The following is a 57671-nucleotide window of genomic DNA, read 5'->3' on the forward strand; positions in this document are numbered from 1 at the left end:
TTTTTTAACTATTCAACTGAGAGAGCGTCATGACAAATCAAGTGAAGATCTTTGATACCACATTGCGAGACGGCGAGCAGGCCTTACCTGCAAGCCTAAGTGCCAAAGAGAAATTGCAGATCGCGCTGGCGCTCGAACGGTTAGGCGTTGACATCATTGAGGCAGGCTTTCCTGTCTCTTCACCCGGCGATTTTCGCTCTGTACAAATGATTGCCAAAGAAGTTAAGAACTCTATCGTTTGTGGCCTATCTCGCGCATTGCCGGGTGATATTGATGCATGCGGACAAGCATTAAGCGTTGCTGAGCAATTCAGAATTCACACCTTTATCGCAACGTCAGAGATTCACGTAGGTGCCAAGCTTCGCAAATCACAAGATGAAATTGTAGATATGGCCGTAGCCGCGGTGAAACATGCACGTAAGTATACTGACGATGTAGAGTTTTCCTGTGAAGATGCGGGGCGTACCCATATTGATTACCTATGCCGAATGGTTGAAGCCGCTATTAGCGCTGGCGCGACGACGGTGAATATTCCGGACACCGTAGGCTACACAACACCTACAGAGTTTGGCGGTATTATTCAGCAATTGTTTAATCGCGTTCCAAATATCGATAAAGCAACCATTTCAGTGCATTGTCACAACGATTTGGGCTTAGCGGTAGCAAATTCATTAGCAGCTGTTGAGCAAGGTGCCAGACAGGTTGAATGTACGATAAACGGTATTGGCGAGCGTGCTGGTAATGCATCACTTGAAGAAATTGCTATGATCTTGCAAACCCGTAAGAACATGTTGGGCTTTGAAACTAACATTAATTCTACCGAAATATCGCGCACATCTAAGCTAGTCAGCCAGCTTTGTAACATGCCAGTTCAATCAAACAAGGCCATTGTTGGCGCGAATGCGTTTAGCCATTCATCTGGTATTCACCAAGACGGTGTCTTAAAAGCGCAAAATACCTATGAAATTATGACCCCAGAAAGTGTGGGTATTAATAAGAACAACCTAAACTTAACGTCACGTTCTGGCCGTCATGTGATTAAGCATCGCTTAACCGAACTTGGCTATAAAACCGAAGACTATGACTTAGAAGCGGTGTATGACGCATTCTTAAAGTTAGCGGATAAAAAAGGCCAAGTATACGATTACGACCTTGAAGCCTTGTTGTTCTTCGATAAGCAAAAGCACGACCAAGCACACTTCCAGTTGCTTTATCTTCAAGCTAATTCAGGGCGTGAAATTATTCCAAGCGCCACCGTTAAGATGAAAGTGGGCACTGAAGAAATTACCCAGTCTAGCATTGGAAACGGCCCGGTAGATGCGGCTTATAAGGCCATCATGTCTATACTAGGTCACGAAGATCTAGAAGTTGTCGACTTTAAACTAGATTCAAAAGGTGAAGGTGCCGACGCTTTGGCGCAAGTGAGCGTTATCGCTACATATAAAGGCCGTCGTTTCCATGGAATCGGCTTGGCTACAGATATTGTGGAAGCCGGCGTTAAAGCCCTTATCTTTGTATTAAACAACACATATTTAGCCGATCAAATTGATCAGCAAAAAAATCAACAAGAACGCGTTGCAGGAGTATAAATGAGCCAGTATTCAATTGCCGTATTAGCCGGAGACGGTATCGGCCCAGAAGTTATGCAGGAAGCCAATAAGGTTTTAGATGCTGTTGAAAAGAAGTTTAACGTCACCCTCAACCGTACTGCATATCCTGTAGGTGGCTACGCCATTGATACTGAAGGCGAAGCGCTACCCTCAAAAACGCTTTTGGGCTGTGAGCAAGCCGATGCGATCTTGTTTGGCAGTATCGGTGGCCCTAAGTGGGACACCTTGCCGTTAGAGCAACGTCCTGAGCGTGCCGCACTACTTACCCTTCGCAGTCATTTTGACCTGTTCAGCAACTTGCGCCCAGCTCGCATTTATCCGGGCCTTGAAAGCCTGTCTCCCCTTCGTGAAGACATTGCTAAATCAGGCGTAGATGTTTTGGTAGTGCGCGAGTTAACCAGCGGTATCTACTTTGGTCAGCCGAAGGGCCGAGAAGGTGAAGGCGAAGAAGAATTCGCGTATGACACTATGCGCTACAGTAAACGTGAAATTCGCCGTATTGCTATTGCAGCGTTTGAAGCAGCACAGAAGCGTCGCGGCAAAGTGACTTCAGTAGACAAAGCTAACGTACTGGTAACCAGTCGTTTATGGCGTGAAATTGCTGAAGAAGTCGCAAAAGACTATCCAAATGTAGAACTTGACCATATCTACATCGACAATGCCACTATGCAAATAATGAAGAACCCAGCGCAGTTCGATGTGATGCTGTGTTCAAACCTTTTTGGCGATATCGTTTCTGATGAATGCGCTATGATGACGGGCTCTATGGGCTTGTTGCCATCGGCAAGCATGAACGAGGAAGGCTTTGGCCTTTATGAGCCAGCAGGCGGTTCGGCCCCAGATATTGCAGGCCAAGGCATTGCTAACCCTATCGCACAAATTTTATCGGCCGCCATGATGCTGCGTTTCAGCATGAACTTGAATGATGCTGCCGACGCAATTGAAAAAGCAGTAGTGGCAACGCTAGAAGCAGGAGTACTTACGGGCGAGTTATTACCTGCAGATAAACGCAGCCAAGCGGCAAGCACGTCGCAAGTAGGCGATGAAATCGTTAAACAATTAATGGCGCAGGAGTAAAACAACCTCATGGCCAAGACCTTATATGACAAAGTGTGGCAAGCCCACATTATTGACCAAATCGGTGAAGACAGCTTAATTTATATCGACCGTCACCTAATTCACGAAGTGACGTCACCTCAGGCATTCGCTGGCCTTAATGAAAAAGGCCGTAAAGTACGACGCCCTGATCGCACGGTTGGCACCATGGATCACAGCATTTCAACCCGTTCACTGGCAATTGATGCCTGTGGTCCGGCAAATGCGCTTCAGCTACAAACCTTGGCAAAAAACTGTGAAGAACACGGCATTCAGCTATTTCCAGTGGGCCACCAAAAGCAAGGTATCGTGCACGTTATGGGCCCTGAATTAGGTTTAATTCAGCCTGGTATGACGGTGGTGTGTGGTGACTCACACACTGCAACCCACGGTGCATTTGGTGCGCTGGCATTTGGTATTGGTACCTCTCAGGTAGAGCATGTATTGGCAACGCAAACGTTGAAACAAAGCCGCGCGAAAAGCATGCTTATCAACGTAAATGGCAAGCTTCCTGTTGGTATTACCGCAAAAGACATTATTCTTGCCATTATCGGCAAAATTGGCCACGCTGGCGCTACTGGCCATGTTATCGAATACGCAGGTGAAGCTATCCGCGGTTTGAGCATGGAAGAGCGCATGACGGTGTGCAACATGAGTATTGAAGCTGGCGCGAAAGCTGGCCTTGTTGCACCAGACGAGAAAACCTTCGCCTACCTTGAAGGCCGCGAATACGCACCTAAGGGTCAAGACTGGGAAGACGCTGTCGCTTATTGGAAAACCCTTTATACCGAAGAGGGCGCAACCTTTGACACTGTGGTTGAACTTGAAGCGGCAGATATCGCTCCTCAGGTTACGTGGGGCACTAACCCAGGCCAGGTTATTGGCGTAAATACACCGGTACCTGCCCCTGAAGACTTCAGTGACCCGATTGAAAAAGAGAGCGCAGTAAAAGCGCTTGAGTATATGGGGTTAAAACCCGGTGAAAAGCTTGCTGACGTTGCAGTAAACCACGTATTTATCGGCTCATGTACCAACGGTCGTATTGAAGATATGCGCGCAGCGGCACAAATCGCCAAGCGCGGTAAAGTCGCCGATTCAGTGACTGCGATTGTCGTTCCAGGGTCGGGTAACGTTAAACGCCAAGCTGAAGCAGAAGGCTTAGATAAAATCTTTATCGATGCTGGCTTTGAGTGGCGGTTGCCAGGTTGCTCTATGTGCCTTGGTATGAATGACGACAAGCTAGTGGCAGGCGATAGATGTGCCTCTACCAGTAACCGTAACTTTGAAGGCCGTCAAGGCCGTGGTGCGCGCACTCACTTGGTAAGCCCAGCAATGGCTGCCGCTGCTGCAATTACCGGTCGCTTTGCTGACGTTAGAGATTATCAGGAGTAACTTATGTCTGAACAAGGTTTTACACAACACACAGGCATTGCTGCGCCGCTTGATCAGGCCAATGTCGATACCGACCAAATTATTCCAAAACAGTTTCTAACTGGCGTAACGCGTGCTGGCTACGGCAAACATTTGTTTCACGACTGGCGTTATTTGGATTTAGAAGAGAAAGAGCCAAACCCAGCGTTCGCGCTGAATAAGCCTGAGCACAAAGGTGCGAGTCTGTTGCTAGCTCGCGAAAACTTTGGTTGTGGATCAAGCCGAGAACACGCGCCGTGGGCACTTGCCGACTTTGGATTTAAAACGGTTATTGCCACCAGCTTTGCTGATATTTTTTACGGCAACTGCATTAATAATCAGCTAGTGCCTGTGGCATTATCAAGCGAGCAAATGGACGCTTTGTTTGCTGCAGTGAAGGCAGACCCAGCAACTAAGATCACCGTTGATCTTCCAGCGCAAACAGTAAGTTTTAACGATACAAGCTTCAGCTTCGATATTGCTGAGCATCACAAAAACAACCTTATTAAAGGCTTAGATGCTATCGGTCAAACGCTTGAACTCACAAGTGCTATAGAAGCCTTCGAAGATAAACAGCCCGCGTGGTTGTAAAAGCGTGGGGCTTTAGCGCTTAACAACGCCCTAGCATGACACATGGGTGCTGTCGAGAGATGGCACCCTGTTTATTTCTCTCATCTATGCCTCTATCTTAACTTCGCATCAAGACGCCTAATACCAATCCGCAATAAAAATATCAGTTCACCTGATTTGAGCCATAAGCAACTTCTCGGCACATTTACACGTCACGCGTTTTCTCACGAATTCGGTAATCCTACATTCGCCGACTCTAGCTATACTAAAGACTAATAAACTCCTCACTTTTTTCACTGGAATATCGTACTATTCGTTTCTATTGTAATTGAAGGCTATGGCAACGTTGTGCCTCACAGGAGAGATAATGCTAGAACAGGTACCCATTGATGATTTGCAGCCAGGAATGTACGTCAATCAAGTACTTGAACAAACAGGTTCACTTAAAATGCGCTCTAAAGGCATTGTGAAAACCCAAGCCATTATTGATAGTCTAAAATCGAAAGGTATTTTAAGCGTCGAAGTAGATCTTGCGAAATCTAAGCTGCCCGAGCCAGCTGTGCCACCCGAGCCAGCTAAAGAAAAAGAGCCTGAAGTGACTAAACCGGTTGTTAAGCCAGTGGGTCGTGATTCAATTAACGAAGCCAACGAGCTTTACAGCAGCGCAATTGCCATTCAAAGCAGCTTTTTAAAGTCGCTTAAAAATGGGGCGGTAAAAGATTTGTCTCCCATGGAGTCGCTATCGCAAAGCCTGATCGAAAGTGTATTTGATAATAAAGATGCGCTGAGCTGCCTGACTATGATCAAGGATACCGACCAGTACCTTCTTGAGCACAGTATTAATTGCAGTGTACTAAGCGGCATTTTCTGTGAGTTTCTTGGCTATGACAGAGATACCACAGAGCAAGTGAGTTTAGGTGCCCTATTGATGGATATCGGCATGTCTTCCCTGCCAGATGAAATTCGCAATAATACAGGCGAATTTTCCAGTGATGATTGGGAAGTGATGAAAACTCACGTTGAAATTGGTGCTGACCTAGTTGAACAGTGTGGCGATATTTCTGACCTATCGCTACGCATCATTGAAGAGCACCACGAGCGCGTCGATGGAAGCGGCTACCCGAGAGGATTGGTTGGTGACGAAATCTCAGAGTTCGCGCGTATTGCTGCCATTGTGGATGCATACGATGCCATGACATCTAATCGTACGCACAAAAACAGTATCACGCCTACTCAGGCGCTAAAGCGACTAACTGCGACAGAGAACTTAGACCAAGAATTGGTAAAACAATTTATCCAGTGTATTGGCGTGCACCCTGTTGGCTCCTTGGTGAGGTTAAAGAGCGGTAAATTAGGTATTGTTAGCAAAATCAACCCTAAAGACCCCGTAAGCCCTCACGTTATGACCTTTTACAGCGTGACGTCGCAGCATTTCAATGAAGTGAAACGCGTTGATTTAAGTCAGTACGACGATGAGATTGTGTCAGGCGTTCGCCCCGAAGAGTTTAGTTTGAACTTACCAAAATTCTTTAAAGATGTTTTCATCAATCAGATGCCGCTGTAGAACACAAAGTATAACCAGCGAAAAGGCCCTTTTTTCAAAGGGCCTTTTTAGTGCTTTTTTAACTAACAGATAGTAATTACCAATCGGTTAATGCTGCCATAGTAAAAATCTCATCTTCGAAAGCAAGCACCACACGTTGCGCTTCAATATTGACGATTTGCACTCTATCAGCAATCCAGTCGCCCTCACCTATTTGACGGCCATTGACTCTCACCCACCTATCGGCAGGACGAGACGCATACATATGCGCGCTAAAGTTCATGGTTGGAAGTCGTGTTAACAAGCGAACGGGTAACTGATCTACACGGGGTAGTTCGTCTTTAACCGTCACCCTTGTTTGCTCTTCAGCGGGTGTATTATCTTGTGCCTTTGAGTCTAGCGCTTCAACGGCAGCATTAAAACGCGCCATGAGTTCTGGTGACACGGATACGTCAGATTGAGACGTAGCTTCATTTAATACTCTCCCTTCATAATTCCCTGAAGTCTCAGTTTGTCTTGAATCTGTTGAGGAGCTACGCTCATACCCACTACTTGGCTCGGCGCCAGAACGTTGGGAGACGTCGTTATTGTAGCGATTCTGAGTACCTGTTGTGTTTGGGTTTGTATTTGTGATTGGGTTTGTATTTGGAACTGCACCTAAATCAGTATTTTGCGTTGCAGCTAAGTTGCCAACAGACTGGTTATTTACCATAGCGTTCGCTTGCGTGCCTTGCTGAGCTGCAACGCCGTTACTAACGTTGGCATTTAACGCTGTGTTAGCAGTTTCATTTAAACCTTCGCTTTGCCCACTTCCCTGAATGTTAGAAGATACCTGTTCACTTTTGTTGCTTGAAGTGCCTGGTGCTTCATTACTACTTTGCGTGGTCGTAAGCGCTGAAGCGCCTCCGCTTGCTTCAACCTGTGAAACTGAGCTTTCAGAGTCTGCCACCGGTACAGAAGCGGGTGCAGTTAGCATTGGCCACCAGCGTTTTGCCGTAGCGGCGGAAAAGCCAATGCATAAACCACCAAGAATAACGACGGCAAAAAGCGCAACTTGCTTGGTGTAAAGCTTCCATGCTGACGGAAGCCCTTCCACTGTGGGTAAGAACAAGCTTCGATTAAACTGCTCGTTTAGGGATTTATCAAATTTGGCGGTAGTGTCGTGCTCGCCCCGAAGCAAGGCTTGGGTCTGAGTTCTATGATGAACAGTCGGCGCTATTTCCACGGTTTGCTCAGGGTCTATTTCGACCTCTTGCACGCCCATTTCTGACAAGCCCTGCACCATAGCATCGCTTGTCACTAAACCCGACTTTCTAATTTTAACTGGCCCATTTTGCTTGGTAATTTGAACAATCACCATACCGGGTTTTAAATGGTCAATGGCAACGATATTAGACATACAAACTCCCTAACCCGTAGCCGAATATGATGGCCAAAACAAACGCCGATGCGAGATACCATTTACGCTGACTTTGCACGCGCTGGCTGACAACATCTTCACCTAGAATTTGCTCTGCCGCGGCCAAGAATATAGGCTTTTGCACAACCGCATGCTGCTTAGTAAAAGATAAGGTTAACGCTCGGTCGCACAGCAAATTAATTACCCTTGGAATCCCACCAGTAATTTGATGCACCGCACGCAATGTAGACTTACTGAAAATACTGATATCACCTTCAGCCACGCTTAAGCGGTGTGCTATGTAAGCACTAACTTCAGGCGCAGTTAAGGGCAGCAGATGATAACGAGCGGTAATGCGTTGAGCCAGCTGACGTAATTCGTTACGCTTTAACAACTGCTGTAATTCAGGCTGACCTATCAATACCACCTTTAACAGCTTTTCACGATTCGTTTCTAGGTTGGTCAATAAACGAAGTTGTTCTAGTACTTCGGGCAACAGATGCTGCGCTTCATCAACCATTAGTACCGTATTCATGCCTGACTGATGATTCTCTGCTAACTTAGACAAAATCAAATCGGTGAAGTACTTAAGGCTTGCTTTTTCAGGTGTATAAGCCAAGCCTAGCTCATCACAAACCGTTGCTAATAGCTCAAGGGCGGATAAGGTAGGATTCAAAATCATGGCTACCTGCGTATTATCGGGTAGCTGCTGCAACAGTTTTCTCGATACCGTTGTTTTTCCCGTGCCCACTTCTCCGGTGAGCATTACAAAACCACCGCTTTCTCTGAGGCCAAAGGTCAAATGGGCCAAAGCCTCTTTGTGCCTAGGGCTCATATACAAATAATCGGGGTTAGGCGCAATCGAAAAAGGATTGTCATTTAACCCGAAGTAGTTCAAATACATGGTTGCTGAAGCGCCTATCTGTTTTAATTTTTAACGACGAATAAACTACCAGACGCAACCTTGAAGTGAAAGCGCATAACGATGTGGCTACGAATTTTAATTGTAACATTGCTATACTGCGCCACTAAGACGTGGGGAGTGTTGAGTTTTGCGACACGCCAAAAGTCGGCACATCCCTAATCTAAAAAGTATTACTGACTAAAAAATCGATGGAAGAGCATGCAAGTATATCTCGTTGGTGGCGCAGTACGTGACGCACTGTTAAACAGAAAAGTTGTTGAACGCGACTATGTCGTGGTGGGCGCCACGCCAGAAGAAATGCTCAGCCAGGGTTTTACCCAAGTAGGCAAAGACTTCCCTGTTTTTTTACACCCTAAAACACAGGAAGAATACGCACTTGCACGTACAGAACGTAAGTCAGGAAAAGGTTACACCGGTTTTGTATGCGATGCGTCAAGCTCGGTGACGTTAGAAGAAGATTTGTTACGCCGGGACCTTACCGTTAACGCGATAGCGCAAGACAACCTTGGAAACCTTATCGACCCCTATGGTGGTAAAAAAGATTTAGAAAACCGCCTACTTCGCCACGTATCTGAAGCCTTTAGTGAAGACCCTTTACGCGTATTTCGCGTTGCTCGGTTTGCCACCCGCTATGCTTATTTGGGGTTTACTATCGCCACTGAAACCATGGCTCTTATGCAGTCTATGGCGCAAAGCGGCGAGCTAAGCACGCTAAGTGCAGAGCGGGTATGGCAAGAAACAAAGCGTAGTCTTTTAGAGAAAACACCGCATGTTTTTTTCACTGTATTAAACCAAGCCCACGGTCTTAATGACTGGTTTACTGAGCTTGAAAGTAACTTAGATACTGCTTTGGCAACATTAAAAACGGCGGTAGATCTAGAAAAGGCTAAAAATGAGAGCTTTGTTAAAGACACGGGTTCAGAAACCCCATTACCTGACAGCAGCAATTCAGAAACCTCTAGGCTGATAACAAGATTTACTGCTCTGCTCTCTCACCTTGGTGAGGAGGATGCGAAGCACTTATGTAGCCGACTGAAAGTGCAGAACCAAGTTAGTGAGATTGTCATCCTTGCCTGCAAATTCAAAGATTTTCTATTGACTATGCAGAACTCTCCCGCCGACCTCCTCGCCTTATTCAATGGCTGTGATGCATGGAGAAGAGAGGAGCGTTTTACATTATTGCTTAGCGCTTTTGCGCCTTATGCTCATAGCAAAGGCGTAGATTGGCAAGAACAACAAAAGCGCATCGAAAATGCATTAGCTGCCGCCAAACAAGTGAACGTGCAAGACATCATTGCCACCGGCGTTAAAGGCCCCGAAATAAAAGACGCGCTTAACCGGGCAAAGCTATCCGCTATTGCCTGTATTAATACATAATTGTGCTAAAGCAATGATCGAAAGAAAAACGAACGGACGCTTTCTCTCACCTTTAGCGTCACCACTTTTTTATTTACTTTTCACCGTTCTCCTTGCGCTTTCTGGTTGCACTGAAGAGACGCGCGTATTACCTGTTCACGAGTTTCGCTTTACCCAAGAGCCAGTGAGGAAAGCTGCGCTTTCAGAGGACGCCCGTCTTGCGGCATTCATTTTTGACGACTCCTCGGTGTCTGTTTGGGATGTAGATGAAAAACGAGAGCGCTACAAATGGCACAGTGACGTGCTTGATGAAGAGTCACTGCACCTAATTACGTTTTCCAAAGACAAGGCATGGTTAGCGCTCACAGGCTATTGGAGCACTACACTGATTAACTTGCACTCAGGTGATGTGGTAGGTAGTTGGCATTTTAGTGGTAAAGATCCCGGCGCCACAGCGTCATCAACTTCCCTATCTCACCATGGTGACAGCGCACTAGTTGGTATGACCGACGGTACCGTATTGCTACTAAATTTTGATAACGGTACTGCATTGCAATACCAGCACAATACAATGAAAGTGCTTCATGTAGGCTATTTTTCTAATGACTATGCGTTTTCTGGAGGGATAGATAAGCGCTGGTTTCTATGGGATTTAGACAAAAACGATGTGTTGCTGGAAAGGCAATATCGCAGTCGAGTTACCGCTTTAGTGCTAGACAATAGAGCTCAGCGAGCTTTTATATCCGATGCGCTGAACAGCCACGAAATTATTGATCTCGCCACCCATGAAGTGATGTCTGAACTACAATTTATGGAACGTTTCCGCTTTTTCCGAAAAGGGTTATTTTTAGAAAACGGTGACTACCTAATGACAACATCACCCAAATCAGTAGTGACGCTATGGCATGCTATCTCTGGCGAAGAGATAGCCTCATGGGAAATTAAACGCTACTCAAGCGAAGCCACCACTCACGCTATTACACTTAACGAGGATGGTGATGTTGTTACCCTCTCCTCTGATGGCGTGCTTCAAAGCTGGGATTACCGCGCACTGGTTACATCACTGTGATATACCTAATGCTTATACCATCCCTCACAGCCTTTGCCCCACCTTCTTGCTAACAAGTTTTCGTTTACACCGCTGGAACATGTCGCTATTATCGAGTTTAGATTACAAATGTAATCATTAACTATATTTGTGTGTTCTTGTGCAACAGTTGCTCGCTAGTTATTCGTTGCTTGTTCGCAGCTAGTTAAATAACAACTTCAAAGCGCGCTTCGCTTTAAACAAACAATTCGCCCTTTTAAATGAAAAAATCTGGCATCGGCTTGGAGATTCTTAAGTGAAAAAAACAATAATAACGTACCTTATAACTTTAGCTTTTCCCCTTATAGTTAGTGGATGTGCAAGCCCCCCAACCGTCTACCTTTATGGCAAATATCTTGAGCCGTCCAAAGTTCAAGCCTTATCTGAACAGTTAACGGACCAAGGCTTGAATGTTGAAGTAAACGACTTTGATTTTCCTACATCCGTGTCTACAAATACGTTGCTCTATTCATTGCTGCTACAATCACCAGAAGCAATCGACAATACCACTAGCATCGCAGAGCATGCGGGTTACTCTATAAACCGTGTCCAATCGCTCACTCAAGGCAATCATTGGTATACTAAAAACTCTTTGGCGCTGTTCGTGTTCCCTGACGGCAATCGCCCCCACGGAACCCTCCTTGCCCAAGATCTTATCCATAGCTATATCGCCAATCGATGTGGTAACGGCGAGCGCCTCACACTGTATAAAGACGGTACGTATACCCTCACACTTCAAACGCCCACATCTTCAGAAGACGTAAAGGGTAAATGGAAGTATCGCCAGTTTCCTTACCTAGAGCTTCAAGAACCAAATTCACCGTACGCCAACTACTACTTCGAAATTTCACGGGTTGAAAGTGAGGATAAAGTGAGTAAGCTCGATTTGACGCACTTGCACTTACTTAACGCCAACAGTACCAACCCGTTAGCATCAGAATGTGTATTTACCTACGGTGTGCGAATTTAACGCCAGTTTTTCTCAATGTTTTGGTATAGCAATGCTACAATACGCCCCATTCATTTAGAGCGTTTTTTATACTATGACTTTCGAAGAACTCGAATTAGACGAAGCACTGTGTCACGCAGCTGCCGATATGGGGTTTGAAACCCCAACTAGCATTCAAGAACTGGTTATCCCGCATGCGTTGGATGGACGAGATATCTTGGCCTCTGCTCCTACAGGTACTGGTAAAACAGCCGCTTTCTTATTGCCTGCGTGCCAGTTTTTACTAGATTATCCGCGCAGACAGCCTGGTGCTACACGTATTTTGATCCTAACGCCTACCCGCGAGTTAGCGCTACAGGTTTACGAGCAAGCCCTAGCCATAACAAAGCATACACAAATTGTGTGCGGGGTAATAACCGGTGGTATTAACTACGGTACCGATAAAGAAACCTTAAGCAAGAATCTCGATATTCTTGTGGCCACGCCAGGTCGTTTGCTTGAGCATATCGAAAAAGAAACTGCAGATTGCCGTGATATCGAGTGTTTGATCCTTGACGAAGCTGACCGCATGTTGGATATGGGTTTCTCAACGGTAGTTAACCAAATTGCTGCCGAAGCGCGCTGGCGCAAGCAAAACCTATTGTTCTCTGCCACGCTTGAAGGCAAAGGCGTTAAGACTTTCGCTCATGACATTCTTAACAATCCTGAAGTGATTGAAGCGAACCCATCGCGCAAAGAGAAGAACAAAATTCACCAGTGGTATCACCTTGCTGATGACATGAATCACAAGCAAGCTTTGCTAGTGAATATTTTGAAGCAAGAAACAACGACATCAGCGGTTGTGTTTGTGAAAACCCGCGAACGCCTGCAAATGCTAAAGGACTTCTTAGCCTCTAAAGACATTCCGGTGTGCTGGCTACAGGGCGAAATGCCACAAGACAAACGTATTGCAGCGCTAGCCCGTTTCAAAAGTGGTGAAGTACCTATCTTGCTGGCAACAGATGTTGCTGCCCGTGGTATTGATGTGCCTAACGTAAGCCATGTTATTAACTTCGACATGCCGCGCAAAGCCGACGTTTACGTGCATCGCATTGGCAGAACCGGCCGCGCTGGTGCCAAAGGTACTGCAATATCGTTGGTAGAAGCCCACGATTTTGACATGGTAGCCAAAATCGCACGTTACATGGGCGAACCACTTAAAGCTCGCGTTATTGACGAGCTACGCCCTAAAAACAAAACGCCTAAGATTGGCCCCAAAAAGAAAAAAGTGAAGGCCAAAGACAAAGCCAAGGCAAAAGCTAAGCCTAAAAAGAAAAATAAAACTCGAGCACGTAGAGGGTGAGCGATGCGATGGCCGAAGGTTGGGAGTGGCTTTCGCAAACACGCGGTAAACACATCCATGTGCGCTCCGCTGCCGCATCCCTGCGGCAGAGGGTTTGCTCAAACCACTCCCAACCTCCGTCCTGAATAACCTTGTGTACTCGATGAATGTGCTCGAGCTTATTTCAGGAGAAAAGAAAAAACGAGGAGTCTGGCACGATGAAATTCCCAGAAAAAATTGTTTTAGCCACAGGTAATCAAGGCAAGGTGCGTGAGTTTGCATCCTTGTTCGCAGATTACGGTGTAGACGTTGTGGCGCAAAAAGAATTAGGTGTATCTGATGTGCCTGAAACAGGCACAACATTCGTTGAAAATGCCATTATTAAAGCGCGTCATGCGGCACAAGTAACAGGCCTTCCTGCTATTGCTGACGACTCTGGCTTAGTGGTTGACGCCCTTGGCGGTGCACCCGGTATCTATTCAGCCCGCTATGCTGGCGCTGATGCAACTGATGACACCAATATCGACAAGCTATTAGCTGCCCTAGATGGCGAAACCCAGCGTAAAGCGCATTTCTTCTGTACATTAGTGTTTATGCGCCATGCTGACGACCCAGTACCATTAGTTGGTCAAGGCAAGTGGCAAGGTGAAATTTTAACTGCTCGCTCTGGTAACGACGGTTTTGGTTACGACCCGGTATTTCACGTGCCAACTCATGGCTGCACTGCGGCAGAATTGGAGAAAGCCGAAAAAAACCGTATTAGCCATCGCGGCAACGCCCTAGCGATTTTGCTTGATAATATGAGAGCGACTTTTGCGTAATCCACCGCTTAGCCTTTATATTCATATTCCTTGGTGTGTTCAAAAGTGTCCGTACTGTGACTTTAACTCTCACGGGCTTAAATCTGATTTACCCGAGAAAGAATATGTGGCGCACCTGCTGGACGATTTAGCCATTGATGCCAAACGCATTGGCGACCGCCCTGTCGAGACAATCTTTATAGGCGGTGGCACGCCCAGTTTGTTTTCAAGCGAGGCCATGGCTGACATCTTAAACGGCGTCAAACAGCGGGTTAACTTAAGCGACACTGCTGAAATAACCATGGAGGCCAACCCAGGCACCGTCGAGGCAGGTAAGTTTGCGGGCTTTTATCAGGCAGGCGTAAACCGAATATCGGTGGGCATTCAGAGTTTCCAGCCTAAGCATTTAAAAGTGCTAGGCCGTATTCACAATGAAAGCCAAGCTGAAAATGCGGTAAAACAAGCACACAGCGCAGGGCTACCTACGTTTAATTTAGATCTCATGCATGGTCTACCTGAACAAAGCGTAGAGAATGCTATGGCAGATTTGAAGCAAGGCATTGAGCTCGATCCTTACCACTTGTCGTGGTACCAGCTTACCATCGAGCCAAACACGCCTTTCTATTCCAAGCCGCCAGAACTGCCAGACGACGAAATCCTGTGGGAAATACAGGAAAAAGGCCACTGCCTCTTAGAGCGTGCAGGCTATCACCAGTACGAAATTTCAGGCTACGCCAAAGCCGGGCACCAATGCCGCCATAACCTGAATTACTGGCGTTTTGGCGATTACTTAGGTATTGGATGCGGTGCGCACGGGAAGATTACCGATGCCGCTAACGGCACAATTCATCGTACCGTTAAAGTGAAGCATCCAAGAGGCTACATGGAAATGAGCCGACCGTATTTAGATACGCAAACGCTGGTTAGTGCAGACGACCTGCCGTTTGAGTTTTTTATGAATAGGTTTCGTTTAGTTGAGCCTTGCCCGATGAGTGATTTTAGTGACTTCACAGGTACTGAGTTAACGGATGACGTTAAACGCGCACTGTCTGATGCTCATCACCAAGGGCTGCTGTCTATTTCAGATAGTCACTGGCAGGTAACCGCTAAAGGACGTAGATATCTTAACTCTCTACTGTCGTGTTTCGTGTAATCTTGCCCTTTTGAGTCAACCAAAAAGTTAGATCAAAAAAGCCTGCTCACGCAGGCTTTTCTGTCTTAATCAGTCTTTAACCAGAATTAGTACACGTATTACTTATTTCAACTAGTTTTCACTCTTATCATGTCGTGTAATGATATTGTAAGGCTTGAAAGCAGGCACGCTTGCTCGAAGGTTTTCTTCCGCTATATCTAGGCGCTTAAGCTTTTCACAGAACCACTCGGCTTTTTTACGTAAAGTGGTGGCTTTATCACCCACATCAAGATGCTCGCCCACATTGTTAAGCTGACGAGTAATTTCCGCTACTTTCTCTTGGTTAACCTCGCCGCTTCCAGTGTTGATACCACTGATCGCCGATAATATACCGCCTACTGAGGTAGAAATTGCTTCCTCAAGCTGTGCTTCAATTTCACTATCCACGAATTCATCAACGCTTTCCAGTGATCCAGGGCCGATAAAATAATGATTACTCGCATGCCTGAATTTATCTTTCACGCGGTTTTGAACACGCTTCATAGCAGCATTCAAACGCTCATAGCTGTCGTGATCACTGCCTACTAAGCCTAAGTAAACATGCTCAATGGTATCAATAGCTAAATCTACACCTTCGGTGGCCAAAATAATCATTTTTGGTACTACATAGTGTAACCCTGAAGAATACTCTTCTAGCCACTGCCGTTCTTGCTCATTCAAGGTTTGCCAACGTCCACCTACAAATAGCTGGTTTTGGTCATTAATCTGAACTACGGTGCGGGTTTTATCCATTACGCGAAGCTGTTCGTTATTAACGGCAATACCGTAAGCAAAATCGATATTACAGGTATATTCAGCCTGCGCCGATGTACTAAGTCCAGCGAATAAACAAATTGTAAAAAGGGCAGCCTTAAGGCTCGATATCATTTTCATACCAACATTGTGGCTAGCTTACTGGGAAATAAAAAGCCATCATGAGTCTAACGTGCTAAAAATCAGGTTGAACATGTCGATATTATCAATCTACTCAAAACGCAGCTTGATAGTAGGGCCTGTAGACTTTTGTTATTCACCAAAGGTCAACAGGCTCTAAACAAGAGTGTCGATTTTCTTTAAAATTGACGTTCAAACCAAAAAACAAAGCACGCATTATAGAGCGTGCTTTGTTGATAAAAAGTCTAAGGGTCAGATACTAGACGAAAGACTAATACGAAGCGGTGTAGATCTTTATCTACACCTATTCGTTGGTGTAGGTGCGCACCAGTCGTACGTAAATGAAACGGTCTTTCTCTTTAATCGAATGGCTCGCATTAAAGAATGCAACAACCCAAGCTCTGTCTGGATCATCTGCCGAAGGGGTAGAAGTCCAAAAATCATCCGGAGGCGTTGCAGGAAAAAGCGAGCTATTAATCGCCGGGCGTACGCAGTCGCGTTCCGTTAAGGTGGCCAACTCTTTAACGTTGGGCAAGCGCCATCCTAGCAGGTCTTCGTTACTCGCCTGCTGCGCAAGTTGTAGCGCCTGCTGCCACGTATACTTCACCGCTTCACCACTGCATGTTGAGCCGTCCCAAGTTTGCCCTTCGGAACATCGTCTCCATACTAAATCTGTGGTGGTATCCAACAAAGTACTGGTAGTCACTGCTTCAAAATTATCGTTGGGCGTGGTTTCTAGTCCATCAGACAAGCACTCTTGAGCGAAAGCTGAAAGCGATGCACTAGCAAGCAACGTCGAGGCCGCAACCATTTTGAGTGTAGTTAGCACTGCGCTTTTCAGTACGCGTTGAGCGGATTTATTAACTTTATTGCTCATGACTATCTCCCTGCTCTTACAAGACGAACACGCGCCGCTGATGACTTATTAAGAAAGTTATCGACACCTGAATCGAAATCCAATGCCCATGCATTTTGTGCATCATCACTGTTTACCCCATCAGCACTTGGCACTGAGGTCCAATACCATAGGGGCTCGGAAGAGACTGCACCGGTGTTAGGGAAGTAATCTTCATCAATGGCCACGTCGTCGGCAATGCCTAAATGCATTAACGAAAAGAGTTCATGGTGAGTAGGTAGCCGCCAGTCGTAAAAACCACACAGCCCTTGTGCGTTAACCGCCTGTACATATGCAGAGGTATTACAGCTGGTTAATAAGCACGTTGCATTCGCGCCTGTCTGGTCGCCCTCAAAACCGCCATTTACCTCTTCGCTGTACCAAGAATAGGTGTAGTCTTTATCTTGAAATGCTCCATCGTCAGTTTTAACTTCCCACACCAATCCGGTGACATTGTCACGAACGCACGACCACGTATCTGCACTGGCGTCTTGTTCGTCGCCATTGGCATTTAAACGGGTAAAGTCGAAGCCGGCTTTGCCACGCCCAGCTTTTTCAATTAAGCCGTTCTGTTCAATAATATCAGCTCCGCGTTGTCCGTCTTGGCCAGGAAAATCATTTTGCTGCGCCTCGGTTAACGCGTTGTTGGTAGCTTGTTGTAAAAAGCCGGTATCATTCAACAGCGGCGTGGGCATTGGACGTATTCGTACATTAATTGTGTCTTCAACACTGTTGCCGTTGGCGTCAGTCACAGTAAGCGTATAGGCCACCACAGTTGCGGTAGACACAGAAGGTGCAATAGCAAATGTAGATAGCGCATCGCTGTCATCTACTGGGCGAACTGCGGCTCCTGTGTTTGCCCCACTATTAGACGTAACGTTGTTACTGCGCTCCCAAGAGTAAGCAAGTGGTAGAGCACTGGGAATACTGGTGCTTGCTTCACCATCCAAAATAACCACCTCACCACTGAAAACGCCTTGCGAGAAGCCTGCATCAACCACAGGCAGTGTCTCGGTTTCAGACTGCACTGAGATTGTCACTGTGTCTACGTCTGTTGCACCTTCGCTATCAGTTACTTCAAGTTGAAAAGTGAGTTCCTGAGACTCGTTAGCGATAGGCGTAGTAATTGTTAAGGTAGAAAGGTTCGTTTCCACCCCCGTAATAACGTTAGTGCCGCTGGTTTGAGACCAAACATAATCGGCAATTTCGCCATCGGACGTAGATGAGTCAGTATCGCTGCTTCCCGTGCCATCAAAAATAATTTCAACACCGCCTGGAAAAGTATTCGCTGGAAGGCCTTCCCACGCAGGCACATCAATACTTGCTTCCGGCGCTATGTTTACCGGCGCAACAGTAATTACCGTGAAGTCACTAGCCGTATTACCGCTTTGATCGTTTACCGAGACGGTAAGCGTGTATTCAGTGGCGCTATTAACTAACGGCGCGACGAAGCTCGCTGCAGAAGCGCTGGTGTCTTCATGTGTAATGGTCAGCGATGGAGACGCGCTCCAGTTGTACGTGTACGTGCCATCACCACCACTCACTTGTGCACTTAGTGAATAGGTCACGCCTTCCGTTACGGTAGCGTTAGCGCCTGCATTAACAACTAAGTTGCCATTGACAGATCCCCCACCACTAGAGTCACCATCTCCGCCTCCGCCACCACCGCAGGCTGCTAGAATGAAAGCACCACCAATAACTGCAAGCCCGCGTATTACGGTGCGAGGAAGGTAGCTTGAAAATGAAGACGAACTTGATTGCATACGTACTCCCATCGCACTCTGTGCCGCTGTTCTATGCTCAGTGCGAGTAAAAACTTGATGTAGATAGAACCGCAAGATAAACAATATACTCTCACGGGTTACACGTAGCGGTTATAAGAAGGTTTTCTTTGCTCTATCTGATTGTGAGCTTGCTTCTTGCGCTTCAGACACTGTTACTTGTAGCGCTTCTAGCTGCTTTTTACCTACCGCTACATCAGTCATGTCGTAAATCATCATACTGATAAAATCCACCTTACCCGTCGCAGAAGTAAGAGGAGAAAGTGTAATGTTTTGGTACATGAATGACTCACTACCTGTAATCGGCCGGTAGTTTGGAAACTTGAACAAATAAGGGCGTTGTTCCCATGTCATAAAGGCACGGGTTTTTAGGTCGAAAACTGGCTTAGCTTTCTTAATAAACCAGTCTTGTTTGATTGCGGGAAATAACGAAAATAACGTTTTGTCTCTTACTTCACTCGGCAAAAGCCCACTGTGACTTTCCATAAAACCGTTCCACACTTGCACGGTGAAGTTGCGGTCTAGTACGACAATGCCAACGTCTACCGTTTGTAGCATGTCCATCATCCAGTGAAATTCTTGTAACTCATCTAAATGCTGGCTCATTAAAAATCCTCCAACAAGTGGGCGAGTTTAGAATTCATCATTTTCATAGACTCTTCCGTGAACAACAAAATCAAATCACACTGAACATTGTAGCCTTCCAAGCCATAGCTAAGCTCAATCGCCAACGTTCGCTTCCATTTTATTTGGTTCATGCTGATAATTTCAGTGATGGCACGATGTTGACCAAGTACAATGGGGTGACCTTGGCTGAAGTTAATGTCCATTTGATGGGCCAGCCCTGTTAAACAGGTGCCAATCAAAATACTCGCAGCATCCATAAGCAGCTCTAATTGAAGCTGGTCGTCAACTTCGCCTTCTACATTGAGTATTTTAGCCACGTCGTCAAAGCTAGAGTCGCTCAAAATACACAACGCCTCACCACTAACACCTGGCCCTAAGAAGCCTTGGCATACGGCGGTAACTTGCTCATGGCTCTCAATATCAGAAAGCATCATGTGAAGTTCAGATACTTCAATTAAATTAACGTTGGGAATAGGCAGTTCAACAAACACGTTCATGGTGCGGGCTAAATGATCCCCCGCTTGCCCCATGGCTATGTTAGTGATTTCTTGGTAACAATCGCGAATTTCAGGGTCTAGCGGTGAAACTTCTTCCGGCTCTTCCTCTTCAACATGAAGAATGTTGAATTTATCTAGTACCTCGGCCAGCTTCTTAGGATCCACCGGCTTTCTAATAAAGTCCAAAGCGCCAAGCGATGTCACTCTTTCATGAGCTTCAGGCTGAATATCACCAGACACAACAATAACTTTGGTTTTAAGACCTTGTTTCTGAATTGCTTCTAATGTGCCGTACCCATCTAAAACGGGCATATTAAGGTCGAGCAATAGAAGATCGCCCTTTCCTTCAGCGAGAGCCGATAGAGCATCTTGACCATTCTTCGCAAAATGTACGGCCACTTCCCAATCTTGAGGAAGGCATTTAGCCACTTGCTTGCGCGCAACTAACGAGTCGTCACATACGAGTACAGAAAACATTAAGTTCTTTTACCACCTAGCTTTTGAAACCAGCTACCGCCGGTATTTTCTAGCAATTTCAATTGTATCGGCACAACTACTGTGAACTGAAGTAACGATTTGAGTTAACTTACACTTCGCTGTAACCCGGTTACTTTTTGTTTGAATAGATACCATGTATATAGTGATACGAAACACCTCACTAAGAAATAGCACTTTTGGGGAATATTGCCAGCACGTTTTTACTTACAAACATCACGGCGCTTTGATTCTTTGCTACGCGTTTTTACAGCAGCTTGTGCACCTTTTAGTCAAGGCGGGTGATTGCAGGTCTGGTCAGGCTAAATCACAACCAATAGATAGAACGCCAAGTTTCGAAAAAAGCTCTCAAACAAAGAAACCAAAAATGACAGGTAGTGCCAACGCAGTAAATATACCATTTACACAAAGGCCCAGAGTCGCCATCGCCGCCACGTCTTCCCCCATTTGAATAGCTTTGGCTGTACCAATTGCGTGGGCCACCGTGCCCATAGCAATACCTTGCGCCTGTCGATTTTGTACATTGAGGACCGCAAACACACCAGTAGCCACAATGGCTCCAACTACACCCGTCACAATGACAAAAACGGCAGCCAATGCGGGAATGCCGCCAACCTGCGCACTCGACTCCATAGCAAGGGGCGTGGTGATTGATTTAGCTAACATGGTAATTTGTATTGCACGCGGTGCATCAAGTGCAAACAAAGTAAGCCACGCGGTGAAAGGCGCGAGTATGCCACCAAAAGCAATACTCGCCATTAACCGCCAGCCGTAGTGCTTTAGCTTTTGCCATTGTCTGTAAATGGGTAGTGCTAATGCCACAGTGATAGGCCCTAGCAACCAATGCAACAAAGAAGCCGCCTGTTGATACTCAGTAACCCCTGTTTCAGTTAAATAAAGGCCAGCTGACACAATCAGCGCGGTAACGACAATGGGATGCGCTAGCGGGTGACCTTTGCATTTTTTGTTCACCCAAAGGGCAATAATGTAGCCAATTATTGAAACGCTAAGCCACAATAACCCCGTTAAGCTAAATGCTTGATGTAGAGCCTCCTTCATTCTTGCTTTCCACCCTTGCTTGCCACATCTGAGCCGCTGCCGCTTTTGCTATTAAACAATTGCTGCGAAAACCAAGCGGTTATCCCTAAACTTATCGAGGTCGTTACAATAATCGCGATAGCAATGGCAAGTGCATTGGACTGAATGTCAGCCCAATAAATAGATACGCCAAGTACGGCTGGAATAAACAGTAAGGACATATGCTTCAAAGGAAAAGTAACAAAGCGCGCCGTGTGAACCTCAAGCTGAGGAAAAAGAAAAAGCATCGCGAGTAAAAAGAATAAGCCCATTAATGGCCCTGGTATAGGAAGGGCGCTCACATTAACGACAACAAGCCCAAGATAATAAGCAGCAAACACTAAAACTGCGCCCACTATCATGTTTCTTACATCTCGCACTATCGCTCCTTATTAGGCCTTGCAGGTCCTGGTACTTGTTCCCAAAATTCAGTGAGTAAGTGTAACGATAAGCGAGTTAGACCACCAGCAGTACCATGGTCGTATAGTAGAATGTTGCACTGAAATGCGCTTTGACGTTCAGTCTGTCAGCCAAAACTGATAGTAATACTTGTGAGTAATCTTGAACGCTTCGCCACCTTGCATGACAACTCGCTGCTGATTGAGTTTTTGCTCCAGGTGCGCGATATGTTTTGCGTTGACCGCCACAGAGCGGTTACAGCGTTTAAAATTCTGCTCTCCCAAACGCTTAAGTAATTCACACAAGGTGGTGCGGACAACGTAGCTTTCTGAGAGCGTTTGAACACACATGTAGTCACCTGCAGCTTCAATCCATTTAATCTCTGCTGGATTTAAACAACACCACCCGTTTTCAGCGCGTATCCCTAAAACATTTGGCTGAACACTTTTGTTCAATTGCTGGCGCAATGTAGCTAAAAGCGCAGGTTCAGACACCCCATATTGTTCACAAAGTCCCTTTACCAGCATATTGAATTGAAAGTCCCGTTCATAAAAATGGTACTTGGTTTTGACATGCTCTATAGCGTTTAATACTTGGGGTTCTTCAAGTGGTGATTTAACAAATCCTGACGCGTTATGAGAAAAGGCTAACAGCGCTTCTTCGTCTTTATTTCCTACTGCAAGCCAATACCGTGATGCAAGGTTTCGACTTGACTGAGAGACTGAATAGAAACCGATGGACTGAGGATATTTCTCTGCTAAGGCAAGACAATGGCCTACCGATTGCGCGCCATAAACGTGACTGAATACGTCTAGCTTTTCTAGCATTTCGCAAAGTGAGTTTTGCATAGAAACAGAGTGTAAAAAAACCAGTGCGATCATCTGCGATCCCTTGCAAGTGCAAGCAGTAATAGCTGTCAGCGTTATTTATCCCAGTCTTAATAAGTGATGGGATGTAGACAGCGAAAAGTAAAAATAAGCGAAAAAGGGGCTATAAGCTGCATAGCCCAATCGCCAGGGTAGAAAACTCTTCATTAGCGTTTTGCTGTTAATACACTAGGGCTAGCATTAATGCGACGAGCAATCAGCTGTGCGTTTTTAGATGCATTATGAGTAAGTGCAAAAGTAAGCATGTCTTGCCCGTTGCACACTAATCCTTCATGGATATATCGCATTTTAAAACCCGTCGCTTTCACGGCGCGATGCAATCGCAAACGGCTATCGCTTTTTACCGCTTCACACACTGCAATTAAGTTTTTTTCTACATGCTTGGGGTACGGGGCGGCATTCGTTACTGTTGCAGTAAGCGACAAGGTTATTCCTAGTAAAGCAAGTTGGGTAACACGGCGTGACATAAACATAACAAGTTCCTCTGATAATATTCGGCAACGCGGTGACTACCTCTTTTGTCCCCGCACCATTAAATTAGTGAAACTTTGTAAAATTCACGCTATAAAAACGTTAAAGCACCGCTATTTGAGACGTTGCGACAAGTACACAAAAGCTAAGGTTTAATAATCGGTCTAAACTGTTATTAGTCGTACTTAACACACACTTTGCAACATTCTTATAAATGCATACGTTGCAAAGTGGAAAATCATAAGCAAATACTCTTGCCCGCCTAGCGGTGCAGACAATAATCTAATTTCTTAACACGTATTCAAGGAAGAGCCATGTTAGAGCAGCAACAATACCACCTTATTAGAGAGCATATGCAGCCTGGTGACATCATCGCATTTGGCGGCAATAGCTTATTTTCTCGTTGGACTAAACTCACGACACGCTCTGCGGTAACGCATGTGGCAATTGTTATGCAAACGAAGATGCGCGATGAAGATTCTAATCGATATTTTAATCAAGTCATGGAAGCAACATCGTATAAGGGAAAGCGAGGGGTAATGACCAATAGACTAAGCGAGCGTGTAGCATCTTACGACGGTGATATTTGGTGGCTGCCACTGTCTAGTGCGTCAAGAAGCATCTTTGAGCAAAATAAGCGAGACTTCTTTAACTTCATGTTTGAACAAGACGGGAAACCTTACGACGTGCTACAGCTATTCGGCTCAGCAGTGGACGCGATTGATGAACATCCCCTGTTCGGCAGCATAAGCTACAATCAAGAAGACTTTAATAGCTGGTTCTGTTCAGAGTTAATTGCTGAGGGGTTGGAGACTGCAGGTGTTGTAAGTGGCGTAAATGCATCGGAAGTCACGCCAGTGGACATCTGCCGGTTTAACATTTTCAAAAAGCGTTACGTACAGCTTAAAGGAAAAGGAAGGGTAATTGGAGGGTTCAATTCACTCAAGGCAGATAACTGGGGCCAGATTGCCTAACCCCATTAATTAAAAACACATCTACCCCAATATGGGGTAAGGTGAGTTTTAGAAAATACTGTCTTGGTGAATCTTAATAAACATGCTCGTCCCAATTTTAGAGTAATCGACTTTATACTCTTTCCCATTTAGGGTTTGTACGAACAATAATGTTTTTTCGTCGCCAAACACATCGCTAGTAGTTACATCTACTAGTTCCATGTCCATCATCTTAGCATCGCGCTTGTTTTCAGGCACTTTGCCTTCGTACTGCTTAATACCTTTATAAGTAACAAGAATTGGCGGATGTTCATCACCATTGATCACCAATAGATCTAATTTTCTTATTTTATGAATGATGGTATTTCGACCACTTGTAATGAAGGGTTTTTCAGTCATTCTCATCTCCGCGACCGCTCACCTGCTTTATAGTTATTAACAAAGAATGTAAGTGATTGAGTTTATCACGATGTTAACAATCAGCACATAAGCATTTGGTTGATATATGTGTGCAAAGTATAAACATAAATTACACAAAATGAGCAATAAATCGCTAATTTTTGCGTGTAGTGTGTGTTTTTACAAATTGCTCGTCGGTTAAACTGCGCAAAAATGCAACCAACGCCGCCTTTTCATCTTCAGAAATCGTAAAGCCTTTTATGAACGGACTGCGGTAAGGGTTAGGGCTTTCAGCCAGATTTCCCCCACGAGCATAAAACTCAATGACTTCATCAAGGGTGGCAATACTGCCATCATGCATGTAGGGCGCAGTAAGGGCTATATTGCGCAAAGTAGGAGCTCTAAACTTCCCCATGTCTTGTTTATTGTGAGTAACGCTGTAAAGCCCCATGTCCGATTCCGGATAACTGCCCTTCCCATCTTCGTTATACAGGCCAGTGTTGTGGAAAGGCTGAGCCGCAAAAGGTTGAAAACTATGCTTAGACGATTGAGTGAAGTTCAGACCTCCGTGGCAGTGAAAGCACTCAGTGCGCTCTGAAAAAAACAGATTCAAACCTTCAAGCTGCTGGGCGGTTAGTGCATCGTCATCTTGAGCGTAAGCATAGTTATCGAAAGCACTATTAAACGACACTAAACTTCTCACGTAGCTAGCAAGCGCCTTTACGATATTATTTAAATTGGGTGTATCATCACCATAAGCCGCTTCAAACAGCGCTCGATATTCGCTGCCCTCAAAGCGCTTTAATATACGCTTTTCATTTCCCGTAACGCCCATTTCCACAGGATGTTCATTAAAAAGCGGGATCATCAGCTGCTTTTCTATACTTTCTAAATTGTTATGCGCCCAAGTGAAGGATGCATTATAAGCCACGTTTACTAGCGCTAATGCGTTACGATTTAGCGCGTCTCCGTTCGCGCCTACTGAAACTGTCTTAGGTTCAGAGAAAGCATGCTCTGGTTCATGGCAGCTGCTGCATGAAACCGCCTTGTTAGCACTTAAGCCCTTATCAAAGAAAAGCTTCTCTCCCAAAATTACGCTTTCTTCGGTCACAGGATTGTCTGCGGGAACGGGAGGCGGTGGAATATTGTGAGGCAAATTCCAAATGTAAGGCGTGGGCGATTTACTGCACGCGCCTAAAATCATTGCAACAAGAGCGATAATTGCCGCCTTGAAAGCGAGCTGAGCTCGCCTTCTAGTGCAAATTAAACGTGCCGCTACTGCCACTTAATCCAAGGCCTGTGCACTAAATTCTGAATAAGCTTTTTACAGGGCTCAGTTTCAGGAGACTCGAACATACAACTTGGCGCTTCGTTTATATCAACTTGCGCGACAATGTTAGACACCGATACTTCCAAATCTAAATCAGTATCAAGCTGGGTCATCGGCAGAATAAACTCCACCCGGTTTGTGAAAGCACACGATTTTTCAGGTGGCCTGACTGCTGATTCAGAATCGCAACCCACGCTACCTAAATGATAAGACCATTTGCGTGTTTCCTCTGAGCCTTTAGACACATCCAGTCGCAAAAACTTATGACCGTTTTGCCAGCTCCAAAACATTGTACTGTCATTCAATGGCGAAGGCTGTGTAAGCGGGTTAGCGTGATTATCGTCGAAGGGAAGACCCATAGTGAAGCGCAAGTTTGTGGACAGCTTTAAAAGCTCTTCCGATACATCTAATACAATTTTGCTATTGGCATCATCAGGGTTGTTGCACTTATTGTGAAACTTTAGCAATGCTATATTCGGCGTCTGCCATTGGGTTTGTTTAAACTTAACTCGCTGCCACTTACCATCAATGCGCACTTCTGGCTTGCTAAGGTAAAAACCGAAGTAGTCTATATTCCATCGCTGTTGTCCAATACTCATGATCATTGGACATGCCCCCGTATCGACTCCCACCAACTTAAACGGGATTTCACCAGGCTCTCTTCCTTTGAGGTTAATGACATCACAGCCGGTTAACGACACTAGCGCCGCAAAGAGTAACGAAGGCATGACACTCATGCGAAAAGGCATTTTCATTTACGTATGTACTTCCTTTGGATATCTGGTAGTTTTTTATACAAACTACCTTTTTCTAATTACACACTTGCGCGGACGACAAGATGAATGCATTCCCATTAACGCTAATAGTGCTGCTTTTAGCATTTGTGAGTCAAGGTGCACAAGCACACACAGACCATGACAAAGCGCGTTTTGTTGCCGAAGACGGCGTGGACGCGGGCAAGTGTGACAACCGTTTCAGGCCCTGTAAAACGTTGAGCTATGCCGCGCGACAGGCCAATAAAGGCGACAAAATTCTCGTTGCTGAAGGCCAATATTATTTCGACAACGCTCAGCATGCACAAGTTCTAAACGACAGTCTTTTACCCGTATTAGGAGGCTTTTCTCGTGAAGATCATTACCAGGCACAGAAGCCTGCCTTGCACAAAACTACACTAGTTAATGTGCCTACCTATTTATCAGAAGCCCTTTATGAAAAAGGGTTCGACAGTATAACTGACGGAAAGGCCGCGTCTTCCCTTCAAGCACAGGCATCATCGCACATGGTCCTTAGTACCGAAGTCAGTGCAAATGAAGCTTGCACAGATGGAACGGCTGCCGACTTCCCATGCAGCAATATCGATCTACTCTCTAACGTACCTGTTAACGTATTGTCGTCGGTATCAAATAGTACCAACGATATTTGGGGGCACGTCGATTTAAACAACCGTAGAGAATATGCCATTGTTGGCATGCAGGCCAGCATTGCCGTTGTAGATGTAACCGAGCCAACAGCGCCGGTAGTAGTAGGTGAAATTACCGGTCAAAGTACGACATGGCGCGACATTAAGGTCTATCAGTATTTCGATAGCGCTGCGGGGCGTTTTAAAGCATATGCCTACGCCAGTGCCGATAGCGTAACAGAAGGTTTTACCATCATTGACCTTAACGACCTCCCTAATGGTATTAGCTTAACGAAGCGGATTAACGACGATAACCGTGCACACAATATCTACATCTCAAACGTAGATTACACGCTAAACACACCGTTAAATGACGCTGCGCCTCAGCTACATTTGGTTGGCCAAGATAGTAACGGCGGAGCCTTTCGTTCATATACGCTAACCTCACCTCAAACACCAACCGCGTCTTACATACCTAGCGGTCTTACACGTGCCGACTATACGCATGATGCGTCATCTATGCGCGTTACCGACGCAAGAGCGCAAACTGACTGTGTGAATGCTACGGCTGATGGATGTACGGTTATGCTTGACTTCAATGAAGATGCAATGCGCCTTTGGGATCACACGAACACAAATAGTACCTCTGAACTAAGTAGTACTAGTTATAACGAGGTTGCCTACACCCATAGCGGTTGGTTTAGTGAAGACAAGCAATATGCCTTTGTTCACGATGAGTTGGACGAGCGAAACTTCAGCTTAAATACCCGGGTTATGATTTTTGATATTTCATCACTTACAACACCTGTGCTCGCCAGCATTTGGACCAGTGACAACGGCACTATCGATCACAACGGCTACGTAAGAGGTAACCGCTACTATATGTCTAACTATGAGCGTGGCTTAACGGTACTAGACATTTCAGATCCTACCGCGCCTGTAGAAGCAGGCTTTTTCGACACCTACCCTGCTTTTAACAGCACCAACTTTAATGGTGCGTGGGGCGTATACCCGTTTCTACCTAGCGGTAATATTTTGGTTAGTGATATTCAGCGCGGTTTGTTTGTATTAAAAGACAATACGTTAAGCGCAACAACAGTTGCGGCCTTCTCTCAGGCTAATTATGAAACGGATGCTGATACAACCTTAAGCCTTCCTGTTAATAAGACAGGAACCGGGGCTATGACAGTTGAGTATGAAGTAATAGCGGGTTCAGCCACCAGCAGCGATGTAATGTTAGCGTCTGGAGAACTCAGTTGGGGTGCGGATGAATCACAGACTAAAAACATCACGTTAAGCATCGATGCTAATGAAAATACTGAAAGCAATGAGGTATTTTTCGTCAGACTATTTAACCCGCAAGGAGGAGGTATCGCCTCTGGTAGCGGCTATGCTCAAGTCACCATTAACGGTACTGCCCAGCAAGGGAAAGTTGAATTAAGCGCTGGCGAACGCACTATTTTAGAGACCGACTCTGAACTTGCGTTAAACATTGTTCGCCAAGGCGGAAGTGAAGGCGAAGTAAGTGTGAACTATTCACTGGAAAGCGGTACAGCAGTGAGCGATGAAGACTTTGTCAGCCAAAGCGGCACGGTAACTTGGAGCGACGGCGAAACTAATTCGAAGACCGTCAATATTGCGCTTATTAACGATAGTATCGAAGAAGACAACGAACAATTTCGTTTAGTGCTTGCTGCACAAGACACCAATCTTCTGAGTGGTGTGGTAGAAACGCTGATTACGATAAAGGACGATGAGAGCAATCAAGCCCCTGTGGTAAACGCAGGAACAGATGTTGAAACCGATGTAAGAGCCAGCGTTGAATTAACGGGAAGCGCCCAAGACCCCGAAGGCGCGTTAACAAGCGTAGAATGGACGCAAACCGCCGGCGACACGGTTACCATCAGAAATGCAGATACATTAACCATGTCTTTTACCGCCCCATCATCTCAAAGCAATTTAACCTTTTCGTTAACTGCAACGGATGAGTTTGGAGTTAGCACCAGCGACACCGTTACTGTTACCGTGAACGAAAGTGTAGTGAGCTTGCCAACGGATACTAATTCAAATAGCTCTGGTGGAGGCGGTTCTACGACTCTGTTTAGCATGTTAGGCTTGGCATTAGCTCTTGGGTGGCGACGTGTAAAATTGCCAAACAAGGCACATAAACTACAGCTTAGTGAACAAAAATAAAGCAAACAAATCACAAAGCTACCAGCGAGGCGTGACAAGGCAAATAAAACTGCTTATACTTGCGCTCGCTTGTGGTTGTCATGCATAGCAAATTGCATTGAAAACTGCACAGCACATCTCAAAATGGCCCCATAGCTCAGTTGGTTAGAGCATCCGACTCATAATCGGCAGGTCCCCTGTTCAAGTCAGGGTGGGGCCACCATTCTTCCTAGGCTTCAGGCTCTACCCCATAAACGGGGGATCAGCATTCACCTTACACGATTGATAACACCATCCCATCCACAATGGGTCATCACTCTTATTCGATAGTTTTCAAAGTTTCTAAAACCATACGCTCTTCTTGATATCATTTCCATTTTGTTGTGGAAGCCTTCAGTGATCCCGTTGTTTCGTGTAAAGCGCCACATGGCGATGATAGGTTGCAACCACGAAGTTAAGGTTTTGGCCAGTGCACGAAGTGGACTGTGATGTAACTGTTCAAGCAAGTCTAAGAACCTCGGTAATGTCTTCTCCATTCGTTTTTCATTCATAGTCTTTAATAGCATATACCTGATGAGCTTCTGTTTGACCTCATACAGTGTTTTTAACACAGGATAGTCAGCTAAGTAGCGTTGTAAGTTGCTGTTATTGTCTTCGCTTAAATGCCATTGATGTCGTCGCATCAAACTAAGTAAACCCCGATTCTTACGTCCTTCAGGGTGGTGTTGCTGCCACGCTTTTAAGAAGTGATGGTTTATCAAGCGCACTACATGAAAACGGTCAGCGACTATCGTAGCATTAGGGAAATAGCGTTTGGCAATACCACGATAGGTTTCCGATAAGTCCATCGCGATGAGCTTAACGTTCTCTTTATTGGGAAGGTGGCGCAAGTACGAGCGTAAACTTAATTCAGAACGTCCCAGTTTTACGTCAAACACACTACGGTGTCGTAAATCTACAAACGTCGTCGCATAACCCTTCTTACGGGTAAAAAAGTGTTCATCTATTCCTAGCATCTCTGGGCAGGGGCGACTGATAATCTCTTTATATTTTTGGCTGATGTGTGATTGGTACCAACGCTCTACCGTAGTGGGACTAATGCGATGTGTGCGTGAGATACCACGCTGCGTCACACCACCGTGATGCGCCTCAAAGACTTCTAAGCGAAAGCACTCCGACGCCCGATAGCGTGGCCGGATCCCAACAAAAGGGTGCCTGAAATAACGCCCACAGCATCGACAATGATACTTAGGTACCTTTAAATGTAGCGTTAGCACCTGATTCCCTTGGCGCGTGTGCTTCACAGTACGCTTATGTGTGGCTTTTATGCGTAACTGTCGACTCTCACAATGCTTGCACAGCGGCTTTTTAGTGGGCTTTGCCCACACTTCAATAAAATCATGTCGATGAACACGTTCTATTTCTAACTCACTTATGCCTAAAATAGTACCTGCGTGGGACATCTGTACTCTCCATTAAATGATTCTTCGCAAAATCAGTTTAATGAATGCGGATGTCCCCCGTTAATGATGAAGAGCCAGGCTTCAACGATAGTTATTACTAACCTGGTTTGGTCGGTGCTACCTCTGTGCTGATATTTTCCCTAGCACGCAAAATAAGACAAAAACCAAAACACTTTGAATCAATTCTTTCAATAATTGTTCATCGCAAATTGCCATCTGCCTCTGAGCATTTTCATAGTAGTGAGCGTTTCTTGCCATATAGTAATAGCCGGAGTAGCCACCACTCTATATTACACGTATCATCACAAAGGCGCGGCTGGCGCTTACAAGTAGTTACTTGCAAATAGTGAATAAAAGCGTATGTATCGCGCGTTTCTTCCGTAAAGAATTTGAAATGGATTTTAGAAAAAACCTGAACTAAGCGTTATTAAGGAGTTATTTTTCATAAGTCAATTTGCAAATCACGTAGCACAGAGTTTGTGAATAATACCAACGCATCAAGAATAGTAGTATAGAGGGACTGTAGTCTCAGGGCATAACTGGGACTTTAAATATTCTCCTTTACATTTAATCTAAGGAACCAAGGATGAAGATTGAATTTTTTGACATTCAAAATTATCGAAAATTAAAAAGGACACGAATTTACCTCAGTCAAGATGAAACATTATTTGTAGGAGCGAATAATAGCGGTAAAACTTCTGCCATTGATGCTTTAATTACTTTTTTAGACCAAAGAGTAAGAACTGGGGAAACTGATGACTCGAGCGGGCAAAGACGCTTCTATACAACAGATTTCACGCTAACGAATTGGTCACACCTCAATCATTTTGCTGAGTCTTGGCTTACTCCAGAGAATATGAAGGGTAATACACTCAGAGAATGGCAGCCATATTGTCCTTCGCTAGATATCTGGCTGAAAGTAGATGCCAGTGAAGTTCACCGAGTAAGTCACCTCGTACCAACCTTAAAATGGAGAGGGGGGCTTCTGGGTGTCAGATTAATATACCAACCGAAGTCTGTAGAAAACTTGATACAGGAGTTTTTACAAGAGTATGACGCAGCAAAGTTAGCGACGAAATTACTCCCTGAGGAAGCAGAAATTAGTGATCTTAAGCTTTTAGACAAAGACCTGCGTGAGTTTCTTGGTACAAAGTTTGGAGCAGAATCATTAGAAGAAATAATTAAGGACTTCTTTCAAAAAAGGGATATGGAGAAGCCACCCGAAGAACATTCCTCAGAAAAAAGTCACAATAAAAAACTTGAGCTTTGGCCAAAGGATCTACGGGAATTTCTCGATAAGAGACTTGGAACACATTTTGATTTGAACGCCTATCTTCTAGACCCCACAGAAGTTGAAAAAAGTTCACTACCCCAAACTCTTCCAGTAAATCAGTTACCATTGAAATTCTATCCATTTAGGAACTTATTTAAAGTTGATGTAATTGAGGCTCAACGAGGCTTTTCAGACCCACACTCGAACAAACAGTCGAAAGGACAAAGCAGCTTATCGTCTCAATTAAATCAATATTATACTCGCCATTTAAATCCTTCAGATTTCCCAGAGAAGGAGGATGTTGAAGCCTTAGCTGCTATAAATCTTGCAAAAAAACATTTTTGATGAACGATTAAATGATGCATTTTGTGATTCACTTGGTGAACTGAAGGGGCTTGGTTATCCGGGTTTTAACGATCCTGATATTTTACTTTCCAGTAATACGGAGCCAGTCGAAAACCTCGCTCACGATGCAACAGTAATTTTCGACGTACAAAGGCCACAAATTGGTAGAAGCCAGCTCCTAGCATTACCTGAAAATTACAATGGCCTTGGTTATAAAAATCTTATTTACATGATTTTTAAGCTAATAAGCTTTAGAGATAATTGGATGAGGAAAGGTAAAGCAGAGAAGCGCCGAACAGAAGATGATATAGCGAAAGAACCATTACATCTTGTGCTAATTGAAGAACCTGAAGCTCATTTACATGCTCAAGTACAGCAAGTCTTCATTCGTAAAGCATTTGAAGTTCTAAAAAAGAATGTCCCTAAAACTTTTAGTACTCAAATGATAGTTAGTAGTCATTCTAGTTATATAGCCCATGAGGTTGGATTTGAGAAACTCAGATACTTCAAGCGCCATCCGTCTACCGATTTTTTTGAAGCGCCGAGGGCAGAAGTAATTGGACTGTCTGATGTATTTAAGATCTCAGGTAAATCTAGCAATGATATTGAGGATACGGCAAAGTTTGTTACGCGCTACCTGAAAACCACACACTGTGATCTATTTTTTGCGAACGGTGTTATTTTGGTAGAAGGCGCAGCCGAGAGAATGTTACTCCCACATTTCATCCGTCATAAATTTGATAGTCAATTCGGGTTAAATAGAAGTTATATTTCAATTCTTGAAGTAGGTGGTGCCCACGCACAGCGATTGAAACCTTTGATTGACGCACTGGGTTTACCAACACTTGTAATAACAGACACTGATGCAACGGGCAAGAAAAAAGTCAAAAAGATAGACAAGAATATAATAGTTAGCGGATCGGTGCGTCCACAAAGAAACGAAAACCAAAGTTCAGGAAGTAATACACTTAAGCAATGGTTTAAATTTGACACTACATCTTTAGATAATGTGTTAGACAAAAAGCCAGAAAGTAAGGTTTTAGAAAATGCAAGGGCAGCTTACCAGTATGATATAAATGTTGAATACAATGGTGTTGCTGGTGGGAAAGTGATTCCGTACACGTTTGAAGATGCTTTGGCTTTAACAAATATAACTTTAATTAAAAATTTACAGAAGCCCACTGGCATGATGAAAAAAATGAAGGACGCTTGTGAAGAACCTTCATTGGATGAATGTGCTATAGCTATGTATGAAGCCTTGGAAAATAGTGGCAAAGCAAAGATGGCATTGGATATCATTTTTGATATCGATCCTGAAAAACTACAAGTTCCCGAATATATTAACGAGGGGCTGCAATGGCTTGAGAGAGAACTACGCGAGGCAAGTAAAGACTTTTTGACACATCAGTCACCAACTGACGGAGGTGTTATCGATGATTGAGTTAATATCAGATAATTTCCCTTCACACTTCGATGAAGTTGATAGAGAGATTTATCAATATTTAAATTTAGATTCACCTTCAAGCTTTTTATTATTTGCTGGAGCAGGTTCTGGTAAAACTAGAACTCTTGTGAATGTTCTTGAACATGTAAAAAGAAACGATCTGAATCGTATGATTGACGCAGGCTCAAGAATCGCCGTCATCACATACACCAACGCCGCATGTGAAGAAATTAGACACCGTCTTCAATTTGATCCAGCATTCAGAGTATCAACAATTCACAGTTTTGCTTGGAGCTTAATAAAGCCGTTTACAGAAGATATAAGGGAGTTTCTACGTAAGAGTTTGGTTCAGAAAATAGCCCAGTTACAGGTAAAAATTGATAAAGCTCGTGACATAAACGGAGTTACAGCACTCAAGAACGCCAGAAGTAGAGATAGCAAAAAAAGACGTCTAGAACATATCGATAGAGTTACTGAGTTTAGTTATAGCCCTTCATCTAATAGGCCAGAAAAAGACTCACTAAATCACGCTGAAGTGATTGCCATAGCGTCTGCATTCATTGCTGACTCTGAATTAATGCAAACGTTGTTAATCAACAAGTTTCCTATATTACTAATTGATGAGAGTCAGGATACCGAAAAGAACTTAATGAATGCGCTCATTTCGGCTCAAAAGAATAACAAGAATAAGTTTGTGCTCGGGTTATTTGGCGACATGATGCAACGAATTTATGGTGGAGGGAAGGAGGATTTGGATTCTGGATTACCAAGTGATTGGAAGAAGCCAGCCAAATTGATCAACTATAGATGCCCAAAACGAATTGTAACCCTTATAAACGACATTCGTAATGATATTGATGGGCTACAACAAAGTGCGTGCAAGGACGCTCCAGAAGGTACTGTCAGACTTTTTATAGTAAATTCAAGCCAGGGCGATAAATACCAGGTTGAAGCTTCTATAAGAGCAAAGATGTGTGAAGTTACGCAAGATAAAATGTGGGCAGAAGCTGAAAAGGTTAAATGTCTAACTTTAGAACATGCGATGGCCGCTGATCGGGGGGGATTCGCCGAATTTTATGGGCCGTTAGCGGCTAACGCAGATCTTCGGGATTCAGTACTCAATGGAACGAGTCAAGAACTTAAGTTTATTACTCAACTTGTTTTGCCTTTGGTTGAAGCAATCATGAATGATGAACTTTTTGAAATTACAAGACTTATTAAGGTTGGCTCAGCAATTATTAGTAACTCAAACACAGACTTCGTTAAAGAACCCTTTGAGTCTTTATCGAAAGCAGACATTAGTATTGAAAAGCTGAAACCTAAACTAGTTAACGAAGAGTTGAATTTACGTGAAGTCATTGAATACTTTTCTACAAATGGGCTACTTGAAGTTCCCGATAGTCTCAAGACACACCTAGACTTAGGCATAGTCAGTTGTTCTGAAGAAGAGGAAAAGGAACTAGAAAAGGACTATATAGCCTGGGAACGCGCTCTCCAAGCAAAAATCCAATCGGTCAAAAATTACTCAAGCTATATAAATGAAAGCTCTGTTTTTGCAACTCATCAAGGTGTGAAAGGCTTAGAATTTGAAAGAGTTATGGCAGTTTTGGATGATGAAAGTGCAGGCGGCTTTCTCTTTAACTATGAGAAGTTGCTTGGCGCAGAGCCATTGAGTGACACAGATAAGAAAAATGAAGCTGACGGGAAAGATTCCACCCCTCTAAGAACGAGAAGATTGTTTTATGTAATCTGCAGTCGGGCAGAAAGAAGTCTGGCTATAGTCGCTTATACGAAAAAACCATACGCAGTAAAGACTAAAGCCATTCAATCTTGGTTTAAAGAAGATGAGGTTGTGCTATTGAAGTGAATAGTTGAAAGGACTTATGCAAAGGATAAATCACACAATTATAGCTGTGTTATCTTAGTGAAGACTAGAAAAGTTCATTGCTACATCAGATAAACTTCGGTTATCTCTGGTTTAGAACAACTCATTTCTTGTGAAACGGTTTTAAGCGCCTATTGACGCTTGAAACCAATTTCCCTTAGCTTACGCATCCGTTCTTGTAATAGCTACGTGAGCTCCTGTAGAAAAAAACAGAGTGCGTTTTGATGCTTTGCTGAAGGAATCTGCCCATCGCTTCCCTGCACCAATATCGTAACGCAGAAGATAGTTAATTTCCCGATCTTTGATGATCACTGGGTTATTAAATCGACTCTGTTCGAGCCTCTCAATCAGGTAGTCAGGAATTAGTACGTGACATATCAACCTGCCTTTCCCCTGAGCCGTGTACAGTTTACCGTAACACCTCAACGAACTAGACAGCGTTGAACCTTTGCCTAGTTTTTATTTATTTATCTATTACTGAACGTTACTGTACGTATATAAATATCAGCAGTATCGGTTGCAAACTCAAGATGACTGAAGACGAAAAGCGTATTGAACAAGAAGCGATTAAGTTTGCTAAGAAGAACCGTACTGCCATTGCAAACGAGCTGACTGACAGAAAAAAATTCCCTCCTGAAGATGAACCTGTAGCGGTCTTTATAGCCGGCTCCCCTGGCGCTGGGAAAACCGAAACCTCCAGAGAGTTTCTGCAAGAAGTTGAGGCTACTAATGTTATTCGATTAGATCCCGACGAGTTGCGTCACTATTTCGAACAATATACGGGAGACAATTCATTCCTATTTCAAAGAGCTGTCTCCTCTATTGTAGAACGAACTCTGGACAATGCGTTTAAGCGTAAGCAATCACTTTTACTTGATGGAACGCTATCAAATTACGCTATAGCAGAGAAAAACATTAAACGGGCTATTGATCGAGGTCGCGCAGTTCTCGTATTGTTCGTATACCAGTCACCAGAGTTAGCATGGAAGTTTGTTCAATCTAGAGAGCGAGTCGAAGGTAGACGGATTAACCCTGATATATTTGTAGAGCAATTTTTAGAATCTCAAGCGGTAGTACGGAAACTAAAGCAACAATTTGGTGGTCAGATAAAAATAGATCTACTGTTAAAGGACAACGAGGGGGGCACTCGCATGTATCACGCCAACATTCAGGCTGTAGAAAATCATGTTAAGCATAAATTTACTCGCGAGACGCTTACTACCCTGATACAATCGCTGCCCGCTCATTAATTGGGCAATAAAATGGGAGAATAATGATGTTTGCCAGATTAAAAAACGGCCAGACAACAAAGTACAACTCCAGCCTGTCTGAGTTCGTTCGCAACGCCGACTCGTCTAAAAAGAAAAAGGTATACAGCCGTGTTATTGATAGAGCTGTAGAATCTCAGAATTCAGTTGTGAAGCAGGCTGAGCTGCTACAAACTCGCTGATACTCGAGGGAGTGAGAAACTCCCTCTATTGTTTTATCTCTTTTATGCTATTAAAGCTGCCCCCTGTTCAAGTCAGGGTGGGGCCACCATTTTTTCTAGAATTGCCAATCACCACTCGCTTATATCATCACGTTATCAGTTTTCTCAAACTTAACCTTTATTAAAACTGTAACACCAAATCTGTAGCCTAACTGCACTGTCTCTTTACCCATAGTTTGGTTCCCCTTAGATGAAGCACACCATGTCACGCCATACGTTTTATTCGCTGACGGTAACCTTCACCATTTTGTCTATTCTTGGCCAACTCTCTACCAGCATTTATAGCCCCTTCTTTTTTGATTTGGCTGCTATATACGACAGCTATGTGGGAATAATTGAAAAAAGCGTGGCCGTGTTTCTTATCGCGTTCTCACTTTCTCAGTTAGTGTCTGGTGTCGCCTGCGACTACCTAAACAAACAAAAGTTTCTACTGTATGGAGTCTTGGTATTCATCGCAGGTACGCTTATGGTGGCACTTGCCACCGAAGAAAATACCTTTCTTTTAGGAAGAGTCATTCAAGGCTTAGGCGGTGGGGTTGGCGTTTCAGTATCGCGCGGACTGTCACGTCAGATATTTAGCGAAAAGCAGCTGAATGTTTCACTTTCGCTTATCAACATTGCATTCGCTATCGCGCCAGCAATAGCGCCACTAGTAGGTACACTAATAGGCGAGTCCTTCGGAGTTTCATCTATCTTTTATTTTGTACTAGTAATGGGAGTATTCGCCTTACTTTTACTGCTTTCAGTTTCCACCCCCCTCAAACAGTATATGCCGACAACCTCAGAGAACGTCTTTAGCGATACTTTAGCGCTTATTAAAAGCACAATGATGAAAATCGTCTCAGTGGGTATGGCCAGCGGACTACTTTATGGCATTGTGTTTAGCTTCATTACCATCTCGCCGTCAATGATAATGCAGCAATTCGGACTCACCAAAACTGTGTTCTCGATATATTCGCTTCTAGCCACGCTGTCTTTTGTGATGGGAAGCATAATCAATATTCGACTAGCCTCTGTTTCACCATTGTTTAAATTCAAGTATTCAAGCTTGTTTATCGCTGTGCTTTCAGTGCTTTTTTGGTTACTTATTTCCCCCTTCGCAATAAAAGGGTTAATGGGTATTTTGACTTATTGCTATATCACCTTCTTTTTTATTGGCATCGCAATGCCCTGCAGCGTAACTATCATGCTTGGCTACTCTGATAAATCCGCAGGTTTTTTAGCGGCACTAACCGGCTTTTTTCACCTAACAGGGGCAGCAATAGGCGCTTACGCGGTGACCTTAATTACCCTAGAACCTATCATTTCTTTTTGTTTGTCCTCTTGCGGCTTAAGCGTTGCAAGTATCCTCATCTGTACAACACTGAAGAGGAATTAACTCAGCTCTTGTACGGCAATACCGTTGTAATGATAAAACGTACACCATTTAAGGTGTTTAATAGTGAAAATCGAGTCGTGTTGCCCATTTGATTTCTAAAATCCATCCCCATAATGATGAGGCTCCCGAAGTGGTTGGGAGTAATTATTGTTAAAAGGATATTAGAAACAATGAAACGTACTATTCTCGCCAGTATCTTTGGCGCGCTTTCTTTAAATGCTTTCGCAACTTCGCCTTCATATGACTTCGTTAAAGCTGGATACGTACAAGCAGATATTGAAGACGCAGGCGACTTCGAGCCAACCGGTTTTCAAATTCAAGGCTTCAAATCACTTAACGAAAATGTATACCTGACAGGTCGTTATGGTCAGTTGAGTGAAGACGAATATGGTGTTGACGGTGAACTTGACTATATCTCTGCAGGGGTTGGTTACCGCTATGGTTTAACTACAACAACTGACTTTTTTGGTGAGTTGACGTATGAGTATGTGGATGTTGATCTAGATTCAAGCTTCGCTTCTGCTGAAGCTGACGACAATGGCTATGGCATTACTGCCGGTATTCGTTCAATGCTGTCAGAGCAATTTGAGCTTCGCGGTGCTATCCGCTATATCGACATTGAAGACGACGAAACAGCTTTTGAAATTGGCGCAGACTATTTCTTTACACCACAATTCTCTTTCGGTGCTACTTACGTTATAGCTGATGATGTTGACCTACTAGGCGTATCTGCACGTTACACCTTCTAACACCTTTGATGGGTTAACGTACTCGCAACAAAGCCACGTTACACAACGTGGCTTTTTTATTGAGCTACGCAAACCAGTCTATTTAGCCTCTTGGCCTAATGTGTTCGGGCGCTGTCGGCAGGCTAGCTGCACCTTCCTGCTCTAGGTTAAGCGCAGTAATTGGAAATGGAATGACAATCCCTTCTTCATCAAAACGCTTTTTAAGCATTTTTATAAAGGCGCTCTTTATGAAGAAGCGGTTAAAGTATTCACGGGTTCTCAGCATCACTGTTAAGTTGATACTAGAATTGTCGAAAGTGTGAAACAGAACAAAAGGTTGATAAGTTTCAACACCAAACTCGTGCTGCTCTAGAATAGTATTGGCAACCTCTAAACATACGTTTTCAACATGCTCTAAATCAGAGCTATAATGCACGCCAACTTCAACAGGCACCGACAGTTCGCGTTCAGGGTAGTAGTAGTTAATCAACTTTGAATTAGACAACTTACTGTTAGGCATGATCACGATGTTGTTAGGTAGCATTCTAACCCACGTGGAGCGCCATCCTATTTTCTCTACAAAACCTTGTTCTCCGGAATCCAGCTCGATGAAGTCGCCTATACGAATGGGCTTATCCATTACCAACTGAATACCCGAGAAGAAGTTTTCAAGCGTTGGCTGTAGCGCTAGTGCTACTGCGAGCGAAGTAATGCCTAACGATGCAACAATGGGTGTTACCGACACCCCCATGGTGCTTAATATAATCAAAATTGCTAATACAGCGAAAAGCGCTCTAACTGCTCCACCGGCAATTGCGCTGGTATTTTTAACTATAGTTGACTGGTCGCGATAACGACTTAACGAGTAAGTGACAAAACGCTCGAAGAAGAGAAATAAGGTAATGATGAGGCCAGCTTCGATAACAATGGTTAGCGCTTTAATCGCCCCTTCATCTTCTATCTGAAATACTGAAACAATACTTTTAACCAACAGCAGGAAAATCACCCAGATAAGCAAATTAAGTGGGGCATTTAACGACAACACAAGCACGCGATAGATATCAGACATACTGCTGTTTTCTGAACGCGCTTTAGCTTTCAAACGCACCAAAATAAGTCGTTTAACAATGAAGAGCACAATAACAACGCCTACTAATCCGGCTATTGCTATTGCCTGCTGGTTTTCAAGAAGTTGAGTGCTGTCCACGGCTGACGGGGCTCCTGCATATGTGAGTAGGCACTTTTTATTTTTAGCTACACCTTAGTACGTGAAAGAAGAGGCAAAAGGTACACCAATTGTTTGCTCGTATTACAAAGTCCATTGTAAAAACCAACAACTTAGCGTGATAAAAAAGCGGTATTGCTTCGCAACATATTTTATTTTTCACTAGAGTTAACTGCACCAACCAGATGTGGGAAATGAGAAAGTTAACTGTGCTATTAACTTATTACAGGCTAATTAGGAATCAGAGAGCAGAGATAGTTTGCGTTCATATTCGCGAGACAACCACGAAGAAGCTTCGTCAATATCTGTGAAAAAAAGATAATCCATACTTTTGAGCTCGGGAATCCTCTGAAACATTATTCCGCGTATAACAGGTCCTTTATAAACATAAGCTTTCGCGATTAATCCCATATCAGGGAGCCGTTTTATAATACGCTTGAGTATGTCGAAGGCCTCAGGAGTTGCACCTTCAACTTGGCTAATATCTGCCAGAAGGGAAAAGGGTCGTTGATTCAGTCCTATGACTAGTTTAAAAAGACGATCGCTGTAGTCTTCCGCACTTTTTTCATTAAACGCGCCATATAGTCGAGTGGTGACTACTCCGTTCTCGTACGAAATTGTTGATGAGCTCAGTATTTTTGGCATAGCCTACTTTCACAATTACTTCCTAGGTTAATAGTAGACGATAAGTTTTCGTAAATGCGAATACTCTTAAAGTTTAGGTTTATTTCTCAGCCAATGTTAACAGCGGTTTGTTATTGGGAAAGCGTTCAAGCCCCTGTTTTAGAATTGTATTTGCCTTCTCGGGCATGTTGTTTTCGCGCAAAGCTAATACGTAGTTGTGAACATAAACATGTTGGTGCTGCCCCACTTCATAGCCTTTCTCAAACCAAACCACTGCTTGGTTGTCGTTTTGCTCTAAGTAATAATTGGCAATCAGGAAATAACTTAACCAGTACGTTGGCCATGTATGCGACGCGGTTTCCAAAAACGCCAATGAACGCGCTTTATCTCCCACTTTAAGCATGTCGTAAGCCGCACTTACATAAGTGAACGGTGTCATCTCAGGCGAGGTTACATTAGGAGGAACTGGTGCCAAATACCAGTAATTTCCTCTTCCCCACGTTCTTTCAAAAAGCTCAAGCGACATTTCGTGATTAGGCGTAAGGCCGGTATGTAAAGTAACCGTCCCCTTATCACTATCGAACCCAATAACAACAGCGTAGTGCCATTGGGGTAATAACTGGATGGACAAATTTTGAAAAACAATCACTGGGATATCGTCTTTAACTAACGACATAATTGACGATAAAGTCCCTCGGTCAGAATATGGCAAAAAACCAAATTGTCGGGTAGCGCTCACCATTTCTAGTTGTAAACTCCCTTCTTTATTGGGAATGAACAACTTAGGCGCAATATCATTTGGAGAGGTGCTTTCACCATAATAACCAAACACTTCAGATAGTGTGGTAGGCCCGCAATAAAACTGTTCTTGGGGAAAAAACGGAACAGATTGAATAGTGTGAGATTCAGGTAAAGAGGAAAGTCCCTCCTGCCGCAGCTTGTCAGCTTGAGGTGTGGACTGACAGCCTGAAAGCAAAAATAGAAGCGAAAGGCCTGCTAACGCGCAGGCCTTTTTAACTGAATTGATCATTCAATTAGCTGTTCACTGGACGAATAAATGGGTAAACGTCAGTTACACCAATTAGGTCCAAAATTGCGATAATAGCAAGTACGGTAAGCACTGCGCCCACAACGCCACCCGCTGGAGCTTGATTAATTTCATCATTTAATTGGGCAATTTCGCTGTCGGTCATACCGTTGATTCTGGCGATAGCTTGGTTGCTATCTACACCTAAGCTAACCAATTTACTCTGCACGTCTGCACGATTAACCATGTCAATTAGCTGCTGCTTATTGTAGTGAGCGGCTTGAGTTTGCATTACGGAATCTGAGCTAATTGCTTCTGCATGCACGCTGCCTGACATTAAAACCGTTGCCGAAAAGCAACCAATCGCAATTTTTTTCAAAAATTTCATGATGTTTCCCTCTTTAAAATGCCCAGTTTTATTCTTCTTTTGCGTTACCTAACTCACGATAAACTAGAGTGAAATAAAACTTCGCACTGATTCAGCAGACGCATTTGCGCTCTGCGGTTTATTTTCAGTAGATAAGCACAGCAAGATTAAGACCAACTAAAATGGCCTTTTTTTCATAATAGACAAGGTTCCATTTTTTCTCTTTAAAATAACGATTTAAGTGAGCTTTATACGAAGAATGCTGCTCAAAGCTTTGTTCGTTAATTCTGCATTGATGCATCACCGCGCGCTGACTTTTATGTAATATTTTCTTTATGCTGGAATTATTTGCTTGCCACTAATATAAAAGAAGCAACAAACCATAAGGGGCAATCTGTAGAATGAGCGGGGGATTCGAAACGCTTGTTTCACGCCTCATACCGTACGGAGTTAAGTTTGAGGTGCAATTTTTGACAAAAACACGCTATAAAAGGTTAATACTTTTTTTAGCGTTTGGGTGAAATGCGCATCAAGCAGAATCTCATTTATTGGGTATTGGTAGCGACTGTCTGCTGTATTAGTGCATGCAGTTCAGATAAGTTTATGCGTAAAAAAGTATCCCCTTTGTCTTTGGCCGGTGCATACGGATATGGCTATTTGCCCGACTTAAGCCACTTCGACAACATACAACTGGCTGCTCGGTGCACGTCGTACGAGCAAAGTACTACATTAGATATCGCGCTTGCGCTCGATTGCTACATTACCTTGTTAAAAAGAGACAGTCTTTCCGATGCGCATCGTGCTATAGGGATCGACGGGTATAACCTCGCAGTAAACAAGTTATTCCGTCTTAGACATACAACTGACAACTTAATTCAGGTTAACTACTCGGGCCCAAGCGAGCTCGTTTTAGTTTCAGAAATAGAAGCCTTAGACGCTCGCCTCTCTCCTAAGGTATTTGGTGAGCTTGGCGGTGCTGCAGTGGCTCGAATTAGCAACCAAGCACAGAATGGCCGTAGCCTTGACCTAAACTATCCACTAGAAGGTATCTACTCGCCTTACTCCCTTCAAGTTGAGTCGGTTGCATTGAAAGGGCTTAGAATTCACATATCCTTGCAAGCCCAACACGTCGATGTGCCTACCGAAATACTGGTTGGAAACAACACATACACGCAACGGTACTCACCTGCTGCCGCTTACCTTTCCCTATTACAAAATGCCGACATCCACAATTTCAGCTGGCTAGGATTTATTAATGCACAAGACGCTGAAAAGAGAATGGGAGTCTTTAGTATTGGAGAGCTTTCTTCAGTCAAAACCCCGATTATTATGATTCATGGCCTCAATTCAGACCCGCTAATTTGGCGGTATCTCACAATGGCTATTTTCAATGACGAAGAATTATCTCAACACTATCAGATATTGCACGTGTACTACCCGTCAGGCCCTCCTCCTTTCTATAACGCCATGCGAGTTCGCAATTTACTGTACAAGCTAAACCAGCGGATAGCATCATCGGAAGGCGCTTCTTCATCTGCGGTATTGATAGGGCATAGTATGGGGGGCGTAATCGCAAAGCTGATTTCAACGCATTCAGATAACACGTTATGGGATACTACTTTCACAGAGCCTCCAGAAGCGCTACTTGCTGAAGGCGATGAAATGTTGCGAGATATATTTATATTTAATCCTGTGTATAAAGAGAATACGGTGTTTTTTCTCGACACGCCACACCGAGGCTCAGAAATAGCTAGTAGCCTTATAGGATCGTTAGGCTCCTCACTCATCACACTCCCTTTTGGTTTTAAAGCGCTATTTAAAAACTTTATCGAAAAAGTAGGCGTGAGCAGATTAACCGCTGCTATGCTTCCTTTCTTGCAAAACTACGGGCCAGATAGCGTCCAAGTGTTGCGCCCCAATCACCCGCTGATGACAGCGTTAGCCGACATTCCTGTAGAAGGCGAGAGCTATTCTATTATTGGCTCAACCAGTACCTTGTATTGCCAGTCAGAAACAGAATGCGCTGCTATAACTGATTCTGTCGTCAGTTATAGCAGCGCATATTTGCCTGAAGCAAAAGACACAACAATTGTTAACTCGTCACATAACTCATTCAAAAGCAGTCGGGCAATCGAGTTTATACTTGATAAGCTTCGCCAAAAGCACATCAGCGCAAAAACTGTTCAAAATTCCCTCGACATGTAGCCCTCAATTCCTTATAGTGCGCGCGCTTTTATATATTAGTGAAGTGACAACCGCTTTCACTACTATCTCTTCTCATCGTTTTACCCCTGGATACCTGTTTTGATTACCACCGCAAATATCACAATGCAGTTTGGCTCTAAGCCATTATTTGAAAATATTTCCGCAAAATTCGGCAACGGCAACCGATACGGCCTAATTGGCGCAAACGGTTGTGGCAAGTCTACCTTTATGAAAATTCTAAGCGGTAAACTTACTCCATCGTCGGGCAACGTTTCTATGGCGCCAGGTACAAAGCTAGGTATCTTGAGTCAGGACCAATTCGCGTTTGAAGAGTTTAGCGTAGTCGATACCGTTATCATGGGTGACCGTGAACTATGGGAAGTTAAGCAAGAGCGCGACGCCATTTACAGCAAGGCTGAAATGAGCGAAGAAGATGGCATGCGCGTGGCGGACTTGGAAACCCAATTTGCCGAGATGGATGGTTACACCGCCGAAGCGCGCGCTGGCGATATCTTAAACTCTGCTGGCATCGACGAAAGCTATCATTTTGGTTTAATGAAAGAAGTCGCACCTGGTAAAAAAGTACGTGTGCTTTTGGCGCAGGCATTATTTGCCGAGCCAGACATTCTGCTTCTAGACGAACCAACCAACAACTTGGATATCTACACCATCAGTTGGCTAGCTGAAGAGCTGAACAAACGTAAATCTACCATGCTTATTATTTCGCACGACAGACACTTTCTAAACTCTGTATGCACGCACATGGCCGATATCGACTACGGTGAGCTGCGCGTTTATCCGGGTAACTACGACGACTACATTCAAGCTGCCATGCTCGTTCAAGAACAGCTTCATGCAGAGAATGCTAAGAAGTCAGCGGAAATTGAAGAGCTACAGAGCTTCGTAGCGCGATTCTCTGCCAACGCATCGAAAGCGAAACAAGCCACCTCGCGTGCCCGCCGTCTTGAGAAAATTGAATTAGCTGAGGTAAAAGCGTCTAGCCGTCGTAAGCCTTATATTGTGTTTAACCAACATAAGAAACTTCACCGCCTTGCAATCACACTTGAAGACTTAGGCCATAGCTACCCAGATCTTCCGTTATTCGATAACGCGAACTTGCTATTAGAAGCTGGTCAGCGCTTGGCGATTATTGGTGAGAACGGGGCCGGCAAAACCACGCTTTTGAAGTGTTTGGTTAATGACATTGAACCTACCGCAGGTAGCTATAAGTGGGCTGAAAACGCTGCGATTGGTTACATTCCGCAGGATAACGCTAAATACTTTGCCGAAGATATCACTATGTTTGAGTGGATGAGCCAATGGCGTAGCCCCAAACACGATGACCTGCAAATAAAAGGTATGTTAGGACGTTTGCTATTTACGTCTGACGACTTCAACAAACGCGTGCAGGTATGTTCTGGTGGTGAGAAAAACCGTTTGCTGTTCGGAAAGCTAATGCTTCAAGACATCAACGTTTTAGTAATGGATGAACCCACTAACCACATGGACATGGAGTCGATTGAAGCCTTGAACAATGCGCTATACAAGTTTGATGGCACTGTCATTTTTGTTAGTCACGACCGTGAATTCGTTTCGTCACTGGCGACGCAAATCATCGAAATTAAAGACAAGAAACTGAATCACTTCGATGGAAACTACGAAGAGTTTTTGGCGCATAAAGAAAACGCGTAATTATATATCGATGCCTTCATCAATAGATGAAGTGAGCCACATAACAAAACGGGCACTTATTTAAGTGCCCGTTTTTTGTTTCAGTATATTAAAAGCTTACTGACCAGATAAATACTTGCCAACCGCTGTCGCTAAGCGGTCAAAGTAGTTAACAATCGTATTTTTAATTGGCGCTAACTCTTGTTCTGTTATTTCATCAAAGTTATCTGGCGGTGTGAAATCTTCGACACGCTCATTTTTTAGCGCATCATCTTGAAATTCGGTAAACACTGGCAGCGTTAAGATATCAACTGGCTTGTCTAAACGCTCAATACTAACGTTAAAGCTTGCCGAAGCAATATAGTGATCGGTACCCAAAAAACTACGCGTAAACAGTCCGAACCCTTTGCTTTGATGCTCTGAACATCCATAAGTACCGCACTCGGTAATAGCCACCGTCGGCGCTTCTTCAACGATAATCACAGTGGCAATGCCTTTGTCTAACAACGATTTTCTTAACGTGTTTTGTTTGTCATTGAACGCCCCGTTATTTCCTTCACCCATCACAAAATCTAGGGCGCCTGCATCGTCAACCATAGAAGAGATATCCACTGCAGTGAAACGACTGTTTTGCTCAATGGCTTTTTTGAATGTGCTATACAGCGTGTTGTTCAATTGCCAGTCGTAGCTATATTCTTTCGTAAAATTGTTAAATTTAGTGGTACCGATATGCGTGTGAGTGGGAAACTTTTTAGCGCTAACCCACACCCCAACTTTTTGTTTTGGTGGAGCAACTGGCTTGCTAACTGGCTCTTTAGTCGATTCGCCTTTCGTGGTTCCATCATTTACGCTGTCGCCATCTTGCACCACATCTTCTTGCTCTGTGCTTTCAGTTGGCGTGGCTTCCTCGCTATTAGGTTGAGAAGGAACGCTTTCGCCAGAATCCATACCTCGTTGCGTAACACACCCTGCAGCCAACATTAATACGGCTAACAGAACAGTAAACTTTGTCACAAACTTCATAACACTTCCTTATTTCAAAGCCATTTAAGTTAATACTAAATTTCTACCTAAAAGACCATTCTCATATTACTGAAAACGTGGGTCAGTGCATTGGCGGAATTAAGCAGTAAAAAGTCTGCGCGCTGACCTTCGGTAATGCTGCCTATGTCACTATCTAGCCCCATAAATTGAGCCGGCGTGGCACTCGCCATTTTGCTCGCATCTTCTAACGTTACACCGCAATCATTGTGCGTATTCAAAACTGCACTATGCATATCCAAGCACGAGCCAGCCAGTGTTTTGCCGTCTGGCGTAGTAAGTTTATCGCCATGCCTAACGATCTCGGTATTAAAAAAGTGAAGACGCTCGATATCACTGCCCACATGCGCCATGGCATCGGTAACCAACACGGCGCGGTTGGCAGTTTTCACGTTTAATGCCAACTCAGCACTTTTGCGGTGTAAATGGTGATGATCGATAATAAAACCACAATATACTCTGTCATTAAGCAACGCGGCACCAACGGCACCAGGCTCCCGGGAGGTTAATGCAGACATAGCGTTGTACAAATGCGTAAAGCCTGTAGCTCCCGCGTCGATAGCCGCCTGAACTTGCTCATAGCTGGCATTGGTGTGCCCAATTGCAACCACAACTCCTTCAGCAACCATTTCTTTTATGAAGCTAGTACTCACCGTTTCTGGTGCGACAGTAAGTAAGACTTTACCAATATCTTTGCGACATAAGGTTGCAAGCTCTGCGTCAGAAGGCGTTCTTATAAATTGTGCTTCGTGCACGCCCTTTTTTGCTTTACTCAAAAAGGGCCCCTCAAAGTGAATCCCTTTTATTAACGCTTTAATGCACTCTGGGCCGCCCGCCATTACTTCCGCAATGGCATCCGCCGCCTGAGCCATTGTTGAAGCATTATCGGTAATGATAGTTGGCAACATGGACGTTGTGCCGAAACGAAGATGAGCCAGCGCCATGGTTTCTACTATAGCGGCAGAAGGGCTATGGTTAAAAAGCACACCACCACCGCCGTTCACTTGCGTGTCGAAATAACCGGGAATGAGCTTTCCTTTATAAATACCACTGAGTTCTGATGGGCTAGCATCGCTAATACTGACTATCTTGCCGCTATCAGCAGTAATGGTTTGGTTTTCAAGCCAACCTTTTGGCGTTAAAACCTGCTCGACAGTAATTGATTCTATCATTCGCTTTTTACTCTTTTGGCAAAGCTGATAGCGCCATATTCAGCACTTTTTAGCGGCGCTGTTAAATTAGAAGAGATAGAAGGCGAAAGTAAAGGCGTGTAAACATCAGCGAGACCGCCAACCAAACATAGCGGCAATGTAGAAGCCTGATTAATCAATGCTTCACCCAACTGATTGAGGTAATTTGCTCCCTTTCGAATAAGAGAGATTGCGGCGGCACACTGGTCTCGATAAGCCTGTATAACCACTGGGGCAATATCACCAAAATCTGCAGCGTTGTAATTTGCCACCAAGGTCACTAATTGCTGAGGTGACGCTAAATTAAGGTGTTCACAAATTCGCTTCTTTAGTTCACTAACGGGCTCTACGCCGTCATAAGAAAGCAGTACATGCTTTATAGCTGATAAGCCCAACCACGCACCACTTGCATCATCGCCAACTTGCAGACCGTAACCACCTTTGTCAGTAAATACACCCTTGTCGTAACGGGTTGCCGCTGAACCTGTACCGCAAATAATAAGGGCTCCAGACTGATTTTCGTGCGCGCCCAAACAAGCGGCGTGTAAATCACTTATTACCACGGTATCGGCAAATGGGTTGTCTAACGCCAAAAAAGACTGCTTTGCTTGCGGAATATTCGCCCCTGCCAATCCAGCAGCTAGCAACACTTCTTCGCATGTAATCGGCAACGCAGTACTTTCTATTGCGTCTAACGTTGCGTCTATTACCGACCCCATTGCTTGTTCGGGGTTGGTCATTATATTTGCAGGGCCTGCCGCCCCTTCACCTAATGTATTGCCATCAATATCTTGCAACAATGCACGGCACCGGGTGCCACCACCGTCAATACCCACTACATATTTGTAACTCACGGGTTACCTGCTTCTCTAAACTATTCAATACAACTTGTTGTATGCACTTTACCACACCGATTTCACAGAATAACTTGCTTTCTTGCCAGTAACGCAGCCTTTCACGTTACCTGAAGGCCCTTATACCAATCCGCATAGATAATTGCCCACTCAGAAGCCGCTGTAAAAACGTACAGCTTAGCTCAATAGGCACAAGCGAATATGATCGAAGAACACAGCAGAGCAGTATCTTGATTAAAAAGGAAATTTACCTATGAATTTAAAAACCGTTATTGGCGCAATAACTCTAGCTTGTGTAGGTGTTAGTTCTACTCCTGCTTTTGCACAACAAGCTGGCGCTCAACAGCCTCAGGGTTGGATGTGGGGTTTTGGCGTCGCAGCATCGCAAGATGTATATACCGACTTTGATAATCGCGTTGTTCCTATTCCTATTATCGGCTACACCGGTGAAAAGTTACGCGTTTACGGACCATTTATTGGCTATGAACTTTTTCGCGAAAGTGGCTTTACTCTTGACGCTCAGCTTGTCCCGATATTTGCAGGTTATGAAGAAGATGACAGTGCCGTATTTACAGGTATGGACGACAGAGATTTTAGCTACGCGGCCGGAGTTGGGCTTAACTACAACACGGGTAGCTGGGTTTATTCATTGTCAACCAATGCCGATATTCTTGGTAAGTTTGATGGTTACCAAGCGTCCGCCCGTATCGGGAAAAGGTTTAGAATAAATAACTTCATGATCGAGCCGTCTATAGGCGTAAACTACCAAGACAGCAATTACGTCGACTATTACTACGGCGTACGCCCTGAAGAAGCCACAGCATTTCGAAGTGCATATAACGGCGATAGCGCGCTCAATACGGAAGTACGCGTTGCCATCTCGACCCGACAGTTTCTGGGCGGCATGACCCGTTTAGAAGTTGGCGCCACCTTCTTTGACGATAGCATCAGCGATAGCCCGCTGACAGACGATGATACCGCGCTTAACGCCATGCTGGTTTATACACGCTTTTTCTAGACTATTGCTAATAGCCTACTCTACAACCGCGTGGATAGATTAAATACAAGGTGCTAGCATCAAAAAGCCCTCATGTAAGAGGGCTTTTTAATATTGAGTTGATGCGTTTCGCTACGCGGGCTTTTTGAACGCTAGCGTTTCCCACAGTGGTACCGTAGACAAACTATGTTTATAGCTGCCAGATGTCTCTTTGGTGCTGTAAGACAAATAAATCAGCGTTTTTGAGTCGGCATCGTAAATTCTTCGAAGCTTCATGTTTTTGAAAAACACGCTCTTAGATTTTTTAAAAATTACTTCACCTGAATCTGACTTATCAATGGCGTTTAACATCTCAGCCGTAATAGGGCCGGTTTGTCTGCACGCGATTGAACTGTCTGATGGGTCCGACAAATCAAGGTTCGCTTCAATACTTGAAATATGGCAGGTTACACCTGTCACTATGGGGTCTTGAAGTGCATCAATTTTAATGTCTTTTGTGGTGAAAAGACCAAGAGACACATCGCCCACTTCGCTGTCGCTACAGCCTGCCAACGTAAACACCGACGCGGCGAGCAAACCCAACACAGTGCTTTTCACAAAAGAGCCGCTCTTAAAAGTGCCTTTCATAGAAGTACGAGCCTCGTATGAACTTAACCAATGTCCATTTGTTTTCATATCATTCCCACCTCTACTCTATTTATGATCTTTATTTGTTTACTCGAAATACCGAGCCTGTGATCATTTTAGCCTAACAGGTTTAACTGTGTCTTATCCATAAGGTCGTGCTGCTTAATAAGTTGCTTTGCCTTTTCAATGTCTGGCGCAAAATAGCGGTCTTTGTCGTAAAACGGCACTTGGTCTCTTAGTAGCTGCATCAACACTTGGAGCTTTTCGCTGGTTTTAAACGGCTTCCTAAAATCTAACCCTTGGCAGGCCGCTAACCACTCAATGGCCAATATACCTGCCACGTTATCGAAAATATCTCGTAAACGCCTCGCGGCGAAGGTCGCCATAGACACGTGGTCTTCTTGGTTCGCAGACGTAGGCAATGAATCGATAGATGCGGGGTGCGCCAGGGTTTTGTTTTCACTAGCAAGCGCCGCACAGGTAACCTGCGCAATCATGAAGCCCGAGTTTACCCCACCATTTTCAACTAGAAACGGTGGCAAACCACTTAAATGCGTATCAATCATTAACGACATTCTGCGCTCCGACAGTGCGCCAATTTCAGATAGTGCAATAGCCAGCATATCTGCCGCCATTGCCACGGTTTCCGCATGAAAGTTTCCGCCAGATAGAATATCGCCAGTTGGCGTATCAGCGTCATCATTATTTTCAACAAAAACCAACGGGTTGTCGCTTACCCCATTAGCTTCCACCACCAAAATCTCTTGGGCATAGCGCATTTGCTGTAAACACGCTCCCATCACCTGTGGCTGGCAACGCAGAGAGTATGGGTCTTGTACTTTTTCACACCGTTGATGTGAATGACCAATCTCTGAGGTGTCTAGCAATGTTCTAAACGCAGTCGCCACATCGCTCTGGCTTTTGTGGCCACGCACTTCGTGGATCCGCGCGTCGAACGGCACGCGAGAACCTAACGCGGCCTCAACAGTAAGCGCACCAATACCAATAGCACTATGAAGCGCATTTTCAGTATAAAGCAACCCCTGAAGTGCAAACGCTGTCGAGGCTTGCGTGCCGTTTAACAGTGCTAAGCCTTCTTTGGGTGCCAGCGCAATTGGCTGCATACCCGCAATTTCAAGGGCTTGGGCTGCACTAATTCTCTCTCCTTTATAAAAAGCTTCCCCTTCCCCTAACAGCACCACACTCATGTGTGCTAAAGGCGCTAAGTCGCCGCTGGCACCTACCGAGCCTTTTTCAGGAATGGCGGGATAAACCTGTGCATTAAACAAGGTAATGAGCGCTTCTATTACGCTGAGGCGAATGCCAGAGTAGCCACGGGCCAAGGAGTTAATTTTTAACAGCATGAGCAGGCGCACAGTATCTTCTTGCATAAAGTCGCCCGTACCGGCGGCGTGCGATAACACAATACTGCGCTGTAATAGCTCTAACTCATCAACATTAATACGGGTATTAGCCAACAAACCAAAGCCGGTATTGATGCCATAGACAGTACGGTTCTCTTTAATAACGTTAAGCACCACTTGCTCGGCGGCGTTTATAGCGGGTACTGCGCTTTCATCTAACGATAAATGAACGTGGCTTCGATGTACTTCCCGTAACTGATCTAACGTCAATGTACCTGGCACAAGATTAAGTTGCTTAACACCACCGTTTTCAGTAAAAAAAGACGAATGCGACATGACTATTTCTCCCCGCCAAAGCTTTTGTTCGAGCTTGAATGTGTGCCTGTTCCATCGGGGATTTGGTTATTAGCCGCGCTATTGACCATGGGAAGATCCAAGTTGTGCTTGGCAGCACAGTCTTTTGCAATGTCGTAGCCTGCATCTGCATGACGCATTACGCCCGTGGCAGGGTCGTTATGAAGAACCCGAGCAATACGCTCAGCCGCTTCGTCCGTACCGTCACAAACAATCACTACACCCGAGTGTTGGCTAAAACCCATTCCTACACCGCCACCATGATGAAAACTTACCCAGGTTGCACCACCCGCTGTATTTAATAGGGCGTTCAGCAGCGGCCAGTCTGATACGGCATCTGAACCATCGAGCATGGCCTCTGTTTCTCTATTGGGTGAAGCTACCGAACCAGAGTCGAGATGATCCCGTCCAATCACGACCGGCGCGCTCAACTCGCCACTGCGAACCATTTCATTAAAGGCAAGCCCCAGCTTTTGTCTTTCACCCAATCCCACCCAGCAAATACGCGCGGGCAGGCCTTGGAACTGAATACGTTCTTTGGCCATATCTAGCCAATTATGTAGATGGGGGTTGTCGGGTATAAGCTCTTTAACTTTCGCGTCCGTTTTATAGATATCTTCCGGATCGCCCGACAGCGCAGCCCATCTGAAAGGCCCTATGCCCTGACAAAAAAGCGGTCGTATATAGGCAGGAACGAAACCTGGGAAATCGAACGCATGCTCAATACCCTCTTCTAGCGCCATTTGTCTAATGTTGTTGCCATAATCAAGAGTAGCAGCGCCAGCTTTTTGGAAACCAAGCATTGCTTTAACTTGCAGCGCCATCGACTGTTTTGCACTTTTCACAACACCCGCTTCGTCTTTTTTACGCTGCGCCTCAGCTTGATCTAGCGTCCACCCCACTGGTAGATAGCCATTCAACGGATCGTGCGCACTGGTTTGATCGGTTACAACGTCAGGGATAATCCCTTTTGCCAGCATATCGGGAAATACTTCAGCAGCATTGCCGAGCAAGCCAATTGATACTGGTTTACCTTCTTGCTTGGCTTCCCCAAGTAGTTGCATGGCTTCTTCTAACGAATGCGCTTTTTTGTCCAAATAGCCTGTGCGAATTCTGAAATCTATGCGAGTTTCATCCACCTCCACAGCTACCATTGAAAAGCCAGCCATGGTTGCAGCTAAAGGCTGTGCTCCGCCCATACCGCCCAAGCCACCAGTCAAAATCCAGCGTCCTTCAGCGCTTCCTACAAAATGCGTTTTGGCCACGCTCACAAACGTTTCATAAGTCCCTTGGACAATGCCTTGCGAGCCTATGTATATCCATGACCCTGCGGTCATTTGCCCGTACATCATCAAACCTTCTTTATCCAGAGTGTTAAAGTGCTCCCAGTTTGCCCAATGCGGTACAAGGTTAGAGTTAGCAATTAACACACGAGGTGCATTTTCGTGAGTGGGAAATACCCCAACAGGTTTGCCTGATTGAACCAGCAGCGTCTCATCAGTATTTAAGCGCTTGAGTACTTCTACAATTTTGTCGTAAGACGCCCAGTCACGGGCCGCACGCCCAATACCGCCGTAAACCACCAGATTTTGCGGATGCTCCGCAACGTCTGGATCCAGGTTATTCATTAACATGCGAAGCGGCGCTTCCGTTTGCCAGCTCTTCGCATTTAGCGTACTGCCTCTTGGGGCACGTATTTCTCTTGTAGGGTCGAGGCGTTTCATAAACTTCTCCTAGGCATATCTTACGTTTGCCGATTTGTTTTTTATTAGGAAGTGTCATCTTTTTAGAAAGTAATGAGTTGCTAGCGCCTTTGGCGCAATGAAACTTAGAACTCCAAGTGTCCTCCCAAGCGGTATCGACTGCCTGGGTGATACAGCACCGCGTGGCTAACCACTGCGCTTGAACTCGCTTTTGGACTATTATCTAAGGATGTATCTGACGTAGCCTTTAAACCGTTCTTTAACTTGGCATTCGCCGTCGAGGGCTCGCCAATATTGCTCTCATCACTCGTTATTGCGCTGGGCACTCGAGAGAAGGTTCGTCGCGTAATCTTCAGGCACGGCTCTTTAGGCTTAATCAATAGTGCTTGTGCAATATCTTTTTCAACAATCACAGCTTCTACGCTATGGTCGGCTTGTGAAAGGGGCGCGACCTGATTCAAGTAAAAGTTTGCAGTTTGAGCTTTAAAATCTTTATCTAAATAGTCGTTAATCCACGCTGGGTTAACCCACCTATCTTCATACTGCACGGGTAGATTGTTCTCGCAGTGTACGATAATGCTATGAAATACTGGCTCTCCCACATCGATACCCAGTCGTTGAGCAATAGCATCACTGGCTGGCGAGGTTTCCAACACTAATATCTCGTTAGTGTATCTATGCCCCCGCTGCTCTATTTCATCGCGAATGCTTTTGATCTCAAGCATTGAGCTCATAGGGCGACTATCTGACACAAACGTGCCTATCCCCTGGCTGCGCATCAAAATGCCCTCGTCCACCATTTCACTTAACGCTCTTCTAGCAGTCATTCGGCTTACACCGTGCTGCTGGGCAAGTTGGTTTTCTGAAGGCACTTGGCTACCCGGCTTCATCTCACCACTTTCGATGGCATCCAAAATTGCTGTCTTAATTACTCTGTACCGAGGTTGCATATCGTGGCCATTCACAACTAAATTGTTAATAATATGCTAACAGCATACTTGTATATACAAGTATGCACAAGTACACTGAACTCAAAATTTACACTGCGTTTCAGTAAAGATTCTAGTCAAAGCCAGACAAAGAACAAGACGACCAGTTAGACGAAAAAACCAGACAAGAGGTGGCTTAGAGTGGAGCACGTTATGGGTTATCAGTACGACACGCTTATTTACAATGTTCGCATTGCGTCTATGCAAGACAACAAGTTGCCCTATGGCGAATTACCGCCACACGCCATTGCCATAAAAGACGGCAAAATTGCTGCGTTACTTCCTTGCGATGACTCACTAGACGACGTGTTTGAGCAGGCCAAAAGCGTAATAGATGCCACTACCCTAATTCCCCAACATGAAGGTTCAACGCCCAAACACCCGTGGCTATTACCTGGCTTCATCGATTGTCATACGCATCTAGTGTATGGCGGCAATCGCGCCGAAGAATTCGAAATGCGATTGCAAGGCGCAAGTTATGTAGACATTGCGCAGCGCGGCGGTGGTATTAAAGGGACGGTTGAAAAAACTCGACGCTCTGACGAAAACACCCTGCTTCACACTGCGATAAAACGCGCAAAGCGACTGTGCGAAGAAGGTGTTACCACCATTGAAGTCAAATCAGGTTACGGGCTGGATTTAGACACTGAAGTGCGCATGTTACGCGTGGCTAAATCCCTTGAGCAGCATCTTCCTGTAAGTATTAAGACTACCTATTTAGGCGCTCACGCCCTGCCCAATGAATTTGCTGACGACTCAGAAGGATATATCGATTTCATTTGCAACGAGGCACTTCCTTACATTGCTTCGCAAAACTTGGCTGAAGCCGTTGATGTATTTTGTGAAACTATCGGTTTTTCAACTTCACAAACAGAACGGGTGTTTAGCTGCGCACAGCAGCACGGCTTACCCATTAAAGCTCATGTAGAACAGCTTAGCGACAGCAAAGGCGCAGTGCTAGCAGCTAAGTACGGCGCACTATCGGTAGATCACATTGAATATTTAGCTGACAGCGATATTCCCTTACTTGCCCAAAGTGGCACCGTTGCCGTGCTTTTACCAGGCGCATTTTATTACCTAAGTGAAGTTCAAAAGCCGCCTGTAGACGCCCTAAGGGCGCACAATGTGCCCATGGCCTTAGCGACTGACTTTAATCCAGGTAGTTCGCCGTTAGCCTCAATCCTTACCGCGATAAATATGGGGTGTGTGCTGTTTCAACTTACGCCAGAAGAAGCGCTACGAGGCGCCACTGCACACGCGGCTAGCGCACTTGGGCTGCACGACCGAGGTGTTATTGAAGCAGGTAAGCTTGCTGACTTAACACTGTGGGATATCGAAACGCCTGCAGAGCTCGCTTATTGTATTAATGGCCACCGCCCCGTTGCGGTGTTTAAGGAAGGTAAACATGTTTAAGTGGCAAGGCAGAATAGACAGTGAAGACGGCATTGAGGGCCTACGTTGGCATCAAAAAGTTAACGAACTTGAAGTGGGCGAAGATAATTCACTAGCCAACGCCGTTACCCTTGTTGGTTTTGAAAGTGATTTAGGTGTGGCATTTAACAAAGGCCGCGTAGGTGCAGCGGCTGGTCCAAACGCTATTCGCCAGGCACTGGCAAACTTACCCTGGCACTGGCCAAGCGCAGCATTGGCTGATTTAGGGAATGTTACCGCTAAAGAGAACTTAGCCCAGGCACAAACCCAATATGCCGACGCCATTTGTTATGCGCTCAAGCAAAATGATGGTTTGGTCATCGGTCTGGGAGGGGGACATGAAATTGCATGGGGGAGCTATCAAGGGGTTTTCAATGCTAAGCCCGAAAGCGCCCGCATTGGAATTATTAATTTCGACGCCCATTTTGATTTAAGAAAGCCTTCACCAAACACCAGTTCAGGTACGCCGTTCAGGCAAGTGTATG

51 protein-coding genes and 1 tRNA gene (1 of these 52 cut by a window edge) are annotated in these 57671 nt (G+C 44.7%); 26 read left to right on the forward strand and 26 right to left on the reverse strand.

Annotated features, from left to right (window positions below; translation table 11 throughout):
* Window positions 1–29: 29 nt before the first annotated feature.
* The 5 genes from leuA to KUL49_RS00475 all read left to right on the forward strand — a co-directional run bounded on the left by leuA (window position 30) and on the right by KUL49_RS00475 (window position 6249).
* Entirely contained in the window at window positions 30–1589 is a 1560-nt protein-coding gene (leuA, locus tag KUL49_RS00455) for a 2-isopropylmalate synthase (protein ID WP_014948485.1), read from the forward strand.
* Window positions 1590–2687, forward strand: a complete 1098-nt coding sequence (gene leuB, locus KUL49_RS00460) for a 3-isopropylmalate dehydrogenase (protein WP_131135945.1) — start codon at window positions 1590–1592, stop codon at window positions 2685–2687.
* Between the two features lie 9 nt (window positions 2688–2696).
* Window positions 2697–4097, forward strand: a complete 1401-nt coding sequence (gene leuC / locus KUL49_RS00465; RefSeq protein ID WP_061094370.1) for a 3-isopropylmalate dehydratase large subunit — start codon at window positions 2697–2699, stop codon at window positions 4095–4097.
* Between the two features lie 3 nt (window positions 4098–4100).
* Window positions 4101–4706 (forward strand): 3-isopropylmalate dehydratase small subunit, encoded by a 606-nt coding sequence (gene leuD, locus KUL49_RS00470; protein ID WP_014948483.1) that lies wholly within the window; start codon window positions 4101–4103, stop codon window positions 4704–4706.
* Between the two features lie 346 nt (window positions 4707–5052).
* Window positions 5053–6249, forward strand: a complete 1197-nt coding sequence (locus tag KUL49_RS00475; protein WP_014975819.1) for an HD-GYP domain-containing protein — start codon at window positions 5053–5055, stop codon at window positions 6247–6249.
* Between the two features lie 76 nt (window positions 6250–6325).
* Here the strand turns inward: KUL49_RS00475 and KUL49_RS00480 are convergent, their stop codons facing one another.
* Complete coding sequence (locus KUL49_RS00480) at window positions 6326–7627, reverse strand: general secretion pathway protein GspB (protein WP_131135946.1); 1302 nt, start codon at window positions 7625–7627, stop codon at window positions 6326–6328.
* A complete protein-coding gene (locus KUL49_RS00485) occupies window positions 7620–8531 on the reverse strand; it encodes an ExeA family protein (protein ID WP_014948480.1) in 912 nt (303 codons plus the stop codon). Before KUL49_RS00485 ends, KUL49_RS00480 begins: the two co-directional genes overlap by 8 nt.
* A 219-nt stretch (window positions 8532–8750) precedes the next feature.
* Here KUL49_RS00485 and KUL49_RS00490 point away from each other — a divergent pair, with 219 nt between their 5' ends.
* From KUL49_RS00490 to hemW, 6 genes are all read left to right on the forward strand, one after another.
* The gene (locus tag KUL49_RS00490; protein ID WP_131135947.1) at window positions 8751–9929 is read left to right on the forward strand and encodes a CCA tRNA nucleotidyltransferase; all 1179 of its coding nucleotides are present in this window, start codon (window positions 8751–8753) and stop codon (window positions 9927–9929) included.
* Window positions 9930–9942: 13 nt separating this feature from the next.
* The gene (locus KUL49_RS00495; RefSeq protein ID WP_131135948.1) at window positions 9943–10977 is read left to right on the forward strand and encodes a WD40 repeat domain-containing protein; all 1035 of its coding nucleotides are present in this window, start codon (window positions 9943–9945) and stop codon (window positions 10975–10977) included.
* Between the two features lie 274 nt (window positions 10978–11251).
* On the forward strand, window positions 11252–11965 hold the full coding sequence (locus tag KUL49_RS00500) for a hypothetical protein (protein ID WP_131135949.1): 714 nt from the start codon (window positions 11252–11254) through the stop codon (window positions 11963–11965).
* Window positions 11966–12038: 73 nt separating this feature from the next.
* A complete protein-coding gene (gene srmB, locus KUL49_RS00505) occupies window positions 12039–13286 on the forward strand; it encodes an ATP-dependent RNA helicase SrmB (RefSeq protein ID WP_131135950.1) in 1248 nt (415 codons plus the stop codon).
* A gap of 197 nt (window positions 13287–13483) precedes the next feature.
* On the forward strand, window positions 13484–14086 hold the full coding sequence (locus KUL49_RS00510; protein WP_131135951.1) for an XTP/dITP diphosphatase: 603 nt from the start codon (window positions 13484–13486) through the stop codon (window positions 14084–14086).
* Window positions 14079–15218: a radical SAM family heme chaperone HemW gene (gene hemW, locus KUL49_RS00515; protein ID WP_131135952.1), complete on the forward strand. Its 1140-nt coding sequence runs from the start codon at window positions 14079–14081 to the stop codon at window positions 15216–15218. The genes KUL49_RS00510 and hemW overlap by 8 nt, the downstream gene beginning before the upstream one ends.
* A gap of 111 nt (window positions 15219–15329) precedes the next feature.
* On the opposite strand, the gene KUL49_RS00520 is transcribed toward hemW, so the two are convergent.
* The 9 genes from KUL49_RS00520 to KUL49_RS00560 all read right to left on the reverse strand — a co-directional run bounded on the left by KUL49_RS00520 (window position 15330) and on the right by KUL49_RS00560 (window position 23261).
* Window positions 15330–16124 carry a YggN family protein gene (locus KUL49_RS00520; protein ID WP_014978492.1) on the reverse strand — a complete coding sequence of 265 codons (795 nt, stop codon included), beginning with the start codon at window positions 16122–16124 and terminating at the stop codon, window positions 15330–15332.
* A 310-nt stretch (window positions 16125–16434) separates the two neighbouring features.
* Entirely contained in the window at window positions 16435–17007 is a 573-nt protein-coding gene (locus KUL49_RS00525; protein ID WP_014948472.1) for a DUF1566 domain-containing protein, read from the reverse strand.
* Between the two features lie 2 nt (window positions 17008–17009).
* Entirely contained in the window at window positions 17010–18788 is a 1779-nt protein-coding gene (locus tag KUL49_RS00530) for a DUF1566 domain-containing protein (RefSeq protein ID WP_131135953.1), read from the reverse strand.
* A gap of 111 nt (window positions 18789–18899) precedes the next feature.
* Window positions 18900–19412 carry a PAS domain-containing protein gene (locus tag KUL49_RS00535; protein ID WP_014948470.1) on the reverse strand — a complete coding sequence of 171 codons (513 nt, stop codon included), beginning with the start codon at window positions 19410–19412 and terminating at the stop codon, window positions 18900–18902.
* Complete coding sequence (locus KUL49_RS00540; RefSeq protein ID WP_014975809.1) at window positions 19412–20407, reverse strand: response regulator; 996 nt, start codon at window positions 20405–20407, stop codon at window positions 19412–19414. Before KUL49_RS00540 ends, KUL49_RS00535 begins: the two co-directional genes overlap by 1 nt.
* A 366-nt stretch (window positions 20408–20773) precedes the next feature.
* Window positions 20774–21484 (reverse strand): LrgB family protein, encoded by a 711-nt coding sequence (locus tag KUL49_RS00545; protein ID WP_014978487.1) that lies wholly within the window; start codon window positions 21482–21484, stop codon window positions 20774–20776.
* The gene (locus KUL49_RS00550) at window positions 21481–21882 is read right to left on the reverse strand and encodes a CidA/LrgA family protein (RefSeq protein ID WP_131135954.1); all 402 of its coding nucleotides are present in this window, start codon (window positions 21880–21882) and stop codon (window positions 21481–21483) included. Before KUL49_RS00550 ends, KUL49_RS00545 begins: the two co-directional genes overlap by 4 nt.
* A gap of 138 nt (window positions 21883–22020) precedes the next feature.
* Entirely contained in the window at window positions 22021–22782 is a 762-nt protein-coding gene (locus KUL49_RS00555; RefSeq protein WP_131135955.1) for a LytTR family DNA-binding domain-containing protein, read from the reverse strand.
* 152 nt (window positions 22783–22934) lie between these two features.
* A complete protein-coding gene (locus KUL49_RS00560) occupies window positions 22935–23261 on the reverse strand; it encodes a DUF3718 domain-containing protein (protein WP_131135956.1) in 327 nt (108 codons plus the stop codon).
* 312 nt (window positions 23262–23573) lie between these two features.
* Here KUL49_RS00560 and KUL49_RS00565 point away from each other — a divergent pair, with 312 nt between their 5' ends.
* A complete protein-coding gene (locus tag KUL49_RS00565; protein ID WP_014975806.1) occupies window positions 23574–24233 on the forward strand; it encodes a hypothetical protein in 660 nt (219 codons plus the stop codon).
* 48 nt (window positions 24234–24281) lie between these two features.
* Here KUL49_RS00565 and KUL49_RS00570 read toward each other — a convergent pair whose 3' ends face one another.
* From KUL49_RS00570 to KUL49_RS00580, 3 genes are all read right to left on the reverse strand, one after another.
* Window positions 24282–24611, reverse strand: a complete 330-nt coding sequence (locus KUL49_RS00570; RefSeq protein WP_131135957.1) for a hypothetical protein — start codon at window positions 24609–24611, stop codon at window positions 24282–24284.
* Between the two features lie 154 nt (window positions 24612–24765).
* Complete coding sequence (locus KUL49_RS00575; protein WP_039230653.1) at window positions 24766–25815, reverse strand: MbnH family di-heme enzyme; 1050 nt, start codon at window positions 25813–25815, stop codon at window positions 24766–24768.
* Between the two features lie 71 nt (window positions 25816–25886).
* Window positions 25887–26696 carry an MbnP family copper-binding protein gene (locus KUL49_RS00580; RefSeq protein ID WP_014948461.1) on the reverse strand — a complete coding sequence of 270 codons (810 nt, stop codon included), beginning with the start codon at window positions 26694–26696 and terminating at the stop codon, window positions 25887–25889.
* An 83-nt stretch (window positions 26697–26779) separates the two neighbouring features.
* On the opposite strand from KUL49_RS00580, the gene KUL49_RS00585 reads away from it, so the two are divergent.
* On the forward strand, window positions 26780–29533 hold the full coding sequence (locus KUL49_RS00585; RefSeq protein WP_131135958.1) for a choice-of-anchor B family protein: 2754 nt from the start codon (window positions 26780–26782) through the stop codon (window positions 29531–29533).
* A gap of 125 nt (window positions 29534–29658) precedes the next feature.
* Window positions 29659–29735, forward strand: a tRNA-Ile gene (locus tag KUL49_RS00590).
* 46 nt (window positions 29736–29781) lie between these two features.
* On the opposite strand, the gene KUL49_RS00595 is transcribed toward KUL49_RS00590, so the two are convergent.
* A complete protein-coding gene (locus KUL49_RS00595) occupies window positions 29782–30975 on the reverse strand; it encodes an ISL3 family transposase (RefSeq protein ID WP_131135959.1) in 1194 nt (397 codons plus the stop codon).
* A 586-nt stretch (window positions 30976–31561) separates the two neighbouring features.
* On the opposite strand from KUL49_RS00595, the gene KUL49_RS00600 reads away from it, so the two are divergent.
* The 7 genes from KUL49_RS00600 to KUL49_RS00625 all read left to right on the forward strand — a co-directional run bounded on the left by KUL49_RS00600 (window position 31562) and on the right by KUL49_RS00625 (window position 39538).
* A complete protein-coding gene (locus tag KUL49_RS00600) occupies window positions 31562–32593 on the forward strand; it encodes an AAA family ATPase (RefSeq protein ID WP_131135960.1) in 1032 nt (343 codons plus the stop codon).
* Window positions 32574–34034, forward strand: a complete 1461-nt coding sequence (locus tag KUL49_RS00605) for an ATP-dependent endonuclease (protein WP_165477859.1) — start codon at window positions 32574–32576, stop codon at window positions 34032–34034. The genes KUL49_RS00600 and KUL49_RS00605 overlap by 20 nt, the downstream gene beginning before the upstream one ends.
* Window positions 34027–35904 carry a UvrD-helicase domain-containing protein gene (locus KUL49_RS00610; RefSeq protein ID WP_131135962.1) on the forward strand — a complete coding sequence of 626 codons (1878 nt, stop codon included), beginning with the start codon at window positions 34027–34029 and terminating at the stop codon, window positions 35902–35904. Before KUL49_RS00605 ends, KUL49_RS00610 begins: the two co-directional genes overlap by 8 nt.
* Window positions 35905–36452: 548 nt before the next feature.
* Entirely contained in the window at window positions 36453–37172 is a 720-nt protein-coding gene (locus tag KUL49_RS00615; protein ID WP_131135963.1) for a zeta toxin family protein, read from the forward strand.
* 23 nt (window positions 37173–37195) lie between these two features.
* On the forward strand, window positions 37196–37372 hold the full coding sequence (locus KUL49_RS20740) for a hypothetical protein (RefSeq protein WP_156086002.1): 177 nt from the start codon (window positions 37196–37198) through the stop codon (window positions 37370–37372).
* A gap of 229 nt (window positions 37373–37601) precedes the next feature.
* Window positions 37602–38789: an MFS transporter gene (locus KUL49_RS00620; RefSeq protein WP_131135964.1), complete on the forward strand. Its 1188-nt coding sequence runs from the start codon at window positions 37602–37604 to the stop codon at window positions 38787–38789.
* Window positions 38790–38959: 170 nt separating this feature from the next.
* Window positions 38960–39538, forward strand: coding sequence for an outer membrane beta-barrel protein (locus tag KUL49_RS00625; protein WP_131135965.1), 579 nt, complete (start codon window positions 38960–38962; stop codon window positions 39536–39538).
* A gap of 82 nt (window positions 39539–39620) precedes the next feature.
* Here KUL49_RS00625 and KUL49_RS00630 read toward each other — a convergent pair whose 3' ends face one another.
* The 4 genes from KUL49_RS00630 to KUL49_RS00645 form a co-directional block, all read right to left on the reverse strand.
* Entirely contained in the window at window positions 39621–40724 is a 1104-nt protein-coding gene (locus tag KUL49_RS00630) for a mechanosensitive ion channel family protein (RefSeq protein ID WP_131135966.1), read from the reverse strand.
* Between the two features lie 252 nt (window positions 40725–40976).
* The gene (locus tag KUL49_RS00635; protein ID WP_039224650.1) at window positions 40977–41387 is read right to left on the reverse strand and encodes a hypothetical protein; all 411 of its coding nucleotides are present in this window, start codon (window positions 41385–41387) and stop codon (window positions 40977–40979) included.
* Window positions 41388–41466: 79 nt separating this feature from the next.
* Window positions 41467–42396, reverse strand: a complete 930-nt coding sequence (locus KUL49_RS00640) for a PA2778 family cysteine peptidase (RefSeq protein ID WP_131135967.1) — start codon at window positions 42394–42396, stop codon at window positions 41467–41469.
* A gap of 4 nt (window positions 42397–42400) precedes the next feature.
* Window positions 42401–42781 (reverse strand): PA2779 family protein, encoded by a 381-nt coding sequence (locus tag KUL49_RS00645; protein WP_014951406.1) that lies wholly within the window; start codon window positions 42779–42781, stop codon window positions 42401–42403.
* A 582-nt stretch (window positions 42782–43363) separates the two neighbouring features.
* Between KUL49_RS00645 and KUL49_RS00650 the strand changes: the two genes are divergently transcribed.
* The gene (locus KUL49_RS00650) at window positions 43364–44965 is read left to right on the forward strand and encodes a triacylglycerol lipase (RefSeq protein WP_242633680.1); all 1602 of its coding nucleotides are present in this window, start codon (window positions 43364–43366) and stop codon (window positions 44963–44965) included.
* A gap of 99 nt (window positions 44966–45064) precedes the next feature.
* Window positions 45065–46657, forward strand: coding sequence for an ABC-F family ATPase (locus KUL49_RS00655; RefSeq protein WP_039230708.1), 1593 nt, complete (start codon window positions 45065–45067; stop codon window positions 46655–46657).
* Window positions 46658–46753: 96 nt separating this feature from the next.
* Here KUL49_RS00655 and KUL49_RS00660 read toward each other — a convergent pair whose 3' ends face one another.
* From KUL49_RS00660 to KUL49_RS00670, 3 genes are read right to left on the reverse strand one after another with little or no spacing between them, the layout of a single operon-like run.
* On the reverse strand, window positions 46754–47659 hold the full coding sequence (locus KUL49_RS00660; protein ID WP_131135968.1) for a hypothetical protein: 906 nt from the start codon (window positions 47657–47659) through the stop codon (window positions 46754–46756).
* 47 nt (window positions 47660–47706) lie between these two features.
* Entirely contained in the window at window positions 47707–48849 is a 1143-nt protein-coding gene (nagA, locus tag KUL49_RS00665) for an N-acetylglucosamine-6-phosphate deacetylase (protein WP_131135969.1), read from the reverse strand.
* Window positions 48846–49721 (reverse strand): BadF/BadG/BcrA/BcrD ATPase family protein, encoded by an 876-nt coding sequence (locus tag KUL49_RS00670; RefSeq protein WP_131135970.1) that lies wholly within the window; start codon window positions 49719–49721, stop codon window positions 48846–48848. The genes nagA and KUL49_RS00670 overlap by 4 nt, the downstream gene beginning before the upstream one ends.
* 253 nt (window positions 49722–49974) lie before the next feature.
* Here KUL49_RS00670 and KUL49_RS00675 point away from each other — a divergent pair, with 253 nt between their 5' ends.
* A complete protein-coding gene (locus tag KUL49_RS00675) occupies window positions 49975–50739 on the forward strand; it encodes a MipA/OmpV family protein (protein ID WP_014950971.1) in 765 nt (254 codons plus the stop codon).
* Between the two features lie 111 nt (window positions 50740–50850).
* Here KUL49_RS00675 and KUL49_RS00680 read toward each other — a convergent pair whose 3' ends face one another.
* From KUL49_RS00680 to KUL49_RS00695, 4 genes are all read right to left on the reverse strand, one after another.
* Window positions 50851–51393 carry a CreA family protein gene (locus tag KUL49_RS00680; protein ID WP_373995647.1) on the reverse strand — a complete coding sequence of 181 codons (543 nt, stop codon included), beginning with the start codon at window positions 51391–51393 and terminating at the stop codon, window positions 50851–50853.
* A 68-nt stretch (window positions 51394–51461) separates the two neighbouring features.
* Window positions 51462–53045: a histidine ammonia-lyase gene (gene hutH, locus KUL49_RS00685; protein WP_131135971.1), complete on the reverse strand. Its 1584-nt coding sequence runs from the start codon at window positions 53043–53045 to the stop codon at window positions 51462–51464.
* Between the two features lie 2 nt (window positions 53046–53047).
* Window positions 53048–54787 (reverse strand): urocanate hydratase, encoded by a 1740-nt coding sequence (hutU, locus tag KUL49_RS00690; protein ID WP_131135972.1) that lies wholly within the window; start codon window positions 54785–54787, stop codon window positions 53048–53050.
* A 104-nt stretch (window positions 54788–54891) separates the two neighbouring features.
* Window positions 54892–55680 carry a UTRA domain-containing protein gene (locus tag KUL49_RS00695; RefSeq protein WP_242633681.1) on the reverse strand — a complete coding sequence of 263 codons (789 nt, stop codon included), beginning with the start codon at window positions 55678–55680 and terminating at the stop codon, window positions 54892–54894.
* A 228-nt stretch (window positions 55681–55908) separates the two neighbouring features.
* On the opposite strand from KUL49_RS00695, the gene hutI reads away from it, so the two are divergent.
* The gene (gene hutI, locus KUL49_RS00700) at window positions 55909–57168 is read left to right on the forward strand and encodes an imidazolonepropionase (RefSeq protein ID WP_165477860.1); all 1260 of its coding nucleotides are present in this window, start codon (window positions 55909–55911) and stop codon (window positions 57166–57168) included.
* Window positions 57161–57671 carry the 5' portion of a formimidoylglutamase gene (hutG, locus tag KUL49_RS00705; RefSeq protein WP_131135975.1) on the forward strand. Its footprint extends 458 nt past the window's final position, so the window shows 511 of its 969 coding nt (coding positions 1–511); its start codon is at window positions 57161–57163; the stop codon falls past the right edge of the window. Before hutI ends, hutG begins: the two co-directional genes overlap by 8 nt.

Source organism: Alteromonas sp. KUL17, assembly GCF_006538305.1.
GTDB lineage: Bacteria > Pseudomonadota > Gammaproteobacteria > Enterobacterales > Alteromonadaceae > Alteromonas > Alteromonas macleodii.

Coding starts and splice junctions, on each gene's coding strand:
- leuA (WP_014948485.1), top strand. CDS start 30: ATGACAAATCAAGTGAAGATCTTTGATACCACATTGCGAGACGGCGAG.
- leuB (WP_131135945.1), top strand. CDS start 1,590: ATGAGCCAGTATTCAATTGCCGTATTAGCCGGAGACGGTATCGGCCCA.
- leuC (WP_061094370.1), top strand. CDS start 2,697: ATGGCCAAGACCTTATATGACAAAGTGTGGCAAGCCCACATTATTGAC.
- leuD (WP_014948483.1), top strand. CDS start 4,101: ATGTCTGAACAAGGTTTTACACAACACACAGGCATTGCTGCGCCGCTT.
- KUL49_RS00475 (WP_014975819.1), top strand. CDS start 5,053: ATGCTAGAACAGGTACCCATTGATGATTTGCAGCCAGGAATGTACGTC.
- KUL49_RS00480 (WP_131135946.1), bottom strand. CDS start 7,627: ATGTCTAATATCGTTGCCATTGACCATTTAAAACCCGGTATGGTGATT.
- KUL49_RS00485 (WP_014948480.1), bottom strand. CDS start 8,531: ATGTATTTGAACTACTTCGGGTTAAATGACAATCCTTTTTCGATTGCG.
- KUL49_RS00490 (WP_131135947.1), top strand. CDS start 8,751: ATGCAAGTATATCTCGTTGGTGGCGCAGTACGTGACGCACTGTTAAAC.
- KUL49_RS00495 (WP_131135948.1), top strand. CDS start 9,943: ATGATCGAAAGAAAAACGAACGGACGCTTTCTCTCACCTTTAGCGTCA.
- srmB (WP_131135950.1), top strand. CDS start 12,039: ATGACTTTCGAAGAACTCGAATTAGACGAAGCACTGTGTCACGCAGCT.
- KUL49_RS00510 (WP_131135951.1), top strand. CDS start 13,484: ATGAAATTCCCAGAAAAAATTGTTTTAGCCACAGGTAATCAAGGCAAG.
- KUL49_RS00520 (WP_014978492.1), bottom strand. CDS start 16,124: ATGATATCGAGCCTTAAGGCTGCCCTTTTTACAATTTGTTTATTCGCT.
- KUL49_RS00525 (WP_014948472.1), bottom strand. CDS start 17,007: ATGAGCAATAAAGTTAATAAATCCGCTCAACGCGTACTGAAAAGCGCA.
- KUL49_RS00530 (WP_131135953.1), bottom strand. CDS start 18,788: ATGCAATCAAGTTCGTCTTCATTTTCAAGCTACCTTCCTCGCACCGTA.
- KUL49_RS00535 (WP_014948470.1), bottom strand. CDS start 19,412: ATGAGCCAGCATTTAGATGAGTTACAAGAATTTCACTGGATGATGGAC.
- KUL49_RS00540 (WP_014975809.1), bottom strand. CDS start 20,407: ATGTTTTCTGTACTCGTATGTGACGACTCGTTAGTTGCGCGCAAGCAA.
- KUL49_RS00545 (WP_014978487.1), bottom strand. CDS start 21,484: ATGAAGGAGGCTCTACATCAAGCATTTAGCTTAACGGGGTTATTGTGG.
- KUL49_RS00555 (WP_131135955.1), bottom strand. CDS start 22,782: ATGATCGCACTGGTTTTTTTACACTCTGTTTCTATGCAAAACTCACTT.
- KUL49_RS00560 (WP_131135956.1), bottom strand. CDS start 23,261: ATGTTTATGTCACGCCGTGTTACCCAACTTGCTTTACTAGGAATAACC.
- KUL49_RS00565 (WP_014975806.1), top strand. CDS start 23,574: ATGTTAGAGCAGCAACAATACCACCTTATTAGAGAGCATATGCAGCCT.
- KUL49_RS00570 (WP_131135957.1), bottom strand. CDS start 24,611: ATGACTGAAAAACCCTTCATTACAAGTGGTCGAAATACCATCATTCAT.
- KUL49_RS00575 (WP_039230653.1), bottom strand. CDS start 25,815: ATGATTTTAGGCGCGTGCAGTAAATCGCCCACGCCTTACATTTGGAAT.
- KUL49_RS00580 (WP_014948461.1), bottom strand. CDS start 26,696: ATGAAAATGCCTTTTCGCATGAGTGTCATGCCTTCGTTACTCTTTGCG.
- KUL49_RS00585 (WP_131135958.1), top strand. CDS start 26,780: ATGAATGCATTCCCATTAACGCTAATAGTGCTGCTTTTAGCATTTGTG.
- KUL49_RS00595 (WP_131135959.1), bottom strand. CDS start 30,975: ATGTCCCACGCAGGTACTATTTTAGGCATAAGTGAGTTAGAAATAGAA.
- KUL49_RS00600 (WP_131135960.1), top strand. CDS start 31,562: ATGAAGATTGAATTTTTTGACATTCAAAATTATCGAAAATTAAAAAGG.
- KUL49_RS00610 (WP_131135962.1), top strand. CDS start 34,027: ATGATTGAGTTAATATCAGATAATTTCCCTTCACACTTCGATGAAGTT.
- KUL49_RS00615 (WP_131135963.1), top strand. CDS start 36,453: ATGACTGAAGACGAAAAGCGTATTGAACAAGAAGCGATTAAGTTTGCT.
- KUL49_RS20740 (WP_156086002.1), top strand. CDS start 37,196: ATGATGTTTGCCAGATTAAAAAACGGCCAGACAACAAAGTACAACTCC.
- KUL49_RS00620 (WP_131135964.1), top strand. CDS start 37,602: ATGAAGCACACCATGTCACGCCATACGTTTTATTCGCTGACGGTAACC.
- KUL49_RS00625 (WP_131135965.1), top strand. CDS start 38,960: ATGAAACGTACTATTCTCGCCAGTATCTTTGGCGCGCTTTCTTTAAAT.
- KUL49_RS00635 (WP_039224650.1), bottom strand. CDS start 41,387: ATGCCAAAAATACTGAGCTCATCAACAATTTCGTACGAGAACGGAGTA.
- KUL49_RS00640 (WP_131135967.1), bottom strand. CDS start 42,396: ATGATCAATTCAGTTAAAAAGGCCTGCGCGTTAGCAGGCCTTTCGCTT.
- KUL49_RS00645 (WP_014951406.1), bottom strand. CDS start 42,781: ATGAAATTTTTGAAAAAAATTGCGATTGGTTGCTTTTCGGCAACGGTT.
- KUL49_RS00650 (WP_242633680.1), top strand. CDS start 43,364: ATGCGTAAAAAAGTATCCCCTTTGTCTTTGGCCGGTGCATACGGATAT.
- KUL49_RS00660 (WP_131135968.1), bottom strand. CDS start 47,659: ATGAAGTTTGTGACAAAGTTTACTGTTCTGTTAGCCGTATTAATGTTG.
- nagA (WP_131135969.1), bottom strand. CDS start 48,849: ATGATAGAATCAATTACTGTCGAGCAGGTTTTAACGCCAAAAGGTTGG.
- KUL49_RS00675 (WP_014950971.1), top strand. CDS start 49,975: ATGAATTTAAAAACCGTTATTGGCGCAATAACTCTAGCTTGTGTAGGT.
- KUL49_RS00680 (WP_373995647.1), bottom strand. CDS start 51,393: ATGAAAACAAATGGACATTGGTTAAGTTCATACGAGGCTCGTACTTCT.
- hutH (WP_131135971.1), bottom strand. CDS start 53,045: ATGTCGCATTCGTCTTTTTTTACTGAAAACGGTGGTGTTAAGCAACTT.
- hutU (WP_131135972.1), bottom strand. CDS start 54,787: ATGAAACGCCTCGACCCTACAAGAGAAATACGTGCCCCAAGAGGCAGT.
- hutI (WP_165477860.1), top strand. CDS start 55,909: ATGGGTTATCAGTACGACACGCTTATTTACAATGTTCGCATTGCGTCT.